Origin of the sequence: Vibrio sp. 10N.239.312.C11 (assembly GCF_041466065.1) — a bacterium.
GTDB classification, from domain to species: Bacteria; Pseudomonadota; Gammaproteobacteria; order Enterobacterales; family Vibrionaceae; genus Vibrio; species Vibrio tasmaniensis_A.
The window spans coordinates 1-42,724 of sequence record NZ_JBFSRZ010000043.1 but is presented as its reverse complement, the minus strand read 5'-3'; the positions used below and the strand labels follow the sequence as shown (position 1 = coordinate 42,724).

Here is a 42,724-nt window from a genome sequence, read left to right as displayed (position 1 = left end):
TGATCAGATCGTAGGTTCTTGATTTAGTTCCATTGAATTACGCAACAAAGCCTATGCAATAGTCAAGATGTGGGGTATGTGTGTGACTCATTTCCAGAAGAAATTTTCGATGAGAACAATAAAATAATCATTTGCGATAGTGCAGGGATGGGAAAGTCTACACTATTAAAAATGCTATTCAGGTATGCAATAAATGACTCCTATCACTTACCATTCTACATAGATTTAAAATCATTGATCGATGGAGATAAAGTTCTTAATGTGGAGGAATATATAGAAAATACATTGCCATCGTTTACAAAAAATCCTTCTCTAGACTTTATAAAAACTCTTTTTGATGAAAATCAGTATTTATTTTTGTTTGATGGCGCAGATGAAGTGCCTGATTCTTACAAGAAAAAAGTATTTGCCAAGATTGATGAATTTTCATCCAAGGCTAATAAAAGCAAGTTTATTATTGCCACTCGCGAGGAGGATATAATTTTATCTTCTTTTTATGATTGCATAAAGTTCGGTATTAAACCTTTAACTGAGAGCGAAGCATATACATTAATCAGAAAGTATGAATTCGATGATGTATCTTCTGAAGAGGTAATAGAAGCCGTTCAGCAGCAAAAAAATGAATCAATAAAGGAGTTTCTAGAAAATCCGCTGCTGACATCTTTGCTCTACAAGGCTTACACACATAGCAAAAGCATTCCAATTAAAAAAAGCAAATTTTACAAGCAAGTATACAGTGCCTTATTTGAAAATCATGATTCAACCAAACCAAAACACCTAGTTAGAGAAAAAAAGAGTGGTTTAGATATAGACCAATTTGAGAAGGTTTTGTCAATGCTGGCTTTCTCTGGAAGGGTTGAAGAACAGCTAGAGTATGAAGAGTCAGAGTTAAGAAATCTACTTAACGATATTATAAAGTCCGAGCCACTGCTTGACTTCAAAGCCAGAGACTTCATGAAGGACGTAATCTCAGCAGTCCCTATATTCAAAAAGGATGGATTGAAGTATGCTTGGCAACATAAATCTATACAAGAATATTTCTTTGTTGTTTTTATAATCAATCATTTAGAGCCCGAAGACAAAGTTGACGTCCTAAATAAGTTAATGGAATCTAGAAACTTTACACAGTTCAAACTAACTCTAGATATACTTTATGATGAAGAGGAAAATTTATTCCATAATATTTTAACTAGAAATATTCTGAACAAACTACAAGATGTAGAACCTAACAATAAAGCTAAGATACTAGATAGCTTTGTGCAATATGCTATTAATGATAAAGAAATAATATCTCATGAGAAGTTACGTAGAGTACTTTCAAATGATGACTTTAGAGACCAACAAAGAGAAGTTTTCTTAGAAAACATCGAAGTAAAAAGCAAAGAGAGGTTTGATTTAAGCCTTTCATTAACCGTCTCTGAAGAGGCGCGCGCGGTCTTTTTTTATTGTAATGAGTATTTGATATTAGATGTGTTGCGTGAAAAACACTCAGTATTAGTCTCATCTTTGATAAGAAAAAATAGAAGCAGTATTAACAAAGGTCATTTCGCGGTAATCAAATCTTTCAAAGATTTAACACTAACTAACATCAATCAACCTAGTGATAAAAAGCACGTTGAAAAAATCATTAAATTAGGAAAAGTCATCATGCCTAATATTAATGAAATTAGGGAATTATTCCTAAAATTGGACAATAGCAAGCAAGAAAAAAGTAAGTTCCTTAATAAAGTAAGCTTTAGATAGAAAGCATCTGCTTCCTATTAATTTTACTTCATCTTTGTTGGAATCCAAGGGGCTGCCGTCATACGGCGGCCATCACGAAAAAGTAGTAATCTGTTCCAGCCAGACTAGACACCAAGCGAAGCGATTTTTGCCATACCTGTAGTTATCCGTAGTTTGCTAATCTAGCAATTTCACTGACTAACTTATGTCCAAAAGTTCGCGTGCCTACCTATAATCTGCATCATCAATACTGAACGCTAAGCCACCTTAAAAAATGATCATTCCATCTCGATAAGTCAGTGCTGGCGAAACATCTTGCCCGAGTAATACTGGGCCATCAAGGTCGACTATTTTAGATTGAACCGCAATAGGCAGCGCTGCCCGCATCGCCAATGAGGTGCCTAGCATACAACCCGACATCAGAGTAAATCCTAGCCTTTGAGCTTCTTCAGCAAGAACTAATGCTTCAGTCAAACCACCGGTTTTATCGAGCTTGATGTTAACCATTTCATACTTGCCTAACAAAGATGAAAGTTGCGAAGTGGTATGACAGCTTTCATCCGCACACAGTGGGATCGGGTGATTGATGTGTGCCAGTGACGCATCATGCTGCTGTGGAAGAGGTTGTTCGATCATCGCGATATCAAACTCAATAAGTTGATTGAACAACTCTTCGAGATTCAACCCTGTCCACGCTTCATTTGCATCCAGTACAATCTGAACATCGGGTGCCGCTTCTCGCACAGCACTAACACGCTCTACTACCTGCTCGCCATCAAGCTTCACTTTTAGAAGTTTCGCCCCATTCGCCACATAATCTCGAGCTTGTGTCGCCATCGCTTCCGGTGTGCCAATGGAGACTGTCATTGCAGTAACGATTTGAGCAGGTAACTCAAACAAGCTATTTGGAAACGTCTGTTCGTTCTGCTGCGCTTCAAAATCCCAAAGCGCACAATCGACCGCATTTCGCGCTGCTCCTCCAGTCAATAAAGACTGAAGATGATCTCTTAGCGCTGCGGGATCGGTAACGCCTCGTTCAAACATAGCTTCAAGGGCACTAGACGCTTGTTGAATTTGCGCTAACACAGACTCCGATGACTCGCCGTATCGTGGGTAAGGCGTGCATTCGCCCTGAGCTTGTTTGCCACAATGTTCAATGTAAACACGAACAACGTGACACTCAGTTCGGCTGCCACGAGATATGCGAAAAGGCGTTTGCATCGCGATAGTAATGGGTTCTGCTGTAATCTTCATAATTTCACTCGGTTGATGTTCGCTTTAACAAATGGAAACGTAGAAATGATGAAATCGTTAAAGTGAATGTCGCAAATGATCAGTAATATTTTGTACACCAAAACGAACCGGGTCCGTCACGGGTACTTGGTAGAGTGTGGTCCATTCTTGGCACAATGTCTCAGCGTCTTCAGTGCTAATCGCCGACGTGTTCAAACAAATGCCAACCAGTTTCACGTCTGGATTCGTCAATCGCGCGGCTTGCAAGTTAGCTTCGATCGTCTGTTCAATCGTTGGCAATTGCGCATGAGGAAGGTTGCGAATATGTGGTCGCCCTACTTCGTGACATAGCACCAAAGCATCAGCTTGTGCGCCATGCAATAATCCCAAACTCACGCCTGCAAAAGACGGATTGAACAACGAACCTTGGCCTTCAATGATGTCCCAATAGTGGTCAGTAAAATCGGGGCTAATCGCTTCAACCGCGCCAGAAATGAAATCCGCGACCACAGCATCAATCGAAATCCCGCTACCTTCAATCAAGATACCCGTCTGCCCTGTCGCTTTGAACTGAGCGGATGTACCTGACTCTTTAAGCGACTTTTCGATAGCTAAAGCTGAAAACATTTTTCCTACTGAGCAATCTGTTCCGACCGTAAGCAGGCGCTTACCTTGACGAGGCTTACCGCTACCAACCTTTAGGTCACCATCAAAGTGGCGTACATCATGAAGCTTAGTCAATCCTCGCTGTTGCATGTCAGCAAGCGGTGAAAACTCACTCAGTCGTTGGTGCATGCCAGATGCAATCTCAAATCCCATTTCTGCAGCTTCCATTATGGTTGGCTGCCAAGAGTCAGGAATAACACCACCTGGGTTTGCTGTGCCAATCACTAGCGTTTTCGCGCCCTGTGCTTGCGCCTCTTGTAAGGTCATATCCGTTAAGCCAAGTGAAACGGTAACGTCTGTTAAACGAAGCTGACCTAGGCAAATTTCTGGTCGCCATTGATGAATACCGCGAGCTGTTTTTGCGGCAAGTGGGTCGGTAACATCCCCAAGAAAAAGAAGGTAAGGTTGAGCGATAGACATGAGTATTCCTAATTAATAAATCCTTGTATGGGTTTACTTTAATTAAGAACTTAGAAGCTGCCGAATACCAATTTATGGCGAGCCTATAACCTTAAGTTATAGGCTGAGTATGGCTCTTCAATGAAGCGATAAATTGCTTAACGGAAATCGACTGAGGGGTGTGCTCTGCGCAAAGCATCGAGACCGAAAATTGGATGTCTGGTTGAAGTGGTAACACACAGACCGCATCGTCATTTTGATACTGCTCTGCAGTCCAAGGATCCACAATCGCAAACCCCGCTTGGTGCTTCACCAGTTCCGCCGCCGCGCTATATCCACGCACAGATATCGGATGGTGATAATGCTCATCTCGCGCAATAAGGCTTTGATGTAACAGTAGGCCTAATGGATCGCGGCTATCAAGCCCGATGATTGGCAACGGATAACTAATCAGGTCGTCAAGAGTTAATTCTGCGGGCAAGTGTTCAACCGTATTGGAGGGAACCAAAACCTTGAGTGATTCAGTTAAGAGCGTTTCACTTAATATAGCCGGCGGCGCTTCATCGCTAAACGCGATAGCAATATCAAGCTCATGCTTTAATAGCCCTGCACACAGTTCATCACGGTTTGCTGTCAGCAACTCAAAAGAGAGCTCTTGTTCGCGAGACATTTGGGCTATTACCGGAGTCAGCAATTTAGTCGCCAGAATCGGTGGCGCACCAATACGTAGATGCTGATGGCCTTGCTTAACTTTGTTGGTCAAAGATCGAAACTGACCCAGTTGCTGATACACTTTTTCTGCTTCAGGTAACAAGGTTTTAGCCTCTACCGTTGGCACCAACCGACCTTTCACACGTTCGAACAATCCAAACCCGAGTTGTTGCTCAGTGTGCGCCAGAATACGAGTCACATTAGGTTGTGACACATGCAGATTACGTGCGGCTCCAGATACGGTTCCGGTTTGCATGATGGCGTAAAAGACTTCCAACTGTCTTAGGTTCACATTGATGTCCTTATGGTTCGCGAAACAAATCTAGGGGTTGGCTTTTCTTGTATTAGCTAAGCTGTTTATCGGTTTAGCTGTTTAATTAGCTGTCTGTCTATTTATCTATTTGGCTATTTGGCTATTTGCGTGAGTTTATTTTAGTAACTCAGCTATCGTAGGTTGAAGCACCTCAGCCCAAGCTTGGTAAGCCTTCGCATTCAAGTGTAAGTCATCACACGAGTACTCATTCGACAAAAGCTTATTCGGTGACAATACAGAATTCACATCTAAGAACGCAATGTCTTGCTGGGAACAGTACTCGCTTATCTTACTATTGAGCAGTTCAACCGACGAATTCAAACCTTGCAGTTTAGAGCCAACATAAAGCGTTGATTGCACCAAGATTCGAATATCGTTTTCTTGCCACACCTTAAGCATATCAATGTAGTTCTGGCAGATATGGTCGACATCATAACCCTGAGCCAAATCGTTTATCCCTGCCATAAAGCACACCAGCTTTGGCTTCACATTCAACGTGGTATCAATACGGCGCAACATGCCAGTTGTGGTGTCACCCGCTAAGCCACGGTTGACCATCGAAACATCGCGAAAGATATCCGCCCAAGGTGCCCATTCGGTGATCGAATCACCAAACATCACTAGGTCTGCATTTGGGGAAAAATGGCGGTGATTGTCCGATGTCATGATGTAACGACTCATACTGTGGCCTCGTTGCTGAATCTCAGACTGAAGAGCAACCGCTTTGAGAATATCACTGTCCGGTGTAGTGCTATCAAATTGAGCCAGCAACCCTTCGATGTGAGGCTTAAAAGGGCTAAGACGAGTACTCAGTTGGTGGTGTTCTTTAAGGGAAGATAACCTCTCTAGTAATGCATACAGAGAGCGGTTTTGACCAACTTCTTGGAATAACTGATAGAGATCGAGGACAGGGTGTTGCTGCAGCGCGGCAAGTAATTGCTTGTCTTCCATGGTGTTATCTAACCCTTCAATTATCTAATGATGAACCCAAGATAATATCCGATTGCTTACGGGATAGATAACATTAGAAACAGAGAATGACTTAATCTCTACAAGGCAGGTTACATACCGCATAAAAATATCTTCCTGTACAAATCTCATTCCGACTCAAAAATCAGCACTTCATCATAATATGTATAAGAAATTAGCCACATATTGTGACCTCAGTCTCTCAGCCTACCGTCTACTCCTATTGCCACTATTTAACGGAGGATTTATAGAATATCAGGATGGTGAATAATAAGTTAAATCATAATAATAAGGACCTTAACGTGAAACTTTCTCTATCCAATACCGCGTTGGCCGTTACCGCCATCCTACTTGCAGGTTGCCAATCTGCACCTGAATCAGTTCAAGAACCAACAGCATACCAATGCCAAACGAATACCAATGCCGACGTGAATGACTTGAGGATCTATCAAGTGATGGTCGAAAGCTTTGTCAGTGGCGATGACTCAATTGGTCATGGGACAGGCTACGGAACCAGTCACCATAACGGAGACATCCAAGGTATTATCGACTCACTTGATTACATTGAATCTCTTGGCATGAACGGCATTTGGCTAACCCCAATCTTTAATTCAGAGCCTATCGAAAACCAAGACCATTGGGCTGATAGACTGGATGCTACCGGTTATTTTGCCACCGATTATTTCAATATCGATCCGAGATTCGGCACGATGGAAGAAGCTAAAACCTTAGTTGAAGAAGCTCATGCTCGAGGGCTTTATGTCTTCTTTGATGGCGTATTTGGCCACCACAAAAAAAACGTAGTGCCGTCACCAACAGGTAAGCTGCCCCAAGGAGAGGATAATCCAGTATCATATCCTGAGAGCCTAGCCTTCTATCAAGAAGTAGCCGAGTATTGGATCAAAGAGCTCAAAATTGATGGTTTGCGCTTAGATCAAGCTTATCAAGTGCCAAAAGAAGCTTGGAGTCAAATCAGAGAAACGGTAGACACCGCTTCTTCTCAAGTCGAATACGTAAACAGCGAAGGTAAAACCGTGAACCCTCTGGGTTATATGGTCGCGGAAATTTGGGCAGGTGAGAACCGCATTATTGAAACAGGCTACGGTTCAAATGAAGCACCGGCCTTATGTTCTGCGTTTGATTTCCCTATGCGCTACCGCCTGACGGAAACCTTTGCTGTAAACGAAGCTGGCGTGGGGAACAAAGGTGGAGAGTGGCTTGCAGAAGGCATGTCTTTACATTCGTTATACCCAGACCACGCAAAGCCAAATTTAATGATCGGTAACCATGACCTTGTGCGCTTTGGTGACTTATTACAGCGCGGTGATATCGCTTCTCCACAAGACAAAGAGTATTGGCAGCGCTATAAAGCGGCATTTTCATTCCAAGCAGCTTATACCGGCCCAATAACCACCTACTATGGGGACGAGATTGGCGATCAGCTAGAAGGTTTTGCAGACAAAGTATGGACTGATGACTGTGCTATTAATGGTCTGTGTGATGATCACGTAGCCCGTACTAGCGGTAAAGTAGAAGGTGTCACAGCCCAACTCAATGCGCACGAAAAAGACTTAAAGCAATACGTGACAAACTTGATGAAACTGAGAGAAACGCACCCCGCTCTATCACAAGGTAAACGTACAAACCTGATGGCCAATGATGTCGCCTATGTCGATCACAAAGCCTATGAAGGCGATGCTGTTGTCTACGCAGTGAACGTTACCAACAAAGAACAAACCATAAAACTAACCAAAGAAAAAGTCGGCTCCATAGCTGATCTGACGGATATTGAATCCAAGCAATCGATCTCAGCTATTGATGGCCACTACTCTATCGTTCTAAGCCCATTTGAAGCTCGTTTCTTGTCGATAACACAGCCAAGTGAAAAAGGGCCAATTGCGGCGATACTAGCGACAGGAAATGAAGTTGGACAAGGCTTCATGGCTCAATGTGACAATCCAACAATAAAAGCTGAAGGCCCTATTTCGAGCCCGCTTTATGTGGTTGGCAATTTTGCTGATTCAGGTTGGAAACATGTCGATCTACGAGAGTTTGAATATAAAGGTGACAACACTTACCAAGTCGTCACCACTGAAAAACCGGGCAGTTATCGCATGCAATATGCATCCAAGGCTTGGTCACCTCAGTTCACAGCGGATGGGCTTAACCTAAAGTTAGGACAGCTTAACTCGTTAATTAAAGGTGGTTACGGACAAGATACCGCTATCACTATTCGTAATGCTGGGCAGTATGTATGGAGCTTACAATTCGATGATGCGGGGCAACCACTGCAAATTATGGCTTCCAAATGTGCTGAATAGCCAAACCTAAGATCCGAGATCAACCAAGTAAAAACCCCTTATTCCTACGAATAAGGGGTTTTCTTTAATCTGCATTGGATATTAAGAGACCAGACACGATTAGAACGATATCTACCCCTGCTTCACTTGCAGGTGATTACGATTATCGCGGCTTTTCTTGATCAGCTCGTTGCTCTCGTCCATTTCATCTGACTTAGCAAGGCGATCATAAAGTAGCACATTCACTGTTGCTGCTAGATTCATGCAACCAACAGTTGGTACATAAACAACATGGTCAGCTCGGTCAGCGACATCTTGAGAAATAGAACCATCTTCAGGCCCAAAGATATAGATAGCGTTCTCTGGGTGTTTAAAACGTGGCAGTGGTGTTGCACCTTCGGCCAACTCCACACATACGATCTTAGTTTCTGAATTAAGGTTATCTAAAAACGACTCGACACCAGTAAGCGGGATAGTGCGCGTTGCACTCTTGGTATCGGTGTGAAATTTTGCAGCCTTGTCGTAGCGTTGCCCTGTGTATTTAACTTCGTCGACTTGGTAGCAACCCGCCGCACGCATAACCGCGCCAACGTTTGTCGGGCTCTTTGGGTTAGTTAAACCAATAGTCACATGGCTTTTGTTCATGAATCTTTCTCACTTAACGAATAAACATAGCAGGGTGCTACAAAGCGTCGCATTCTACCAAAGCAGCGCCAAATTCAAAAGCATCGAAACGAACGGCTCTTTTTACAGATAAGTACTTAGTTGCACCACCTATCACTTCAAAACCTAACCGCCATCATATTTATCAAACAAAAAGGTTTTAGGATAACAATTCAACAACAAGTCCGTTTACATTTCGCAACCACATTAATAATGTGTTGAAAATTGCATGAGACAATCACATAGGAAGTGCTAATGACCCTCACCATCAAAAACCGCCTTTATATTCTCTCTTTTATCCCTTTGCTACTAATGGCAATTGGGATGATGAGCGTGACGTATATGAAGAGCACTGAGCTAACCGCACAACAAGTAGAATCGACGCGTAGCAATATGATGGCGATGAAAGAAAAGGAACTCAAAGCGTACCTGCAAATGGCTCAGTCTTCGATATCTCCTTTCTTAGAAAAAGGTGCCACGCTTGAAGAAGCATTACCCACATTAAAAACTCTAGAATATGGTGAATCTGGTTATATTTTTGGCTACAGCTCTAAGGGTGTAAGAATCGTCATCGGACAAGGTACCGATGGCATTGGTAAAAATTACTACGACCTTCAAGACAAACAAGGCAATTACCTAATCCAAGACCTGATTAAGAACTCAAAAATTGGGGAATTCACCACTTACTACTTTCCCAAGCCAGGTCAATCCATTGCGTTACCAAAACTCAGCTACTCAATCTTTATTCCACAATGGGATTTAATGCTCGGCACGGGTTTTTATACCGATGATATTGACGCCGTGATCAGCGACATGAAAGAGAGCTCGAATGCTGCGCTACAAAGCTCACTGACTGCCATTGCAATTTTCTGTGGCTTGATTGCCTTAGTGGTAGCGGTTTTCGCTGTTGCAGTGAACCGTACAATCATGCAACCACTCGAGCAATTTGACCGTTCGATCAGTGCCTTTGCAAGTGGTGAGGCCGACCTAACGGCTCGAATGGAAACATTCAAAGCGCCTGAGTTCGCCAAACTTAGTGAGAACTTTAATGCCTTTGTTGCTAGCCTACAGACCATCATTCGTAGCGTGAGCGATGTTGGTCAGCAAGTTGTATCAGAAACGAGCAGCATGTCTTCTCGCGCAGCTCAGGTCGACGAGATAGCAACAGGTCAACGTGAAGAGACAGAACAAGTAGCAACGGCGATGACCGAGATGACGACAACTGCGCAAGAGATCTCAAGCAACGCAAGCCAAGCCGCCGACTCAGCTAAACTTGCAGAGAACAATGCAAAAGAAGCTCAGCAAATAGTCAATGCTGCTGCAGGTTCCGTAGCAGACCTTGCAAGTGAAGTATCAGAAGCAAACACTGTGGTGTCTCGCCTTGAAGGAGATGTACAGAACATTTCATCTTCACTGACTGTCATTCAAGATATAGCGGAACAGACCAACCTATTAGCACTAAATGCCGCGATTGAAGCCGCGCGAGCTGGTGATCAAGGCCGAGGTTTTGCGGTAGTTGCGGATGAAGTTCGTAAGCTTGCAAGCCGCACACAAGAGAGCACGGGCGACATTCACAAAATGATCCAACAGCTAAAATCCGCTTCAGATGCCGCGGTGAAAGCAATGGATTCGAGCCAAAGCAGAAGTGCTCAAACGGTAGAAGAAGCAAATGCAGCAGCTGCAGCACTTGCTAAAATTCAAGATTCGATTGATACCATTATGGACATGAACTCACTGATTGCGACGGCGACTGAACAACAGAATATTGTTGGCCAAGAGATATCTCAACGCATTGTTGTGATTTCAGACCAAAGTTCTCAATCGGCATCGCTAGCAAACCAAAACCGTACAGGTAGCCAAAACCTAAACAGCCGAGCAAACGAGTTGTACCACTTGGTTGATCGCTTCACGGTTTAATGCTTAATGCTTAGTGCTTAGTGCTTAGTGCTTAGCAAGTAAAAGCTATAAAACATCAATAAAAATGGGCTTCAGAATCTTTGTTCTGAAGCCCATTTTCTTGTCCATTGTGTCTTGCCAGATAGAACTAGTCTAATTGCTCAGACAAGAAGTCGACTAACAAGCGAACCTTTGAAGACAAATTACGGTTCTGTGGGTAAAGCGCCCAAATCCCCTCTTTATCGTCTCGGTAATCAGATAACACCTCAACCAATTCGCCAGACTCAAGATCTTCACTCACGTAATATTCTGGTAGCTGCACTAAGCCAATACTCTGTTTCGCTGCGTCTTGTAAGGCTAAGCCACTGTTACATTTAATGCGTCCATTAACCCGAACTGAGCGAGGTCGCCCATTTTCTTTAAAACGCCAATGCTCAAAGCCGCCGACTAAACATTGATGATTGCTCAACTCAGAGAGCGTATGCGGTTCACCGTAACGTTCAATATATTCAGGGCTTGCGCACACGTAGAGTTGACGTTGAGACAGCTTCTTTGCCACAAGGCTCGAATCTTCTAGGCGTCCAAGACGAATAGCGACATCGACACCCGAATCAATAAGGTCGAGCTTTTGATTGGTCAACATCAGCTCAAGTTCGACTTGTGGGTGGAGCTTTAAGAACTGATGAAGTATTGGGGCGAGTTGACGCTCACCATAAGTCACAGGTGCCGTTACTTTCAGCAAACCTTTCGGCGTGGATTGCATCTGCGTGACGGCTAACTCAGCAATTTCTAAACCTTCGACCAACAACTTACACTGCTGATAATAGAGTTGCCCAGCCTCTGTTAGAGAAACCTTACGAGTCGTTCGATTGAGTAGTTTTACTGCGAGGCGTTCCTCGAGATTTGCCACTCTACGACTGATTTGAGCCACTGACGTAGCGAGTTTCTGTGCGGCACCAGTAAAGCTTTCGCGCTCTGCCACTGCAACAAACTCACTTACCCCTTCCCAATTGGCCATGCCTCTACCCTATTCTGAACTATGGTTACCCATACAGTGTATTGAAGATATAGATCAGTGTCACCTAGCTTAATATACGCCGTGCACATACAAAGGCCTTCATTGAAGCTAATATCGCATTCCCCACAAGGCTCCAACCGACCTAATCTACAAAGTTCGAACCGACCTTGTATTACAAATACTATTATCAAAAAATACTCGTATCCAAAAAGAAAGCCCGCACTCATTGAGTACGGGCCTTATTATTGTCTATTACAGATGTGTGAGGGTTAAAACTAGAAACGATTAGCCACTCACTTTTGCCTGTTCAGTCTCAAAGATTACACTTCAAACTGAGAAACTAGGCTATCAAGTGCTTCACACTGTTCTGCTAGTGAGATGCATGCGTTCTCTGCATTGTTTGCCATCTCAACCATTTTCATGGTGCTTTCCGCGATACGTTGAACATTCTGGTTCACTTCTTCAGACACCTGAGACTGCTGAGAAGCCGCTGTTGCGATTTGCGTATTCATCTCATTCATCTTGCCGATTGAGTTACGAATCTCGCTCAATGATGAAGCAGCAGTGCCCGCTTGAACAATGGTTTTCTCGCCACTTGCCTTGCTTTCTGTCATCACGCCAACGGCATGTTTAGCGCCAACTTCTAAGCGTTCAATCATTGATTGGATTTCACCCGTACTGTCTTGAGTTTTGCTCGCAAGCGCACGGACCTCATCAGCAACTACCGCAAAACCACGACCTTGCTCACCAGCACGCGCGGCTTCAATCGCCGCATTCAATGCCAATAGATTGGTTTGCTCTGCAATGCCTTTGATCACGCCAAGAATAGAAGCAATGTTCTTCACATCAGTATCCAATTCCTGAACCACACCACCTGCATTCTCGATATCTTGCGCAAGGCGTTCAATTGAAGTTACGGTTAAGCCCAAAGTGCTGTCTGCTGATTCCACTTCATTGTTCGCAACGTTACTTGCGGTTGCCGCATCTAACGCGTTACCACTTACCGTTTCACTGGTCGCTTGCATTTCATGAACGGCAGCCGCGACTACTTCACTTTCTTTCTGTTGATTCGAAGAAAATTCAGCCACATTCTGCGTTATTGATTTGATGTTTTCCATCTCTGCACGTACGGCATTTGATGTCAGAATCACTTGTTCAACAGTGGTATGTATCTTACTAACAAACTTGTTAAACGCTGAACTTAAGCGAGCAATCTCGTCAGAACCTTCAACTTTCATTCGCTGAGCCAAGTTACCGTCACCCGATGCGATTTCATTCATCGCTTTCTCTACGCTCTGAATCGGCTGAACGATAAAACGGTTCGATAACCACATCGAAAACAAAGCCGCAAGTACCGCCACGGCCATACCTACTTCGATGATCAGCTTACTTTCTTCAATCGAGTCATTAGCTTGCTGGCGAAGCTCTTTTTGTTTGACTGCAATCAGCTCTCTAATATAGCCGAGTTGATCGTCAATGATCGCAAACTCAGCGTCCAATGCCGGCGAGTAATCTATGTTGTGTTGAAGAGCATTGGCAGGGTCAGCGAACATTGGTTCGTGCAATGCCACCCACTTTTTCATCGCCTTTACCAGTTTCGCTAGCTCGTCTTGAGAAGATGAGTCTAAGACACCTGCGGTATATAGGGTTTGAACACTTTCAAAGCGTGGCGCAGCTTTATAAGCGTTGTCTTCAAACTCAAATTTTTGATATTCGATCGCATCCTTATCTTTAGCAAGTAACAAACCTTGCGCTGATGCAATGACTTGATAGATATCTCGGTACCCATCTTCTAGGTTGTCGAGAACCGGTTGAACCACATTATTGAGCTCATGGTTAATCGCTGCTTGCGCGTTAGATTTAATCACGTTAAGCACAGTAACAGTTGAGAAAACAATCACGATAACCATTAGAGGGATCACAATTTTACTCTTAATAGAAAGGTTTTTGATATTCATAGAGGGTTTATAACCACACATTAAATAGGGACGCGCGCATAATATACAGTATCGATAAAAAAGCCAGCTATAGTTTTGTGAATCTCATCGCATATAAAACTAGACGATGAAAACGAGTGCTTCGCATTTAACCAGACGTCAACCTGAAAAAGTTAAAGTGGACAATATTGAATTTATTTACCTTAGACATGTTCTATTACTGGAGAAGTCGTCGAAATAACACCATAATATAGGGCTCTAAAATAAGTAGGTAAGAACATGAAAATTTGTGGTGTTGAAATCAAAGGTAACGATGCAGTCATCTGTCTTCTATCTCTATCAGACGGTGTATTTAACATTCCTGATTGCCGAGTTTCTAAAGTTGCTATTAGTGACGCAAACGACACACAGAATATGAAAGATTTTCAATTTTCTTTTGCAAAGTTAATGGAAGATTACCAAGTAGAAAAAGTGGTAATTCGTCAACGCCAAACTAAAGGCAAATTTGCTGGCGGTGGCTTCGGCTTCAAACTAGAAGCGGCAATTCAGTTGATCGACGGCCTAGACGTAACCGTTGTATCTCCGAATGAAATCAAAGAAAGCCTTAAGCGCAACCCTCTTATGATGAAGTTCAAAGAAACAGGCCTTAAGCAGTACCAAGAAGCACCGTTTACCACGGCTTACGCTTGTTTAATGCAGCGCTAATCAATAGTCGCTAGCCAATATTGATACAGAAAGAGCCTGAATATTCAGGCTCTTTTTTGTTTCTAGCAATCTATTTCAAGTTTAGTTGGTTTTGGTTGACACATTACCTCTCTAATGCTGTTCGTCTACGGAACTTAATCAACTCAGGCTTTTTCACCACCAGATAAACAGCGGTCGCTGACAACGCGAAGCCTATTGCGCCATAAATGTCGAATGACTCTCCAAAAATGAGCCACGCTTGAATGGCAGTTGTGGGTGGAACGAGGTAAAACACAGATGCCACACTTGAAGAAGCGCCATGCTCTACCATGTAAAGCAGCAATAAAATAGCAATGCACGATAGAACAATCACTAGCCAAGCCAGAGTTAACGTGAACTCGATAGTCCAGTTCACCTGCATAGTTTCGTAACGCATTGCAAAAGGTAAGAACAATGCTGCTGCTGCCAAGTACTGCACCATCGCGCCACCGACCATATCTGTACCCTGGCAAAAGCGCTTCTGATACAAAGTACCGACCGTAATACCCACCAAAGAAACCAAACATAATAACGTTGCCAAACCTTTTTGGTCGTCTGACTGCCACTCAATATTGCCCATTAGCACCAAGCTAATACCCGCGAAACCAAGGGCTAAGCCTAGCCATTGTGCGACGTTAAAACGCTGCGAGGTACAGCTGATCATTATCAATGCCGTCAGAATCGGTTGTAAGCCAACAAGTAGAGAACTCAACCCGGCGGGCATACCCATATCAATCGCGAGATAAGTGCCACCAAGGTAGAAGCCATGAATCAAAATACCCACCACACAAGCGTGAAAAAATGCTCGACCACGAGGAATACGACGCTTAAGGATTGCAATCAAAACCAAGAATAGCGCCACGTTGGCTACCATCCTAAGTGAAAGTAACGTTGCTGGTTCAGCGTATTCAACACCAAGACGAGCGCCAACAAAGCCTGACGACCACAATAGTACAAACACAAACGGAATCATTTTAATCAGCATTACAAACCTCTGGTCAACTCTTCATCAATGCTGTTACCTTAGTTGGGTACAGATAACTAATAAAGATACAGATATAACACTTTAAATGGTTACAGATTAAGTGTGAGTTACAAGGGGGAAACGTGGAAGAAAAACTCAGCGGCAATAAATATCTCGCGATAGAACAACACATTAAGGCTCAAATCGATAAAGGGCTCTTTCACCCAGACGACCGCTTGCCTTCCATTCGTCAACTCAGTGAACAACTCGGTGTGAGCAAAAACACCGTGATTCGCGCTTATCAAGAACTGGAAGCGACGGGCTGGGTTTATTCTGTGCCTAAATCAGGCTATCGTGTGAAAACACCGAACACCACCATCTGGGATGCACCGAGCCAGCCTCAAAAAGTCGACCTCTTGTCGGTCACCAAATCTGTACTCTCCCGTCCGAAAGGTCGCTTGAAACTGCTTGCTGGTTCTGCACACCCGAACATTAATAACCCTGCCATTCGTAGCTTGTACGCCGAAATCGGTCGCCATAGCCGTTTGCAAACTCAGCTTCCCGGTTATTACCAATTACCTCCCGGCGATGAGCAATTAGTAAAGCAGTTGCTAAAGATCACCCATGATCTAGGCGTGCCTGCGGGATCGAATGAAATTGCAATTACACATGGTGCTCAACAGGCGATCAGTCTGGCTTTACGTGCATTAACCAAACCGGGAGACATCGTGGCGGTCGAGTCGCCCTGTTACTTCGGCAATCTGCTTTTACTTGAATCGCTTGGCTTGCAAGCACTAGAAATTCCAAGCAGTGTTAGCCACGGCATTGATATTCCATCACTACAAAGTTCGTTGAACAAATGGGAAGTAAAAACCTTACTGCTAACACCAAACTTTACCAATCCAACGGGTTCACGAATGCCATTGGCTAACCGAAAGGCATTACTGGATATCTCCGGATCTTTACCGATTATCGAAGACGATGTATTCGGTAGCTTGGCATTCGACACACCCATTGCCAGCCTCAAAGAGCTTGATGACCAAGATCGAGTCATTTACGTCAACTCTTTGTCCAAGACCTTAGATTCTCGCTTGCGTATTGGCTGGTTACTCTCAGGCCGTTACCAAGCTCAAGTTGAAAAATACCTGTTATGCGACAACATGGGCAGCTCCAATTTAATGCAATCAGCGGTTGGGCACTTCCTCACTACGGGGAAGTATCGAAGTCATTTGTCTAAGATGAAGCGACTCTACCAAGTCAATCAAAAGCAATTCCAAAGCCTGTTAATACAAGCGCTTGATGGCTATGAACACCTTGTTGGCCGCTACCATCTGTCAAAGCCTGAGGGATCTTTTCTAAACTGGATCACGTTACCTGAATCGGTCGATAGCTACGCGATTTATCAAGATTGTTTGAAGCACAAATTGGGAATATTACCTGGCACAGTATTTGGGACAAACGATCAATATAAACACTGCTTGCGCTTCACGGTAGCGAATATCGAAGAGAGTAAAGAGTGGAAAGAAGGGGTTGTGACACTAGCGAAAATAATCGCGAAACATACTTCTTTCTGATCGAATATTTCTGACTGCTAGATCATTCAACAATGAATAAACGTTAACTAAAACAACAAATACAATCACCAAGAAAATGCGTCAAACGATCACAGATAATACTCCGAAATACCTTTGTAAGTTTTTTAGAAAAATTCAAAAATAATTAGGATTTAACCCCTAACTTTACTGAGTATTTTGTTAGTCTTGGAAACAATTATTTACAATCCAAACAAAAATTAATTGGATCGCTAGAGGTTGTTTTTTTGAATATGAAATTATTCGGCAGTTCCCTAATCCTTTCGGGAACGGCATTAGGGGCTGGCATGCTTGCTATTCCCATGGTTTTGGCCCAGTTTGGCTTCATGATCAGCTCAGTGCTGATGCTACTTATCTTTATCGGCACCACTTACTCTGCACTCCTACTGGCAGAAGCGTGTACCAAAACGAAAGACAACAGTGGCATGAGCAGTGTTGCTTACCTAACTCTGGGCAGCAAAGGTAAACACTTTATCAATGCACTCTTTTACCTGCTACTGGTATGCATGCTGATCGCCTATATCTTGGGTGTTGGCGACATCATTCATAAGCTACTGCTCGACGTCGGCGTAGACATCTCTGCATCCGCTGCTTATACCGTCTTCAGCCTATTGATGGGGGTGATTGTAGTCGCGGGTAAGTCTTATATCGATAAATTAAACCGTGGTCTATTCATCATGATGGTGGTGATGCTCTTCATTGTTATTGCCTCTCTGTTTAGTAATATCCGTCTAGATTACCTAACTCAAACTAGCCAATACACGGCCAATGACGTGGTGCAATACAGCGCGGTTATCTTTACTAGCTTTGCCTCTATGGTGGTGATCCCGTCACTGGTTATTTACAACCGAGAAGCGACTCAAAAGCAGATCCGCAATATGATTCTGCTGGGCTCGGTGATTCCACTAATCTGCTACCTAACTTGGTTGTTCGCGATTATCGGTAACCTTGGTACAGACGCTATCAGTCAGTTCCATAACATTTCAGAACTGATCTCAGCGTTTAGCGGTCAATCTTCTTGGTTGAAGGTAGTCATTGCGCTGTTCTCAGCACTGGCATTGGTAACCTCTTTCCTTGGTGTGTCGATGGCGCTGTATGACCAAAACAAAGACGCAGTCACCAACAACAAAGCACTAGCTTATGCTCTGACCTTTGTACTGCCACTGGTATTAGCAGAGCTGTTCGCAAGCCAGTTCGTGAGCATGCTGGACTATGCAGGCATGGTGTTGGTGTTCCTAGCTATCTGGGGACCACTCGCAATGGTGGTTAAGGTTCGTAGGCCTGACTTCCCTCACCTTCAAACCGAAGGCAGTTACACAGCAGCCGGTGGCGATACGGCACTGATGGCAACATTCGGTTTTGGTGCGTTGATTTTTATCTCTTGGTTTATGGGGTAACTATTCACTTAGTCATAGACCCAAACTAAAACCAGAAAGAGCAGCGTTGGCTGCTCTTTTTTTATGCCGAATTTCCCTACACACGTTGTTCCTTCCTCCTTCTCGACAAATATCGCCTGAGACCTACAAACAACGTATTTAGAAACAATCATTTAGATAAACAACTCGTCATATTTAGATCTCAGCACCAGTTCAAAACACCATGTTCTATGATCATATAAAGTAACTCCATTGCTGACACATCTGATAATTAGATCACAAAACAACCTCAATGGTATTGTATTGGTACTATCATTTAAAATACCATCATTGCGTACCCTACAGTACTAAAGGACATAATAATGAAATCGACTAACTTCAAACTGTCTTCAATGATGTTCATTGAATGGTTTATCTGGGGAGCATGGTTTGTTCCCTTATGGCAAATACTCAATACCAATGGTTTTACCCCGACTGAGATCGCGTGGTCTTATGCATGTACCGCAATCGCCGCGATCATTTCACCGATCCTAGTTGGATCAATCACCGACCGTTTCTTCGCAGCACAGAAAGTACTTTCAGTGATGTTGATAGCGGGTGCAGGATTAATGTACTTAGCAGCTCAACAAACCGAGTTTGCCACCTTCTTCCCAATCCTTTTGCTTTACTCGTTAACTTACATGCCGACGATTGCACTGACCAACAGCATTGCTTTCTCTAACGTAGAAGACGTAGAACGTGACTTCCCGCGTATTCGTGTAATGGGCACCATCGGCTGGATCGCTTCTGGTATCGCGATTGGTTTCTTACCTGGTTGGTTGGGTTACGGTGATATTTCATCAAGCAATATCCCTCTAATTCTGACGGCACTCGCTTCGGCTGCTCTAGGTATCTTCGCACTGACTCTGCCAGACACTCCGCCAAAAAGTACCGGTAAACTTAGCCTAAAAGTGATGCTTGGCCTTGATGCACTCGTGTTACTGAAAGACAAAAACTTCCTAGCATTCTTTGTTTGTTCTTTCATGTTCAGCATGCCATTGGCGTTCTACTACATCTTCGCAAACGGCTACTTAACCGAAGTCGGCATGAGCAACGCGACTGGCTGGATGACGCTGGGTCAGTTCTCTGAAATCTTCTTTATGTTGGCATTACCTTTCTTCACCAAACGATTTGGTATTAAGAAGGTACTACTACTTGGTCTCTTTACGGCAGCAGTTCGTTACGGTTTCTTCGTCTACGGAAGCGCAGACACTTGGTACCTATACTCACTGCTGTTCGCAGGCATCCTATTGCACGGTGTGAGCTATGACTTCTACTTTGTAACGGCTTATATCTATGTCGACAAAAAAGCACCCGCTCACATGCGTACCGCAGCGCAAGGCCTTATTACATTGGGTTGCCAAGGTATCGGTAGCTTGCTGGGTTACCGCTTGGGTGGCGTATTAATGGAGAAGATGTTTGCTTACGACGAACCGCAGAATGGACTCACGTTTGATTGGTCCGGCATGTGGGGCTTCGGTGCCATCATGATCGCCATCATCCTCGTGATCTTCATGTACTTCTTCCGTGAACCAAACGGCGAAATCAAAGAGATTAAAATCGACAACAAATCAGATGGAAACCCATCAGAGCTGACTCAAGTAGAAAAAGCTCAAGCGTAACTTTATACCTGCTCAGTCTTCTCTCTAGCCTTATCTTTTAGCTAAAGGCTGAGCAGTTTTTTAAATAACCTATTTTTGGTGAAGTAAGATGAACATTTCAAAACAAGACAGAATTTTAGGCACTTTTTATGGTCAAGCTCTGGGTGATTCAATGGGAATGCCATCAGAGCTTTGGCCTAGAAGCCGAGTAAAAGCGCACTTTGGTTGGATTGATTCTTTCCTACCGGGGCCTGCTGAAAACAACGCCGCTTGTTATTTCGATGCTTGCCAGTTCACGGATGACACCTCAATGGCGCTGGCTCTTGCTGACGCTATCATCGAATGCGACGGTGAGATCTCACCAGAAATCATTGCTCGCAACGTATTAAGCTGGGCTGAAGGCTTCGACGCATTCAACAAAAACATTTTCGGCCCTAGCTCAAAAGCTGCGATGCGTGCGATTAAAGAAGGCACTTCCATTGATGAGCTTGAAAACAACGGTGTGACCAATGGCGCTGCGATGCGTGTATCGCCAATGGGCTGCCTTGTACCAACCACCAGCCTCGATACCTTCATCGATAAGGTTGCGCTGGCTTCAAGCCCAACGCACAAGTCAGATGTCGCTATCGCGGGTGCGGTTGCGATTGCTTGGTCGGTATCAAAAGCGATTGAAGGACATAGCTGGAGCGAAATTAAAGACCAATTACCTGCGATTGCCAACGCAGCACAAACCAAGAACATCACCACATTCAGCGCCTCAATGGGCGCTCGTATTGAACTTGCTTTGATGGTTGCTTCAGAAAACAGCGGCATTGAAGAACGCATGGAAAAAGTCTACAACTTAGTCGGTGCTGGCGTGAGCACAATTGAATCGGTACCAGCAGCTATTGCGATGGTTGAACTGGCACAAACCGATCCAAACCGCTGTGCGATCTTGTGTGCTAACTTAGGTGGTGATACCGACACGATTGGTGCGATGGCGACCGCAATTTGTGGCGCATTGAATGGTATACAAGCTATTGATGTTGATTTGAAGAAACAGCTAGATGACGAAAACCAACTCGACTTTGCAGGTTATGCCGCCACCTTCCTGCGTCTAAGAGAAATTAAGGAGCAAGGGTATGCCTCATAGTTCTTTGGTTACACTGATTCCAACCCTAAAGAATCAACGACAGTTGTGCCTGATTGGTGCGGCTGTGGTCGATATCGTGACAGAAACACCTGCCCTCCCGAAGCGTGGCACCGATGTAGAGCTGACCGAGAAAGGCATTCATGTCGGCGGTTGCGCTCTAAATATCGCGATTGCTCTGAAAAAGCTGGGTGTTGAATCAATCAATGCCTTACCAATTGGTCAAGGTAAGTGGGCTGACATCATCACCACAGCAATGGCTGAAAAAGGCCTAACAAGTCACCTACAAGATCCAAGTGGCGACAATGGCTGGTGCTTAGCCCTCGTTGAGCCAGACGGTGAACGAACCTTCTTGTCTGTTAGCGGTGTCGAGAACAACTGGAACCAACAAGCACTTGATCAGTTAGATCTGCAAGACAATGCGATTATCTACCTTTCAGGTTATCAGTTGTCTTCGGGTTGTGGTGAAGAGATCGTTAGCTGGCTGGAAACGTTGCCCAACAGCATTGAGCTATTCATCGATTTTGGCCCTCGCATTGGTGATATTCCAAAACCACTGTTTGATCGCCTAATCAACCTGAAACCAACGGTATCTTTGAATCGCCAAGAAGCTGAAGTTCTGGGTATGCAAGACATCAACACCTTCGTTGAGCAATGGCATAACACTTATCGCTGCCCGCTGATTTTACGCATCGACAGTGATGGTGCTTTGTTCGCCACTCATGACGGCTACGGAAACGTTGCGCCATTTAAAGCAACAGTGGTCGATACCATAGGTGCAGGTGACACCCATGCCGGAGGCGTATTAGCTGGCTTGGCTTCTGGTTGGGAATTGCCCGACGCAATCTTGTTAGGCAACGCCGTGGCATCTTACGTGGTGAGCCATGTAGGTGGCGATTGTGCCCCAAGCGTGGACGAGATTACTCGCTACCTTACCCAATACTAATCCTTGCTAATTCATGTAGACACTAGGCTCAGTCTTACTGGGCCTTTTTGTTACGCCTGTCTTTTTTTACCTACCTTTTTGGCCTTTCTCACATGATTAAATTTTCTGCTTTGAACCGCTTTTCAGTTGCAAATAACAGAGCAACAAGGATTCTGCTCGCAAGCTGTGGAATCAATCTGTGCATCGGTGTTCTCTATACCTGGAGTGTATTCAAAAACTCGCTTTTAGAACTTGGTTGGAACAACACTCAAGCCTCGATGCCCTACACGATCACCATCATCACTCTTTCATTGGCACTGCTCATTGCTGGTCGTATTCAAGATAAGATCGGCCCACAAAAGGTATTGATGGTGGGTTCTTTGATGGCGGGAGGTGGCATGATCTTAGCGAGCCTATCTTTGACACCATGGAACCTGAATGTGAGTTTTGGTTTGATCACTGGTGCGGGAATTGGCTTCGCTTACGCATGCTTGAACCCAACGGCAATGAAGTGGTTTCACTCTTCTCAGAAAGGCATGGTGAATGGGTTACTCGCCACTGCATTTGGCCTTGCGGCTATCTACTTGGCTCCGCTTACTAGCTACCTAATATCTGTCGTTGGATTGGAACAAAGCCTTCGCATACTTGGAACTGGACTCATCATCATTGCTTTCCCACTGGCTTGTTCGATCAAAAACCCGCCAACTGGGTATGAGCCGAAAGCCAGCTCAGAAGAATCTGACACCTCAAAGCCTAAACCACCTCCAGCACGAAATTACATGTGGAAAGAGATGCTCGCCACCAAGCAATTCTACCTCTTGTGGTTCACTTACGCCTTTGGCGCTGCCGCTGGTTTGATGATCATCGCCAACATCACCTCGATTGCTGCTGAGCAAGCCAATATCTTAGAAGGCGCTTATTTGATTGTCACCTTATCGATATTCAACTCAGCAGGTCGATTAGTGTCTGGGCTATTGAGCGACAAGATTGGCGCATTAAAAACGTTGGCGATCGCGCTTGGGCTACAAACCATCAATATGCTGCTGTTCAGCCAGTTTGTTTCTAGCCCGACTCTAATGGTTGGCGCGGCATTGGCTGGCATTGGATATGGCACCTTGTTAGCGGTGTTTCCTTCAATCATGGCGGACTTATACGGCCTGAAAAACTTTGGCGCCAACTACGGTGTACTTTATACCGCTTGGGGCATTGGCGGCTTTATCGGCCCTATCCTTGCGGCAATATCCGTCGATTGGTACGGCAGTTATTCGATAGCCTATTTGATCTGTGCGGTGTTGGTGAGTATCGCCGCAGTCCTGACCTTCAAAGTAAAACCCATTTCAACAAAGCCTTGCAGCGGCACAGAGTTAGCCCCACATGACCAACCAGAACGCTCAAGCTAACTGGACAAAACCTCTGAGTGGTGGAATCTTTGTTTCGCCCTCAGATTTCACATTTCTATTAAGTGTGGGCTGAGAACTTCGGGTATACTTCGATTAAATATAAAAGCTAAAACAGACCTTTATGAGCGCGTATCAACCACTGCTTACCCTGATTCAAGAACGAATCGAACAGAAAGATAAATCACCCTTATACCTGAAGATTGCCGATTCAGTGAAGCTGGCGACTGAGCAACAGATGCTCAAAGGTGGAGACTTCATTCCTACCGAGCGTGAGTTCAGTGACAAGCTTGGTGTGTCTCGTATCACCGTTCGTAAAGCGTTGGATATATTAGATAAAGAAGGCGTGATTGTTCGCTCTCGCGGTTTGGGTACCATGATCAGTGAGACCGTTGAGTACTCCAGCAAAGAGGCGACTGGCTTCTCTCAGCAAGTGGTCTTGAAAGGCAAAAAGCCCGACACGTTATGGATTAAAAAAGACGTGATCGCGTGTTCTTCTGAAATAGCCAAGATGCTTAAAATCGCCGAAAACGATCAAGTCTTTCTATTGAAGCGCGTTCGTTACATCGACGAGCAAGCCGTATCTATTGAAGAGTCTTACGTTCCTGCGCATCTTATCCACGACCCTGACGAGATCCAGTTGTCGCTTTACGACTACTTCCGTAGCCAAGATATCTCGCCAACCAAAACACAAAGTCGTGTATCCGCTAAGATGCCAACGGAAGAGTTTCTAGAGAAGCTCAACATCGATGAAACGGTTCCTGTACTGCTTATCGAGCAAACCGCTTACGATAAAAAAGGCGTGCCGATTGAATACAGTATCAACCGCTGTCGTGGTGATATGTATGTGTTCGTAAGCGAAGACTAGCATCAAAAATGACAGCAGATACAAGAAGCCCGTTAGTCCGATTAATAACAGCCGGACTAACGGGCTTTTTATTTTCTGATTACCATGGCCAAAAACTAAAAGTGCTTACTTGGTCAAATTACCAAGCAGCTGCTCACACTGTGCTTTTAGCGATTTAAGCTCATCTTCATTCATCTGAGAGAGACACAGCATTTCTACTGGCACGGTCTGCGCTTGCTCTTTGAGCTCTACTCCTGCAGGCGTCAGTGTAATAACTCGAACTCGTTCATCTTCAGCACTGCGAGTTCTAAGCACGTAACCTTTCGTTTCCAAGCGCTTGAGTAAAGGCGTCAACGTACCTGAATCCAAATGCGTTTTTGCGCCTAGGGCTTTGACATTCATCTCTTTTTCTTCCCACAGCACCATCATCACAATGTACTGCAAGTAAGTAAGGTCAAGCGCTTTCAGTAAAGGTTGATACGCTCTACTCATTGCATTCGATGCACTATACAGTGCAAAACACACCTGATTATCCAGTTTTAGATAGTCATCTTGGTCGCTCATGATCACCTCACCAATAAATTAAATTGTGCACAATATACTTGCGCGCTCGAATTTTATCAATTAAGCTAGCTTTAAAATTAAGTTGCACGCAATCTAATTTTACACAACTCAAACAAGGACTAAGACAATGACAACACTCTACACAACTTCTGCTACAGCTACTGCAGGTCGTAACGGCCAAGTTTCTACTGATGACAACCTGCTTTCAGTGGCGTTGAGCTACCCTAAAGAGATGGGCGGAACAGGTGAAGCGACAAACCCTGAGCAACTGTTTGCTGCGGGCTACTCTGCGTGTTTCTCAAATGCTCTACTTCATGTAGCTAAAGAGATGAAAATCAAAATCGCATCGGCGCCAACGACTGCAACAGTCGGTATCGGACCAAATGAAAACGGCGGCTTTGCTTTAACTGTTGCTCTATCGATTGAACTGGATCTAGAGCAAGAACAAGCTGTGACGCTTGTGAAAACGGCGCACCAAGTTTGCCCTTACTCAAACGCGGTTCGTGGCAACATTGATGTGAAATTGTCGGTTAACGGACAAGCGCTTTAGCCGCTTCATCCCCCCTCCCGCTAAAAAAATGTCCCGCACTAGGCGGGACATTTTTTATATGCGATAGAAAGCTTCTAGCTCTGAGTTGCTAACTCTTAAACGTATTCGAGAGCTCTTTCAGCGATGTTGCCAACTCAGCCTGCTCTTTCGCTGTTGCAGCAATTTGCGTTGCGCCTGTCGTAGATTCTGTCGACTTCTGCTCTACCGCGACAACGTTCTGAGCAATATCTTGAGTCACTACTGCTTGCTCTTCAGTTGCGGTTGCGATCTGCTCTGCCATGCTGAATATTTCGCTCACAGCCCCTGAAATATCTTGCAGGGTCTGTTCTACTCCTCGTGAGTCTTCAACCGCTCTTGAAGACATCTTCTTGCTGTTATCAATCACATTGAATGCTGTCTGTACGTCAGATTGTAGCGAGTTAATGAAGCCTTCAATTTCCGAAGTGGACTGTTGCGTACGCTGAGCCAAAGTACGAACTTCATCGGCTACGACAGCAAAACCACGACCTTGTTCACCAGCTCGAGCGGCTTCAATCGCTGCATTTAACGCTAACAAATTGGTTTGTTCGGCAACAGATTTAATCACATCAATCACACTGTTAATGTTGTTGCTGCTTTCGTGTAGATGAGTGATTTTTTCAGCGAGGCCGTTAATCTCAGAAGCCAAGGTTTCTATCGACTCATAAGATTGTTGAACCGTGCTTAAACCTTGCTGTGATTGTTCATCAGCGATCTTCGCTGAGCTTGCCGTTTGCTGTGTTTTAGCCGCGACTTCATTCACCGTCGCTGATAGCTCTTCTGTTGCTGTCGCAATCAAGCCAATCTGGTCTTGCTGTTCAACTAAGGTGCTTGAGTTGTATTGGCAAGTTTGCGCCGTCTCTTCTGCTGCTGAAGCAAGTGTCAGGCTAGATTGAGATAGGTTATCGATAACTTGAGAAAACTTCTCTAATGTTTCATTAAGCGACGATGAGATTTGACCCAGCTCACTATTACCTTCGTAAGTCGCACGAACGGTTAAGTCATTGTCATTTCGGACTTTAGAAAGCACTCGCGTTAGATCTTTAACTCGAGTCGTTAAATCAGTAATGGCTTTGAAGCTAACAAAAGTTGCGAACAAAGTGATCACAACAAACATCACAATGCTGCCCATCATTGCTGATTGAGCTTGCTGAGTTTTCTGATCCGTCAGTGTAATAAGAGACTCTGCTAACTGATTTTCAGTCTTCTTCAGCTGAACAATTCGTGCCGTCGATTGAGCAAACCAATAAACAGGATCGACATCAAAACCACTCATTTTCGATTCAGCCACATCACGAAGTTTTTCCACTTCAGCCACCGAGCGATCATTCAGTTGCTGTTTAAAGAAATCAACGTTATCTGGGTTACCCAAAACTTCAAAGTTCGCAAAATATGTATTTTGCTCGGTTACCAAAGAGATGAATTTAACCAACATACCCGGGCCAAATTCATTTTTAGAAAAGGTGTTGTTGAGAACCGCACGTTCGATACCCGCACGCTCTTTGCCTTGTAGAAAGTTATAGTAGGCGATGGTTTCTGTCGTGATGGTGGCATCAGTACTTAGCTCAGCAATTAATGCAGATACACTCAATAACTTAGCATTAAGTTTGGTGTAGTAACCTAATGCTTCAGAAAGCGGAATTGATTGAGAATCCACTCTATTGCGAATCGAAGTAATTTGGTTGAGACTTTGGCTGATTTCAGTATTCAGACGCGCGATCTGCGATAAGCCGATTTCTTCAGACTGCCAGTACTCGGTTCTTTGATTGCGTTTGCTGTCTGCGTTAATTCTTTGTGCTTTTAGCTCACTGCCAAACTTGTTTCCCTGTGACCCGATAAAACCAGCCGTCATACCACGCTCTTTCTGTAACTCGTGCACCAACTCACTGTACACAACCGACAAACGCGTAAGTTGGTTTAATGACGACATTTCACTGGTGGTTTCTACGCCTTTTGAAATGGCAGAAACACTAAGCCATAAAAACCCTAAGATCGGTAAGATAAGCAAAGCGATGATTTTTTGCTTAAATGACATATCGGTTAAATTCATTATTATTTCCCTAACAACTAACAAATCTTCTCAGTCATCGAATTTGGCTTCCTTCTAACGGGTGCGCCTTAATTGTGACTCTATAATTATTCAAGCTGACCTATGTAAACCATGACCTAACTACACAGTTCAGCGCAGAGGACGTTAACATTTAACCTTATAAAACTCATTGGTTTATGAATAAAACTGTTAACTATCTGACTTAACCAGACGAAAAATACGTGTAACAACATTTCTCTGACGCAGTGACTAAAAATTGACACACACTGCATAATCATAAAGTGGTAGACCAGCACTCACTGTGTAACCCTTACCAAGCTGTTCACTCACGAGCATCTATATATTCAGTCTCAAATATGTATACTGCCGAGCTTATTAAGTAGAAGCTCGCAGTAAATATGCGACAACAGCTGAGAGGTATTTTTATGGATTGCCCCGCTTGCGAAGAACACATTGGATGGGAATGGGTAGAAGAGGAAGCAATCGAACCCAATGAAGAATTCGATTGCCCAGAGTGCAAAGAAACGCTGATGTACACCATCGATGAAGGTACCTATTACGGCGCACAACATAAAACCGTCGAAGTTGTTGATGATTAGAGTTTTTTATTACCGATTAATGCTATCGATCTTTGCGAGATTGCCAGAGTAACCAGACACTCCTTTACTAGAACGAGTGTTCATCTTAAAATATTGAACATATGTTCAGATTAATGAAGTAGATGTTATGGCCAAGACAGCGAAGTTCGATAGACAAGACGTAGTAGATAAAGCGACTAACCTGTATTGGGAAAAGGGCTTTCACGCAACTTCTATGCGCAATCTACAGGACGTGATTGATATGCGTCCCGGCAGTATTTATGCGGCTTTTGGCAGCAAAGAAGGCTTGTTTAAAGAGACATTGGCTCGCTATACCGAACTCGGCATTCACAATTTGAACCGCTTTCGCAGCGAAACCGACTCTCCAATCAAAGCACTAGAAAACTTCGTAAAACGTGCCGTTGTCGAATCGAAAAAAAGCGCGCCTAACGGCATGTGTATGCTGGCTAAAACAGTAGCTGAACTGACGGATGAGCACGCTGAATTATTAGAAGAAGCCAAGAAATCACTCAAAATAATGGAAGGCGAGTTCGCCAAACTGATTGCCGAAGCGCAAGAACTTGGTGAGATCAGCAAAGAACGCAAACCGACTCAACTTGCTCGCCACGTTCAGGTTCAAATTGCAGGGCTACGCACTTATGCAAAAACCTGCGATGACACAGAACTACTCAACTCAATGGTTGAAGACATCTTCAAGTACCACCCTTTTTAGCAACTGAGCGTATATAGGCTCAGATCTACAAAAAGACGCCCAAGTATTACTACTAATACTTGGGCGTCTTTTTATTTATTGCTTTTCGGCCAATCTTAAAGCCGATGGCTTTTATACTTTCCTCATAATCAACGCCTGCGCATTAAGCATCGCTTCCTTAGTACTGACATCTAAGGTTTTCACGTTCGCAAAGCGTTCGATCTCTTTAATTGCCACATCATGAGCAAAAATCACCAACCTCGCCCGCTCAATGTCTTTCTGTGTAATGCGATTGCCGATTCCGTTGGCCCCCTGCGTTTCGACTTTAATCCGAACCCCAAGATGATGAGCCGCCTTTTCCAAAGACTTAGCCGCAAGAAACGTATGAGCGACACCAGATGGACAAGAAGTGATCGCCAATACATCCGCTTGTCCTTCTTCCGTTATCGAGCCACCCGTAAACTGATTAGAACTTGCTTCACCTTCGACCACGTTCTTTTTCAGTAGTATCACGATCAGAGCCGTCGTCAGTGCTCCTGCTAATGTCCCGACGATATAGCCAATTTTGCCGTCAACCACCGGCAACACTATCCAGCCGCCCCATGGTGCATGGTTGATGACATGGAACATAAAGCCAACCACATTACCAACAATGCCACCAGCAACAACAGCGGGCAGAACACGTGCGGGATCAGCTGCTGCAAATGGAATCGCGCCTTCACTGATGCCGATCATTCCCATGATACCGGCGGCTTTACCCGCTTCACGCTCGTCTCTTTTAAATTTCTTAGGTGATATGAAAGTGGCAAGAGCCATACCTAGAGGTGGCGTACAAATGGCAATACCGACGCCGCCCATTAGCCAAGGTTGAGTATTCACCTGAGTTTGGGCAAACAGCGTTGCTACTTTATTAATTGGACCGCCCATATCAAAGGCCGTCATCGCACCTAAAATACTGCCCAACACCACTTTTCCTGAGCCTGCCATGCCAGTCAGCATTTGGTTCATCTCAAGCATCACATACGCGATAGGAGAGCCAATCACCCACATCACCGCGCCACAGGTAATGAAGGTGCCAACTAAGGGATAGATGAAGATAGAACTCAGCGAGATCATACTGTCAGGGAGTTTGATCTTCTTAAGTAGATTCACCACAAAGCCAGCGAAGAATCCGACCACAATTGCACCAAGGAATCCAGTACTGTACTGATTCACTGCGAGCCAAGAACCAATCATGCCCGGAGCTAAGCCCGGTTTGTCGGCCATCGAGTACGCAATGTAACCGCCCAGCACCGCAGTAAACAACGTTAAGCCTGCAATGCCCATCTGTGCGATATCAGCTAACACACCGCTCTCAGGCACAGCGCCATGACCAGACATCATTACCGACAAAGACAAAAGTACCCCACCCGCTACCACGAATGGGATCATGTGCGAAGTACCGTACAACAAGTGTTCTTTAAGACGATTAAGAGATTGTGCCCAAGGGCTTAATGGTTCGCTGTAAACTTCATGATGACTAGAAGCGTAGCTATCGAAAGATTCAGAATTCACTTCGAGAAACAGCTCTTGAGCTTCCTCGACCGACTCTACCGCCTTTAATTTTGTAACAAAACCATCTTCGATCAATCGAGTTGAGATCTGAGCCAGAACCTCAATATGATGATCATCGCTATTGTCTGGCGACGCGAGCATAAAAAACACATCCGACAGTTCGCCGCCGTCTGCGCCATAATCGATACCCGTTCGGCTAATACCTACCGCCACAGCAGGTTTAGCTACAGCAGTGCTTTTCGCGTGTGGAATCGCAATACCATCATCAAAGCCCGTATTGCCGATGGCCTCACGCTTCCAGATATCATCAAGGAATTCACTTTTATTGGAGAGCTTGCCCGCACGGTCAAGCAGTTCGACAAGCTCTTCAAATACCGCCTGTTTTGAGTCTGCCTTTAAATCCAGACAGATAATCTCCGGCTCTATAATGTCAGTGATGTCCATGTGCTGCCTCGTCCGAGTACCAATTTAAGTAAATGAGATAAAGAGGTTAATAATATAAAAAGACTAACGAGGCAAGGCCGCTCGATATATAGGAGGAAAGGTGCATTAACTGGATAATTGTAACCAAGAAGCAAGAGTGTGACGTTCACCTTTGAATTAAAAACGGGAATCCATAAACTTCCTAGATTCAGATAGTCCCATCGATCCAAGTAAACTGTCGATCTAAGCACACCGAGAATAATAATGAGAATTGTAGCGGTAACTGCGTGCCCTACAGGCATTGCGCACACCTATATGGCAGCTGATGCGCTAAATAAAACGGCCCCAAAATTCAATGTTTCAATCAAGGTTGAGACTCAAGGCGCTATGGGGATTGAAAACTTACTGACAGGCCAGGATATTACCCTCGCAGACAAAGTGTTGATCGTCTCTGATATCGACATCGAACAACCAAGCCGATTTGACCCCGCGAAAACCGTCTTCATTCCCATGGAAGAGGTGTTATTGAGTGTCGATAAAGTCTTTATCAAGCATTGTCGAACTTAAACCTTTCATGAATGAATATCAGATCACCTTCTTCGTTGACGATCCTGCCGCGAACTCACACGTCGCGCAGCCGTTGACTCGTTTAGCGAAGAAGTTCAAAAGCAACATCCGCATTATCAACATCACTCAAAATCGAACCGCTGATCTCTCCAAATCTGTCGCGATGTTACAAGTGGGTTTACTTCGTGGCGATTTATGCCAGATCACCGCAGTAGGTATTGATGCTGAACTCGCATGTTTTGTAATAAAAGACGTGATTGCTGAGCATTACGACATGGTTGGCTCACAAGTGAATCATGAGTTCTCTAACGATTTAATCCAGCGTATGCCTCAGATATGCCCGCCTTGTGACATCAAGTGGCACCACGCTAAGGCGCAAACTCAACTGACAAAATTTGAGTGCTTGAAAGGGCTCGCTCACCTCGTTTATCCAGAAGATCCAGATGAGCTGATTTTGGCTTTCATTAAGCGAGAAGAACGCTCTTCAACCTGCGTGTCACCAGGGATCGCGCTGCCCCATGTGATGTTTGAATCTACTCAAGATCTCTCGATCGCGGTCATCGTCAGTGACAACCCGATTGACTGGGCATCTCAAATTGGCCAAGTACACGTAGCTATCGCTTTAGTACTGCCAACCAAGCCGCAACATGAACACATTGTGGCGGCTACCAACCTAACTAGAAACCTACTTCACGATCAGGTCAACGAGCGTTTGCAAAAGACTCGAAGCAGTGTCGATTTACAAGCCTTGTTGATGTATATCTCATCTCGCCTACTTTAAGGCTACTCACTCCAAAATACGGCTCAACAAAAAAATACGCTCCGACTTAAAAAGACGGCTTAACTAAATAGAGCCTCGATATTCAGTCGGCGTTCTACCGGTGCGATTCTTAAATACTCGACAGAAGTAGTTCACATCCTTAAAGCCGCAACGTAATGCCACTTCATTGAGCTTGAAATTGTACTTCTTGAGCATGAATTTGGCGCGGTCAACACGGACTCGGGTGATGTATTCTGCCAGCGTCATGTGACCTTGTTGACGGAACATTCGCGACAAGTGATTGGATGAAATACTAAAGCGTGAGGCAATGCTGTCTCGGGTGATCTGGCGGTGGAAGTTTTCTTGAATGTAGATACAAATCCCCTGATACACATCCTGTACTCGGCTATGAGATTTTTCTACGGGCGCTTCCAGCATGGTTTTACTGTATTGCAGTAGAGCTTGCAGCAATAACTCATCCATCGGCTGCTTGTTACTCTCTCTCGCTAGTGAGCTGAGAGCCTCCAAAATGTTATCAATTGCAAACCCAGAGCGAGTCTGAATACTGTGTTTTTGGATATCGTAAAAGCTCTCCTCGCCTTTGCGCTTACTCACCAAACTTAAACCAAGCTGACGACGACCAAACAACATGCTCAACACCGAGCAGTCAGTATCCCAGTTTGGCTTGTTCCAACAGTTGGGTGGGATGAAAATCGCGTCTCCGGCTTTGGCGATAACGTTGGTTATTTTGCGATCATGACTCTCCATTTCATTAATATACTCTCCGTCTAGCACTAACTCTAAGCGCGGAAAGTTCACCTGATAACTGCACGCTGAAGGCGTGTGAAAATCTCCAGCAAACCAGATGTTATGAAACGGTTCTCGCTCGTTTAATACCGACGAGATTAAGTCATGAAATATCATTATTCGAACTCTTATAAGCAGCAATAAGGCTACCGGAATAGATATACCTGTAACTGAAACATAGCGCTATTGAGCAAAATCACAATTTGAGATCTAGGTTACAAAAATCTAGTCACGGAAATAAATTTCCAGTAACAAAACTGACCTAGCACGTTCCTGCCCTGATAAACAAATACGCTGCATCCCTTATAAATAAAAGCCTCAACACATCTTAAACTCTGTCAACACCGCCCTTAAAACAGCCACTCGACCGATCAAAATCACACTCCACTTATAACGCAACAATCATCCAGTAAATGCGTTTTTTCTTCACTACAGAAGGCAAGCCGTAGATTCCAGAATACCTCTAACAAAATAAAAACAGAGAAGGGTTCATTATGATCACGACATTGATCAATCAAGATTTGATTAAGCTTTCGCTTAGCGCTAATTCAAAAGAAGACGTATTTAAAGAGCTGATAGACGTGCTGTACGCACAAGGCCGAATCTCAGACAAAGTACAGTTTCTTGCCGACATTAAGGCGCGTGAAGAACAAGGTAATACAGGGTTTGAAGAAGGCATTGCCCTGCCACATGCGAAAAGCAGCGCGGTGATCAAACCCGCGGTTGTTATCGGCGTCCACAAGCAGGGTATCGAGTACGGCGCCGATGACGGTCAGCCATCAAAACTGTTCTTCATGATTGCTTCTCCTGATGGCGGCGATAATCACCATATTGAAGTATTGGCAGAGCTTTCTTCAAAACTGATTGAAGAAGGCTTTATCGAAAGCTTCATGAATGCTCAATCTGAACAAGAAGCATTAGAACTACTGCTTAGCAAACCTGAGCCTTCAGAAGCGGAAACCAACGAAACTGCAACCAACTTAGAAAAACAAGGCTTCATCATTGGTGTGACAGGCTGCCCAGCTGGCGTTGCACACACTTATTTGGCCGCTGAAGCACTAGAGAAAGGCGCGGCGGCTCTTGGCTATGACATCAAGGTCGAAACCAATGGTTCTATTGGTGTTAAAAACAGCCCGACTCAAGAAGAGATCGAACGTGCAGACGCGATTGTCGTGGCTTGTGACAAGCAAGTAGACATGGCTCGCTTTGCCGGAAAACGCGTCATCAGCACCAACGTAAAAGCACCAATCAAAGACGCGCAAGGCTTGATTAAGCAAGCTCTCAATGCACCTAGTTACCAAGCTGAACAAACGCCGACCAACCAATCTGTTGTAGAAAAAGCCTCACAAGCGCGTTCAGACCTTTATCGTTACTTGATGAATGGCGTATCTCACATGATCCCATTCGTGGTGACGGGCGGCCTTTTGATTGCGCTTGCACTAGCCATTGGCGGTGAGCCAAGCGAATCTGGCATGGCGATTCCTGCTGGCAGCATGTGGAACCAAATCCTAGAAGTGGGCGTGGTTGCCTTCACATTGATGATCCCAATCTTGGCTGGCTACATTGCTTACGCGATTGCTGACCGCCCTGCTCTAACCCCTGGTCTTATCGGTGGTTGGATTGCTAACAACGGCTCTTTCTACGGCGCTGACGCAGGTACAGGCTTCATTGGCGCAATCATCGCGGGTTTATTAGTGGGTTACTTCGTTAAATGGATTACTTCGTTTAACTACCACAAATTCGTTCAACCACTTGTGCCTATCATGATCGCTCCGATCACTGGCTCTTTGTTCATCGCAGGTCTGTTCATTTTTGTTATCGGTGCACCTATCGCTGGGCTGATGGATGCTCTTACTGCACTACTAACGAGCATGAGCACAGGCAACGTGGTTCTGCTTGGCATCGTCCTTGGTGGCATGGCCGGTTTCGATATGGGCGGTCCATTCAACAAGGTGGCATTCCTTTTCTCGGTCGGCATGATTGCCAGCGGTCAAACTCAATTCATGGGCGCGATGGCGTGTGCAATTCCTGTGGCTCCACTGGGTATGGCCATCGCAACCAGACTTGGCCGCAAGTTCGACCTATTCGAATCTTCTGAAATCGAAGCAGGTAAGGCAGCAGGCGCAATGGGCTTGGTGGGTATCTCTGAAGGTGCGATTCCTTTCGCGGCTCAAGATCCGATGTCGGTTATCCCAGCCAACGTGCTTGGATCAATGACAGCAGCGGTTATGGCGTTCTCATTTGGTATCACCAACAGCGTTGCTCACGGTGGCCCTGTTGTGGCTCTGTTAGGTGCTATGAACTACCCACTGCTGGCACTTCTGTGTATGGCATCAGGTGCGGGCGTAACAGCGGTTACTTGTATCGCGCTTAAAAATCTACGTAAAGCCAAGCTAACGACAGCAGCGGCTTAAGCCATTTCAACTCCAATGGCTTGAGCCCCTCTACTCTCCTTTTTTAGTCGCTAATACTTTGGTTGCTAGTTTTTTACTAATGAGTAAATCGAGTAGAGCTCAAGCCATGTTTCCCTTCATGGTGATTTCGATGTCTGATTTTTCTTTAGCGAACGATTCGTTCGTACAACGCTTTTTCTACCCTATGACCAACGTGATTCAAAACTACGCATGGGGTAGTCCTTCTTCGTTTAGCCAACTGTTTGGTATTGATAACCAGTCTGGTGAGCCGCAAGCGGAGATCTGGATGGGTGCTCACCCGAATGGTTGCTCAATGGTCACTGATAACGGGCAGCAGACCACATTGTCGAACCTGATTTCGAAGAACCTAAGCCTGTTTCTAAGCGAAAAAGTAGCAAGTCGTTTTGGTGAGCTGCCATATCTATTCAAGGTGTTAGCAGCGGAGAAAGCGCTATCGGTGCAAGTTCACCCGAACAAGCAACAAGCGGAATCTGGCTACGCTCTTGAAGAGCAGCAAGGCATTCCGATGACAGCGGGTAACCGCAACTACAAGGATCCCAACCACAAGCCAGAGCTGGTATATGCATTAACCGACTACACCGCGATGAATGGCTTTAGGTCGATCAACGAGATTCTTGAGCACTTCCATTACCTCGATATTCCTGAGCTGCATTCGATGGTCAATGACCTAGCGGGCGACCAAACTCCCAATGGATTAGCGAGCTTCTTCGCGAGCTTATTGTCTTTACAAGGCGAACAAAAAGGCATGGCGCTGACTATGTTACTGATGAAGGCCAAGCTTTCAGATACACCTGTGTTTCAGTTGATTTCAGAACTGGAAGAGCAATACCCGGGCGATGTCGGGTTGTTTGCTCCACTGCTATTGAACGTGATCACTCTAAAGCCGGGGCAAGCCATGTATCTGGATGCAGAAACGCCCCACGCCTACATCAAAGGAACTGGATTAGAGATAATGGCGAACTCTGACAACGTACTCCGCGCAGGATTGACGCCTAAATACATGGACGTGAATGAACTGGTTTCTTGTACGAGATTTAATGAAAAGCCTGCGGATAGATTACTGCTAAGCCCAATAGAGCAAGGTGATGTGATGGAATATCAAATTCCAGTCGAGGATTTTAAGTTCTCTATCGTGCAGAATTCTCACCAGAGAAAAATCACTACCGAAGGTGCCGAGATCCTACTACCTCTCGACGAATCTATGGTGCTTACTCACCAATGTGGCGAAACCTGCGTGATAGAGAAAGGCCAGTCGGTGTTTATTCCTGCTTATGCTGAGAGTTACAAACTGGACTGCGTTGGACGTGTAGCGCGCGCTTACAGCTAGCTCCATCACCACTAATCACACACTATCTATGCCCTGCTGTTGCGGGGCATTTTTGTTTCTGATGAGACCAGTCTACGTGTCAAAAACATAAACAAATACGTTATCAAATATGACCCATCTCACACTGTATTAATGATGCAAATCACACTTAATTTTGCTGGATACAAATGTACAGTGAAGGGCTTTTATTTGCTATTTCGCGAATCGGGTTAATCCATTAATTTTAATTCAAGAACTTCAATAGTGAATGAGTTAATAAATGATCACACAGCTAACCAACGTCAACTTAATTAATAACAACCTTCAAGCGAATAATAAAAAAGAACTGTTTGAAGAATTGGCAGGCATGTTATTTGAAAACAACCGAATCAGTAATAAAGAAGCCTTCTTGGCAGACATCGAAATTCGTGAATCTCAAAGCATCACTTCTATGGACGGCATCGCTTACCCACACTCAAAAAGCAAGGCTGTCACTGAGCCGGCAATCGCTGTCGGTGTTAAGCGCAAAGGCATTGAGTATGGCGATGAAGACGGCATTAACCCAACCGTGTTTTTTATGATTGCCTCACCCGACAACGGTGCTGATCATCATATTTATGTACTACAAGAACTGTTTGGAAAATTCAGCGATGAATTTATTCAAGATATACATAACGCAAAAGACGAACAACAAATCCTTAATATTTTAATTAATTCATAAGGCGTAGAAAATCATGAGCACCCTAACAACTCAAGCTACGAATACCAGTAGTAACTCTAATAACAAAAACAGTAGTAGCGACTTTAAAAAAATCCTTAGCACCATGAAAGGCCACCTGCTTTTCGGAACCTCACACATGCTGCCTTTCATCGTAGCCGGTGGTGTTCTATTGGCTTTAGCGGTAATGGCATCAGGCAAAGGTGCTGTACCTGCAGACGGCCTGCTAGCAGACATCTCTAATATCGGTATCAAAGGCCTTGTTCTTTTCCCAATCATTCTTGGCGGCTTTATTGGTTACTCAATTGCAGATAAACCGGCACTGGCACCTGCGATGATCTCTTCTGGCATCATGGCTGACATGGGCGGCGGCTTCCTTGGTTGTATCGTGGCTGGCTTTATCGCCGGTGGCGTGGTGTTCCAGCTTAAGAAAATCCCACTTTCTACCAACATGACCGCGCTAGGTGCTTACTTCATCTATCCGCTTCTAGGCACGTTAATCTCTGCCGGCATCGTACTGTGGGGCATTGGTGAGCCAATCAAACTGTTCATGTCTTCAATGAACGAGTTCCTAGCTTCAATGGCTGGCGCGTCTAAGATGGTTCTGGGCACAATCCTTGGCGGTATGACCGCGTTTGATATGGGCGGCCCTATCAACAAAGTAGCAACGCTATTTGCTCAAACTCAAGTAGACACGCAACCTTGGCTAATGGGCGGCGTAGGCATCGCGATTTGTACACCACCTCTAGGCATGGCACTGGCGACTTTCCTATTCAAAAACAAGTTCTCTAAACAAGAGCAAGAAGCAGGCAAAGCAGCAGCAATCATGGGTTCTATCGGTATCTCGGAAGGTGCTATCCCATTCGCAGCAAACGACCCAATGCGTGTACTTCCTTCAATCGTTGCCGGTGGTATCGTGGGCTGTGTATTCGGCTTCATGACAGACGTTCTACTGCACGCACCGTGGGGCGGCCTAATCACTGCGCCAGTATCAAGCAACATTCCAATGTACGTCGTCGGTATTGCGCTAGGTTCACTAACAACAGCGGTTATCGTTGGTTTTTGGAAACCTGTAGCGGTTGAAACCGAAGAAGACATGGTTGAAGCGCCAGTACAAGCTCAAACAGCGCCTGTAGCAGGCGAAGGCGAGTACGACATCGTAGCCGTAACATGTTGCCCTTCTGGTGTTGCACACACCTTCATGGCAGCGAAAGCACTGGAAAAAGCAGGCTTAGCAGCAGGCCTTAAGATTAAGGTAGAAACTCAAGGTCAAAACGGTATTCAGAACCGCATCACCGACCTAGATGTAGCGAACGCGAAGCTAGTTATCTTGGCTCACGATATTCAAGTGAAAGACGCTCACCGCTTTGCTAACGCGAACGTGATTGAGTGTTCAACGAAAGAAGCGATGAAGAAAGCCGCGGACATGGTGGCTATTTAAAACCTGAAACAAGTTAGAAGATAAAATTACTACCCCCTAGTAACTAAAATCCCCATTCGCCTTGTCAGCGAATGGGGATTTTATATTTATATAATGTTCAAAGCTTTTTACTGCTTGATATAAAGATCCTTAGAATAGATTCGGCCTTCAACGTTATTCTTCGCAAAGCCACCGACACTTGGTCGCACTAGGCGAGCTTGCATGTAGTAGTAGATTGGCGCGATCGGCATGTCTTCAGCCAGTAACTGCTCCGCTTGGTCATAGAAACCTTGGCGTTCTTGCTCATTAGTTGCAGCCAATGCGCTATCCATTGCTGAGTCGTACTTTTCGTTGTTGTAACGAGCAAAGTTGCCTGAAGATTCAGAACGCAGAAGGCTTAAGAAGGTCGACGCTTCATTGTAATCACCACACCAAGATGCTCGCATCACATCAAAATCACCTTGGCGACGTGATACTAAGTAAGACTTCCACTCTTGGTTTTCCAACTCAACTTGCGCGCCTAGGTTACTTTTCAGCATGGATGCAATCGCCACCGCAATCGACTTATTCGATTCACTGGTGTTGTAAAGCAATTTAAAATCTAACGGGTTAGAAGCATCGTATCCGGCTTCTTTCAGCAACTCTTTCGCCTTTTGGTCACGGTCCCTTTGAATCCATGTACTGTACTCAGGTTGAGTGGCATCAAAACCTGCCGTGTATTCATGAGCAAAGGTATAAGCCGGTAAGTTACCTACTTGAGTCACGCCATTAGTAATCACATTACGCATCATGGAATAAGACACCGCTTTACGCACTCGCGCATCATCAAACGGAGGGCGCGTGGTATTGAACGCGTAATAGTATGTACACAATAAAGGTACCGCTGTATACGCGTCTTGATATTTCATTTTTAGCTGCTGCGCCATGTGTGTCGGCACATCAGACGTAATATCGACCTCGCCCACCGCATAGCGATTAATCGACGCATTCTGGTTCTCAAACGGAATGTAAGTCACTTGGGTTAAGTGCGTATCTGAACTGTCCCAATAATTAGGGTTCTTCTCCAGTTCAATGCGCTCGTTAACCACCCACTCGCCTAAAACAAACGCACCATTGCCAACAAACTGCTTAGGATCGCTCCACGGCTTATCGCTGTTTTCTAGCGTTGCCTTGTGAACGGGCATCATTGAAGTATGGCCTGTCATCGCCACAAAGTATGGCACTTGGCTATCGAGTTCGAATTTCACCGTATGCTTATCAACAGCCGAGATACCGAGCTCTTCAACGGGCTTCTTACCTTCAGCTACATCAGCGATGTTGTTGATTTGAGTAAGCTTGAGATACCACACATTTGGCGAAGCGAGTTTCGGGTCAACCGCGCGTCTTATCGCATACACGAAATCATCGGCTGTCACCGGATCGCCATTCGACCATTGCGCATCTTTACGCAAGTGGAATACAAACGTCTGGTTGTCTTCGGTTTCCCAAGATTCCGCGACACCTGGAGTGATGTTGCCATCGCGATCTTGGATCACTAAACCTTCAAACAGGTCACGTAGAATGTGCATTTCAGGCAAGCCTTCTGCCTTTGCCGGATCGAGTGTCGCAGCTTCTGCATCATTGGCTCGCACCAAATGTTGGTCTTTTGCCAGTGAAACACCAGCAGGTAAGGTTTCAGCAACGGCAGTCACTGAGATAAAAGGGGTCAATAAAGATGAAATGAGTAAAGCCGTTGAATGTTTCTTAAAATCCATGTTTTTTTGCTCTCCTAGCCTATCTTTGAAGCAAAGTAATAAAATTAACAATGCGACGGTTGACGAGTTTTGACGCTATGGTTTATTTAATAGAAGTCATCTAAATAGTAGTGACTATTTGATAGTACTTGATCAATCAGGAGATTAAGGTGAGTTTAATTCCAAGAACGGAAAGAGCTGCGTTTTCGATAAAGCCGCTGTCATATGGAAAATCGGTGTTGGGTGCGCCTTTGCTCTATTTCCCCGCACAAGTAGAAAGCGAATCTCGCGGGCTGATTTTAGCGGGCACACACGGCGATGAAACCGCTTCTATCGCGGGTTTATCTTGCGCCCTGAGAAGCTTGCCTGCCGCCAACTTACGACACGATATGATCTTATCGATGAACCCAGACGGCAATCAACTAGGCACTCGCGCTAACGCCAATCAAGTCGATTTAAACCGCGCCTTTCCAACTCAAAACTGGACAGAAAATGGCACCGTCTATCGCTGGAGTTCTCACACCCCTGTCAGAGATGTAAAAGTGAAAACGGGACAAGCCAACCAACTTGAACCTGAAGTGCAGTCGCTCATCAACCTCATCGAACAGCGTAAGCCTAAATTCGTCATATCTTTCCACGAACCACTCGCCATGGTCGACGACCCAACTCAATCAGAACTCGCCACTTGGCTAGGCAAACAGTTCAACCTACCGCTCGTTGAAGACGTCGACTACGAAACCCCAGGCTCATTCGGCACTTGGTGCCAAGAAAAAAACCAACCGTGTATTACCGTAGAACTACCGCCCGTTTCAGCGGATTTGACTATCGAACAGTATTTGGAGGCGTTTGTGGCAGTGTTGGGGTGTGAGGGGATTGGTTAGACAAAAACGTTTTAGGTGTGTTGCTCTAAACCGTTTCGATCAGGTTAGAAAAAGTATGTTGAATACCTTGAGCGTCTGTATGGCTGTTTATTGCTAAAGATTTACTTTTTGCCTACAAATTTTTATTCAGCCATTTCATCGTATGATCTCGCATGTCGTTGGAAAAGTAATGCGATTCATCAGCTAAATTGAACTCAATTTCAGTATTGTTTTTATCGTATTTACTCTTCACTTTTTCATAAAAATCCTTCGCGAAATTGGCAGGAACCCAATCATCTTTATCACCATTTATGATCAACATAGGGCGACTTTCATTTTCTATAAGGTACAAACATGGATCAATCTCTGCCATATATCTAATAGCTAACTTCTCGTCATCACTAAGAATCTTATTAATTGAATCGGCTTCTAAAGCGAACTTCTCCAAGCCGACAAAGTCAGGAGAGCCGATAATTGATACCGCAACTTTAATTCGTTTATTTTGGGTCAAAGAATAAAATGTGGACATTGCCCCCATAGAGATACCCACAACCGCAATCCTCGATGGATCAATTCTCATATCTTCCTGATAATGCTCAATGAGTGTATTTATATCGTCTGAATTCTGCTTGATAACCCCCGTCATTCTTTTGATAAATCTCGAATGGCTGCTAGCGTTTTGAGCATTACCATCATCTCTTTCGCCGTGTTTATCTGCATCAAAGCAGATAACAGAATAACCCTGAAGAGCTAAATTTAAAGCTAGATTAGAGCCTTCATATTTATCATTGCTCCAACCGTGGCAGATGATGACTAAAGGATTATTTACCGACTCTTTTTTACAATAGAGCAGATATGTAATCTCACAGACCTTACTTTTTTCTACTACAACACCTTCCATGAACACTCCATATTTTTCAATATATTAGTTTACGAGTACCATAAACAGTCAGACTTCAGAAAACACTAACGCTGATTAGACGAAAAATTATCGTCTTTTATCTTTCCATAGTGCAACTTAATGCGCATAAATTCAATTAACAACCAACAGCTTAAGTCACATGATGAGAATTTTGGTTTGCCAAGTGTCACCTATTGACAGAGATTCTGATTTACCAGTTAGCTCGGATAAGTCTTAGTAGTGCAAACTCAGATTAACAGCATATGAATGAGTAAAAGGTCTATCAAATAATGGGGCACTTTTGAGCTAGAAAGTGCCACGGGTAAAAATTCGACCTATGAAGGTTCT

35 protein-coding genes are annotated in these 42,724 nt (G+C 44.6%); 21 read left to right on the top strand and 14 right to left on the bottom strand.

The window, feature by feature from the left end; translation table 11 throughout:
* Positions 1-78 precede the first annotated feature (78 nt).
* The gene (locus AB6D07_RS16975; protein WP_372140736.1) at positions 79-1,743 is read left to right on the top strand and encodes an NACHT domain-containing NTPase; all 1,665 of its coding nucleotides are present in this window, start codon (positions 79-81) and stop codon (positions 1,741-1,743) included.
* 246 nt (positions 1,744-1,989) lie between these two features.
* On the opposite strand, the gene dgcA is transcribed toward AB6D07_RS16975, so the two are convergent.
* From dgcA to AB6D07_RS16955, 4 genes are all read right to left on the bottom strand, one after another.
* Positions 1,990-2,976: an N-acetyl-D-Glu racemase DgcA gene (gene dgcA / locus AB6D07_RS16970; protein ID WP_017103522.1), complete on the bottom strand. Its 987-nt coding sequence runs from the start codon at positions 2,974-2,976 to the stop codon at positions 1,990-1,992.
* A gap of 57 nt (positions 2,977-3,033) precedes the next feature.
* Positions 3,034-4,041, bottom strand: a complete 1,008-nt coding sequence (gene dgcN, locus AB6D07_RS16965; RefSeq protein WP_017103521.1) for an N-acetyltransferase DgcN — start codon at positions 4,039-4,041, stop codon at positions 3,034-3,036.
* A 91-nt stretch (positions 4,042-4,132) separates the two neighbouring features.
* Positions 4,133-5,023: a LysR family transcriptional regulator gene (locus AB6D07_RS16960; RefSeq protein ID WP_017103520.1), complete on the bottom strand. Its 891-nt coding sequence runs from the start codon at positions 5,021-5,023 to the stop codon at positions 4,133-4,135.
* A 135-nt stretch (positions 5,024-5,158) separates the two neighbouring features.
* Positions 5,159-5,995: an SGNH/GDSL hydrolase family protein gene (locus tag AB6D07_RS16955; protein ID WP_017103519.1), complete on the bottom strand. Its 837-nt coding sequence runs from the start codon at positions 5,993-5,995 to the stop codon at positions 5,159-5,161.
* Positions 5,996-6,273: 278 nt separating this feature from the next.
* On the opposite strand from AB6D07_RS16955, the gene AB6D07_RS16950 reads away from it, so the two are divergent.
* Positions 6,274-8,334: an alpha-amylase family glycosyl hydrolase gene (locus AB6D07_RS16950; protein ID WP_017103518.1), complete on the top strand. Its 2,061-nt coding sequence runs from the start codon at positions 6,274-6,276 to the stop codon at positions 8,332-8,334.
* A 111-nt stretch (positions 8,335-8,445) separates the two neighbouring features.
* Here AB6D07_RS16950 and AB6D07_RS16945 read toward each other — a convergent pair whose 3' ends face one another.
* Entirely contained in the window at positions 8,446-8,958 is a 513-nt protein-coding gene (locus AB6D07_RS16945; protein ID WP_009846247.1) for an RNA methyltransferase, read from the bottom strand.
* A 273-nt stretch (positions 8,959-9,231) separates the two neighbouring features.
* Between AB6D07_RS16945 and AB6D07_RS16940 the strand changes: the two genes are divergently transcribed.
* The gene (locus AB6D07_RS16940) at positions 9,232-10,893 is read left to right on the top strand and encodes a methyl-accepting chemotaxis protein (RefSeq protein ID WP_017097657.1); all 1,662 of its coding nucleotides are present in this window, start codon (positions 9,232-9,234) and stop codon (positions 10,891-10,893) included.
* A 127-nt stretch (positions 10,894-11,020) separates the two neighbouring features.
* Here the strand turns inward: AB6D07_RS16940 and AB6D07_RS16935 are convergent, their stop codons facing one another.
* Together AB6D07_RS16935 and AB6D07_RS16930 are read right to left on the bottom strand one after the other, a co-directional pair.
* Positions 11,021-11,890, bottom strand: coding sequence for a LysR family transcriptional regulator (locus tag AB6D07_RS16935; protein ID WP_009846245.1), 870 nt, complete (start codon positions 11,888-11,890; stop codon positions 11,021-11,023).
* 320 nt (positions 11,891-12,210) lie between these two features.
* The gene (locus tag AB6D07_RS16930) at positions 12,211-13,848 is read right to left on the bottom strand and encodes a methyl-accepting chemotaxis protein (protein WP_029223006.1); all 1,638 of its coding nucleotides are present in this window, start codon (positions 13,846-13,848) and stop codon (positions 12,211-12,213) included.
* 258 nt (positions 13,849-14,106) lie between these two features.
* Between AB6D07_RS16930 and AB6D07_RS16925 the strand changes: the two genes are divergently transcribed.
* On the top strand, positions 14,107-14,532 hold the full coding sequence (locus AB6D07_RS16925; protein ID WP_009846243.1) for a DUF3010 family protein: 426 nt from the start codon (positions 14,107-14,109) through the stop codon (positions 14,530-14,532).
* 103 nt (positions 14,533-14,635) lie between these two features.
* Here the strand turns inward: AB6D07_RS16925 and AB6D07_RS16920 are convergent, their stop codons facing one another.
* Positions 14,636-15,535, bottom strand: coding sequence for a DMT family transporter (locus AB6D07_RS16920; protein WP_017103515.1), 900 nt, complete (start codon positions 15,533-15,535; stop codon positions 14,636-14,638).
* Positions 15,536-15,657: 122 nt separating this feature from the next.
* Between AB6D07_RS16920 and AB6D07_RS16915 the strand changes: the two genes are divergently transcribed.
* From AB6D07_RS16915 to AB6D07_RS16885, 7 genes are all read left to right on the top strand, one after another.
* Entirely contained in the window at positions 15,658-17,088 is a 1,431-nt protein-coding gene (locus AB6D07_RS16915; protein WP_017103514.1) for a PLP-dependent aminotransferase family protein, read from the top strand.
* Positions 17,089-17,339: 251 nt separating this feature from the next.
* Positions 17,340-18,503, top strand: coding sequence for an amino acid permease (locus AB6D07_RS16910; RefSeq protein WP_017103513.1), 1,164 nt, complete (start codon positions 17,340-17,342; stop codon positions 18,501-18,503).
* A 341-nt stretch (positions 18,504-18,844) separates the two neighbouring features.
* Positions 18,845-20,143: a nucleoside permease gene (locus AB6D07_RS16905; RefSeq protein WP_017103512.1), complete on the top strand. Its 1,299-nt coding sequence runs from the start codon at positions 18,845-18,847 to the stop codon at positions 20,141-20,143.
* 88 nt (positions 20,144-20,231) lie between these two features.
* Positions 20,232-21,254 carry an ADP-ribosylglycohydrolase family protein gene (locus AB6D07_RS16900; RefSeq protein WP_017103511.1) on the top strand — a complete coding sequence of 341 codons (1,023 nt, stop codon included), beginning with the start codon at positions 20,232-20,234 and terminating at the stop codon, positions 21,252-21,254.
* Positions 21,244-22,197: a PfkB family carbohydrate kinase gene (locus AB6D07_RS16895; RefSeq protein WP_017103510.1), complete on the top strand. Its 954-nt coding sequence runs from the start codon at positions 21,244-21,246 to the stop codon at positions 22,195-22,197. Before AB6D07_RS16900 ends, AB6D07_RS16895 begins: the two co-directional genes overlap by 11 nt.
* Before the next feature lie 92 nt (positions 22,198-22,289).
* Positions 22,290-23,576: an OFA family MFS transporter gene (locus tag AB6D07_RS16890; RefSeq protein WP_017103509.1), complete on the top strand. Its 1,287-nt coding sequence runs from the start codon at positions 22,290-22,292 to the stop codon at positions 23,574-23,576.
* A gap of 121 nt (positions 23,577-23,697) precedes the next feature.
* The gene (locus AB6D07_RS16885) at positions 23,698-24,441 is read left to right on the top strand and encodes a GntR family transcriptional regulator (protein ID WP_017103508.1); all 744 of its coding nucleotides are present in this window, start codon (positions 23,698-23,700) and stop codon (positions 24,439-24,441) included.
* Positions 24,442-24,546: 105 nt separating this feature from the next.
* Here the strand turns inward: AB6D07_RS16885 and AB6D07_RS16880 are convergent, their stop codons facing one another.
* Positions 24,547-24,984 carry a MarR family winged helix-turn-helix transcriptional regulator gene (locus tag AB6D07_RS16880; protein ID WP_009846239.1) on the bottom strand — a complete coding sequence of 146 codons (438 nt, stop codon included), beginning with the start codon at positions 24,982-24,984 and terminating at the stop codon, positions 24,547-24,549.
* 127 nt (positions 24,985-25,111) lie between these two features.
* On the opposite strand from AB6D07_RS16880, the gene AB6D07_RS16875 reads away from it, so the two are divergent.
* On the top strand, positions 25,112-25,534 hold the full coding sequence (locus tag AB6D07_RS16875; RefSeq protein ID WP_012601111.1) for an organic hydroperoxide resistance protein: 423 nt from the start codon (positions 25,112-25,114) through the stop codon (positions 25,532-25,534).
* A gap of 88 nt (positions 25,535-25,622) precedes the next feature.
* Here AB6D07_RS16875 and AB6D07_RS16870 read toward each other — a convergent pair whose 3' ends face one another.
* Entirely contained in the window at positions 25,623-27,602 is a 1,980-nt protein-coding gene (locus AB6D07_RS16870) for a methyl-accepting chemotaxis protein (protein ID WP_029223004.1), read from the bottom strand.
* A gap of 425 nt (positions 27,603-28,027) precedes the next feature.
* Here AB6D07_RS16870 and AB6D07_RS16865 point away from each other — a divergent pair, with 425 nt between their 5' ends.
* Together AB6D07_RS16865 and AB6D07_RS16860 are read left to right on the top strand one after the other, a co-directional pair.
* Positions 28,028-28,201 carry a hypothetical protein gene (locus AB6D07_RS16865; protein WP_012601113.1) on the top strand — a complete coding sequence of 58 codons (174 nt, stop codon included), beginning with the start codon at positions 28,028-28,030 and terminating at the stop codon, positions 28,199-28,201.
* A 127-nt stretch (positions 28,202-28,328) separates the two neighbouring features.
* A complete protein-coding gene (locus AB6D07_RS16860) occupies positions 28,329-28,913 on the top strand; it encodes a TetR/AcrR family transcriptional regulator (protein WP_017103505.1) in 585 nt (194 codons plus the stop codon).
* 111 nt (positions 28,914-29,024) lie between these two features.
* Here AB6D07_RS16860 and AB6D07_RS16855 read toward each other — a convergent pair whose 3' ends face one another.
* Positions 29,025-30,890, bottom strand: coding sequence for a fructose-specific PTS transporter subunit EIIC (locus AB6D07_RS16855; protein WP_017103504.1), 1,866 nt, complete (start codon positions 30,888-30,890; stop codon positions 29,025-29,027).
* Positions 30,891-31,133: 243 nt separating this feature from the next.
* Here AB6D07_RS16855 and AB6D07_RS16850 point away from each other — a divergent pair, with 243 nt between their 5' ends.
* Complete coding sequence (locus tag AB6D07_RS16850; protein ID WP_009846233.1) at positions 31,134-31,436, top strand: PTS fructose transporter subunit IIB; 303 nt, start codon at positions 31,134-31,136, stop codon at positions 31,434-31,436.
* 7 nt (positions 31,437-31,443) lie between these two features.
* Entirely contained in the window at positions 31,444-32,217 is a 774-nt protein-coding gene (locus tag AB6D07_RS16845; protein WP_017100110.1) for a PTS sugar transporter subunit IIA, read from the top strand.
* A gap of 63 nt (positions 32,218-32,280) precedes the next feature.
* Here the strand turns inward: AB6D07_RS16845 and AB6D07_RS16840 are convergent, their stop codons facing one another.
* Positions 32,281-33,120: a helix-turn-helix transcriptional regulator gene (locus AB6D07_RS16840; RefSeq protein ID WP_009846231.1), complete on the bottom strand. Its 840-nt coding sequence runs from the start codon at positions 33,118-33,120 to the stop codon at positions 32,281-32,283.
* Between the two features lie 377 nt (positions 33,121-33,497).
* Here AB6D07_RS16840 and AB6D07_RS16835 point away from each other — a divergent pair, with 377 nt between their 5' ends.
* The 4 genes from AB6D07_RS16835 to AB6D07_RS16820 all read left to right on the top strand — a co-directional run bounded on the left by AB6D07_RS16835 (position 33,498) and on the right by AB6D07_RS16820 (position 38,903).
* Positions 33,498-35,417, top strand: a complete 1,920-nt coding sequence (locus AB6D07_RS16835; RefSeq protein WP_017103502.1) for a fructose-specific PTS transporter subunit EIIC — start codon at positions 33,498-33,500, stop codon at positions 35,415-35,417.
* A gap of 130 nt (positions 35,418-35,547) precedes the next feature.
* Complete coding sequence (gene manA, locus AB6D07_RS16830; RefSeq protein ID WP_017103501.1) at positions 35,548-36,765, top strand: mannose-6-phosphate isomerase, class I; 1,218 nt, start codon at positions 35,548-35,550, stop codon at positions 36,763-36,765.
* Between the two features lie 259 nt (positions 36,766-37,024).
* A complete protein-coding gene (locus AB6D07_RS16825; protein ID WP_017103500.1) occupies positions 37,025-37,465 on the top strand; it encodes a PTS sugar transporter subunit IIA in 441 nt (146 codons plus the stop codon).
* 13 nt (positions 37,466-37,478) lie between these two features.
* Entirely contained in the window at positions 37,479-38,903 is a 1,425-nt protein-coding gene (locus AB6D07_RS16820) for a fructose-specific PTS transporter subunit EIIC (protein ID WP_012601120.1), read from the top strand.
* Between the two features lie 107 nt (positions 38,904-39,010).
* Here AB6D07_RS16820 and AB6D07_RS16815 read toward each other — a convergent pair whose 3' ends face one another.
* Positions 39,011-40,636 (bottom strand): ABC transporter substrate-binding protein, encoded by a 1,626-nt coding sequence (locus AB6D07_RS16815; protein ID WP_029223003.1) that lies wholly within the window; start codon positions 40,634-40,636, stop codon positions 39,011-39,013.
* A gap of 158 nt (positions 40,637-40,794) precedes the next feature.
* Here AB6D07_RS16815 and mpaA point away from each other — a divergent pair, with 158 nt between their 5' ends.
* The gene (gene mpaA, locus AB6D07_RS16810; protein ID WP_241810816.1) at positions 40,795-41,496 is read left to right on the top strand and encodes a murein tripeptide amidase MpaA; all 702 of its coding nucleotides are present in this window, start codon (positions 40,795-40,797) and stop codon (positions 41,494-41,496) included.
* A 112-nt stretch (positions 41,497-41,608) separates the two neighbouring features.
* Here mpaA and AB6D07_RS16805 read toward each other — a convergent pair whose 3' ends face one another.
* Entirely contained in the window at positions 41,609-42,376 is a 768-nt protein-coding gene (locus AB6D07_RS16805; protein ID WP_017103497.1) for a S9 family peptidase, read from the bottom strand.
* Positions 42,377-42,724 lie beyond the last annotated feature (348 nt).

Excerpts from the sequence above, each read along its gene's own strand:
- AB6D07_RS16875 (WP_012601111.1), top strand. The coding sequence starts at position 25,112 with ATGACAACACTCTACACAACTTCTGCTACAGCTACTGCAGGTCGTAAC.
- AB6D07_RS16815 (WP_029223003.1), bottom strand. The coding sequence starts at position 40,636 with ATGGATTTTAAGAAACATTCAACGGCTTTACTCATTTCATCTTTATTG.
- AB6D07_RS16865 (WP_012601113.1), top strand. The coding sequence starts at position 28,028 with ATGGATTGCCCCGCTTGCGAAGAACACATTGGATGGGAATGGGTAGAA.
- AB6D07_RS16825 (WP_017103500.1), top strand. The coding sequence starts at position 37,025 with ATGATCACACAGCTAACCAACGTCAACTTAATTAATAACAACCTTCAA.
- AB6D07_RS16900 (WP_017103511.1), top strand. The coding sequence starts at position 20,232 with ATGAACATTTCAAAACAAGACAGAATTTTAGGCACTTTTTATGGTCAA.
- AB6D07_RS16870 (WP_029223004.1), bottom strand. The coding sequence starts at position 27,602 with ATGAATTTAACCGATATGTCATTTAAGCAAAAAATCATCGCTTTGCTT.
- dgcN (WP_017103521.1), bottom strand. The coding sequence starts at position 4,041 with ATGTCTATCGCTCAACCTTACCTTCTTTTTCTTGGGGATGTTACCGAC.
- AB6D07_RS16935 (WP_009846245.1), bottom strand. The coding sequence starts at position 11,890 with ATGGCCAATTGGGAAGGGGTAAGTGAGTTTGTTGCAGTGGCAGAGCGC.
- AB6D07_RS16805 (WP_017103497.1), bottom strand. The coding sequence starts at position 42,376 with ATGGAAGGTGTTGTAGTAGAAAAAAGTAAGGTCTGTGAGATTACATAT.
- AB6D07_RS16860 (WP_017103505.1), top strand. The coding sequence starts at position 28,329 with ATGGCCAAGACAGCGAAGTTCGATAGACAAGACGTAGTAGATAAAGCG.
- AB6D07_RS16920 (WP_017103515.1), bottom strand. The coding sequence starts at position 15,535 with ATGCTGATTAAAATGATTCCGTTTGTGTTTGTACTATTGTGGTCGTCA.
- AB6D07_RS16950 (WP_017103518.1), top strand. The coding sequence starts at position 6,274 with ATGGTGAATAATAAGTTAAATCATAATAATAAGGACCTTAACGTGAAA.
- AB6D07_RS16910 (WP_017103513.1), top strand. The coding sequence starts at position 17,340 with ATGAAATTATTCGGCAGTTCCCTAATCCTTTCGGGAACGGCATTAGGG.
- AB6D07_RS16945 (WP_009846247.1), bottom strand. The coding sequence starts at position 8,958 with ATGAACAAAAGCCATGTGACTATTGGTTTAACTAACCCAAAGAGCCCG.
- AB6D07_RS16880 (WP_009846239.1), bottom strand. The coding sequence starts at position 24,984 with ATGAGCGACCAAGATGACTATCTAAAACTGGATAATCAGGTGTGTTTT.
- AB6D07_RS16840 (WP_009846231.1), bottom strand. The coding sequence starts at position 33,120 with ATGATATTTCATGACTTAATCTCGTCGGTATTAAACGAGCGAGAACCG.
- AB6D07_RS16895 (WP_017103510.1), top strand. The coding sequence starts at position 21,244 with ATGCCTCATAGTTCTTTGGTTACACTGATTCCAACCCTAAAGAATCAA.
- manA (WP_017103501.1), top strand. The coding sequence starts at position 35,548 with ATGTCTGATTTTTCTTTAGCGAACGATTCGTTCGTACAACGCTTTTTC.
- AB6D07_RS16905 (WP_017103512.1), top strand. The coding sequence starts at position 18,845 with ATGAAATCGACTAACTTCAAACTGTCTTCAATGATGTTCATTGAATGG.
- AB6D07_RS16835 (WP_017103502.1), top strand. The coding sequence starts at position 33,498 with ATGATCACGACATTGATCAATCAAGATTTGATTAAGCTTTCGCTTAGC.
- AB6D07_RS16845 (WP_017100110.1), top strand. The coding sequence starts at position 31,444 with ATGAATGAATATCAGATCACCTTCTTCGTTGACGATCCTGCCGCGAAC.
- AB6D07_RS16925 (WP_009846243.1), top strand. The coding sequence starts at position 14,107 with ATGAAAATTTGTGGTGTTGAAATCAAAGGTAACGATGCAGTCATCTGT.
- AB6D07_RS16940 (WP_017097657.1), top strand. The coding sequence starts at position 9,232 with ATGACCCTCACCATCAAAAACCGCCTTTATATTCTCTCTTTTATCCCT.
- AB6D07_RS16850 (WP_009846233.1), top strand. The coding sequence starts at position 31,134 with ATGAGAATTGTAGCGGTAACTGCGTGCCCTACAGGCATTGCGCACACC.
- AB6D07_RS16885 (WP_017103508.1), top strand. The coding sequence starts at position 23,698 with ATGAGCGCGTATCAACCACTGCTTACCCTGATTCAAGAACGAATCGAA.
- AB6D07_RS16955 (WP_017103519.1), bottom strand. The coding sequence starts at position 5,995 with ATGGAAGACAAGCAATTACTTGCCGCGCTGCAGCAACACCCTGTCCTC.
- dgcA (WP_017103522.1), bottom strand. The coding sequence starts at position 2,976 with ATGAAGATTACAGCAGAACCCATTACTATCGCGATGCAAACGCCTTTT.
- AB6D07_RS16820 (WP_012601120.1), top strand. The coding sequence starts at position 37,479 with ATGAGCACCCTAACAACTCAAGCTACGAATACCAGTAGTAACTCTAAT.
- AB6D07_RS16890 (WP_017103509.1), top strand. The coding sequence starts at position 22,290 with ATGATTAAATTTTCTGCTTTGAACCGCTTTTCAGTTGCAAATAACAGA.
- AB6D07_RS16930 (WP_029223006.1), bottom strand. The coding sequence starts at position 13,848 with ATGAATATCAAAAACCTTTCTATTAAGAGTAAAATTGTGATCCCTCTA.
- AB6D07_RS16855 (WP_017103504.1), bottom strand. The coding sequence starts at position 30,890 with ATGGACATCACTGACATTATAGAGCCGGAGATTATCTGTCTGGATTTA.